Origin of the sequence: Microcoleus sp. LAD1_D5 (assembly GCF_036702115.1) — a bacterium.
Classification (GTDB): Bacteria; Cyanobacteriota; Cyanobacteriia; order Cyanobacteriales; family Microcoleaceae; genus Microcoleus.
This window is the reverse complement of record NZ_JAUBSA010000057.1, coordinates 1-43,653: the sequence shown is the minus strand read 5'-3', so window position 1 is coordinate 43,653 and position 43,653 is coordinate 1. Positions and strand designations below refer to the sequence as shown.

The 43,653-nt window shown below is 44.7% G+C and carries 39 protein-coding genes and 1 pseudogene; 16 read left to right on the top strand and 24 right to left on the bottom strand.

From position 1 onward, the window contains the following. The 5 genes and pseudogenes from QUA70_RS20975 to vapB form a co-directional block, all read right to left on the bottom strand. On the bottom strand, positions 1 to 228 hold a 228-nt coding region (locus QUA70_RS20975; protein WP_333410662.1), incomplete at its 3' end, for a hypothetical protein. A 30-nt stretch (positions 229 to 258) separates the two neighbouring features. Beyond that, positions 259 to 1,628, bottom strand: a pseudogene (locus QUA70_RS28650) (IS4 family transposase). A gap of 129 nt (positions 1,629 to 1,757) precedes the next feature. Beyond that, on the bottom strand, positions 1,758 to 1,937 hold the full coding sequence (locus QUA70_RS20955) for a hypothetical protein (RefSeq protein ID WP_333349566.1): 180 nt from the start codon (positions 1,935 to 1,937) through the stop codon (positions 1,758 to 1,760). A 148-nt stretch (positions 1,938 to 2,085) separates the two neighbouring features. Continuing rightward, positions 2,086 to 3,714, bottom strand: a complete 1,629-nt coding sequence (locus QUA70_RS20950; protein WP_333349568.1) for an AAA family ATPase — start codon at positions 3,712 to 3,714, stop codon at positions 2,086 to 2,088. 70 nt (positions 3,715 to 3,784) lie between these two features. Then, positions 3,785 to 3,994 carry a type II toxin-antitoxin system VapB family antitoxin gene (vapB, locus tag QUA70_RS20945; protein WP_333349570.1) on the bottom strand — a complete coding sequence of 70 codons (210 nt, stop codon included), beginning with the start codon at positions 3,992 to 3,994 and terminating at the stop codon, positions 3,785 to 3,787. A 484-nt stretch (positions 3,995 to 4,478) separates the two neighbouring features. Between vapB and nadC the strand changes: the two genes are divergently transcribed. Beyond that, positions 4,479 to 5,357, top strand: coding sequence for a carboxylating nicotinate-nucleotide diphosphorylase (gene nadC / locus QUA70_RS20940; protein ID WP_333349572.1), 879 nt, complete (start codon positions 4,479 to 4,481; stop codon positions 5,355 to 5,357). Positions 5,358 to 5,575: 218 nt separating this feature from the next. Here the strand turns inward: nadC and QUA70_RS20935 are convergent, their stop codons facing one another. After that, a complete protein-coding gene (locus tag QUA70_RS20935) occupies positions 5,576 to 6,604 on the bottom strand; it encodes a C39 family peptidase (RefSeq protein ID WP_333349574.1) in 1,029 nt (342 codons plus the stop codon). 486 nt (positions 6,605 to 7,090) lie between these two features. Then, positions 7,091 to 8,419 (bottom strand): pitrilysin family protein, encoded by a 1,329-nt coding sequence (locus QUA70_RS20930; RefSeq protein WP_333326938.1) that lies wholly within the window; start codon positions 8,417 to 8,419, stop codon positions 7,091 to 7,093. A 238-nt stretch (positions 8,420 to 8,657) separates the two neighbouring features. Between QUA70_RS20930 and QUA70_RS20925 the strand changes: the two genes are divergently transcribed. The 4 genes from QUA70_RS20925 to QUA70_RS20910 all read left to right on the top strand — a co-directional run bounded on the left by QUA70_RS20925 (position 8,658) and on the right by QUA70_RS20910 (position 11,075). Continuing rightward, positions 8,658 to 9,515, top strand: a complete 858-nt coding sequence (locus QUA70_RS20925) for an ABC transporter permease (protein ID WP_333349576.1) — start codon at positions 8,658 to 8,660, stop codon at positions 9,513 to 9,515. Between the two features lie 375 nt (positions 9,516 to 9,890). Continuing rightward, positions 9,891 to 10,100 carry a DUF2997 domain-containing protein gene (locus tag QUA70_RS20920; RefSeq protein ID WP_333326942.1) on the top strand — a complete coding sequence of 70 codons (210 nt, stop codon included), beginning with the start codon at positions 9,891 to 9,893 and terminating at the stop codon, positions 10,098 to 10,100. A 40-nt stretch (positions 10,101 to 10,140) separates the two neighbouring features. Continuing rightward, positions 10,141 to 10,527 (top strand): DUF1257 domain-containing protein, encoded by a 387-nt coding sequence (locus QUA70_RS20915; RefSeq protein ID WP_193974477.1) that lies wholly within the window; start codon positions 10,141 to 10,143, stop codon positions 10,525 to 10,527. 77 nt (positions 10,528 to 10,604) lie between these two features. Next, positions 10,605 to 11,075 (top strand): ferredoxin, encoded by a 471-nt coding sequence (locus tag QUA70_RS20910; protein ID WP_333326944.1) that lies wholly within the window; start codon positions 10,605 to 10,607, stop codon positions 11,073 to 11,075. Positions 11,076 to 11,169: 94 nt separating this feature from the next. On the opposite strand, the gene QUA70_RS20905 is transcribed toward QUA70_RS20910, so the two are convergent. From QUA70_RS20905 to QUA70_RS20880, 6 genes are all read right to left on the bottom strand, one after another. After that, on the bottom strand, positions 11,170 to 11,451 hold the full coding sequence (locus QUA70_RS20905; RefSeq protein WP_333036187.1) for a YiaA/YiaB family inner membrane protein: 282 nt from the start codon (positions 11,449 to 11,451) through the stop codon (positions 11,170 to 11,172). A gap of 365 nt (positions 11,452 to 11,816) precedes the next feature. Then, on the bottom strand, positions 11,817 to 12,896 hold the full coding sequence (locus tag QUA70_RS20900) for a hypothetical protein (protein WP_333349578.1): 1,080 nt from the start codon (positions 12,894 to 12,896) through the stop codon (positions 11,817 to 11,819). 76 nt (positions 12,897 to 12,972) lie between these two features. After that, positions 12,973 to 13,950 carry a hypothetical protein gene (locus QUA70_RS20895; protein WP_333349580.1) on the bottom strand — a complete coding sequence of 326 codons (978 nt, stop codon included), beginning with the start codon at positions 13,948 to 13,950 and terminating at the stop codon, positions 12,973 to 12,975. Between the two features lie 56 nt (positions 13,951 to 14,006). After that, on the bottom strand, positions 14,007 to 14,375 hold the full coding sequence (locus QUA70_RS20890) for a hypothetical protein (protein ID WP_333349582.1): 369 nt from the start codon (positions 14,373 to 14,375) through the stop codon (positions 14,007 to 14,009). A 59-nt stretch (positions 14,376 to 14,434) separates the two neighbouring features. Next, positions 14,435 to 15,139, bottom strand: a complete 705-nt coding sequence (locus QUA70_RS20885; RefSeq protein WP_333326952.1) for a hypothetical protein — start codon at positions 15,137 to 15,139, stop codon at positions 14,435 to 14,437. A gap of 109 nt (positions 15,140 to 15,248) precedes the next feature. Next, positions 15,249 to 15,515, bottom strand: coding sequence for a hypothetical protein (locus tag QUA70_RS20880; protein ID WP_006634886.1), 267 nt, complete (start codon positions 15,513 to 15,515; stop codon positions 15,249 to 15,251). Between the two features lie 254 nt (positions 15,516 to 15,769). Between QUA70_RS20880 and QUA70_RS20875 the strand changes: the two genes are divergently transcribed. From QUA70_RS20875 to QUA70_RS20865, 3 genes are all read left to right on the top strand, one after another. Continuing rightward, positions 15,770 to 16,093 carry a helix-turn-helix domain-containing protein gene (locus QUA70_RS20875; RefSeq protein ID WP_265234660.1) on the top strand — a complete coding sequence of 108 codons (324 nt, stop codon included), beginning with the start codon at positions 15,770 to 15,772 and terminating at the stop codon, positions 16,091 to 16,093. A gap of 15 nt (positions 16,094 to 16,108) precedes the next feature. Further along, positions 16,109 to 16,798: an ImmA/IrrE family metallo-endopeptidase gene (locus QUA70_RS20870; RefSeq protein ID WP_333139673.1), complete on the top strand. Its 690-nt coding sequence runs from the start codon at positions 16,109 to 16,111 to the stop codon at positions 16,796 to 16,798. 108 nt (positions 16,799 to 16,906) lie between these two features. Next, complete coding sequence (locus tag QUA70_RS20865; protein ID WP_333349584.1) at positions 16,907 to 17,758, top strand: YheC/YheD family protein; 852 nt, start codon at positions 16,907 to 16,909, stop codon at positions 17,756 to 17,758. A 46-nt stretch (positions 17,759 to 17,804) separates the two neighbouring features. Here QUA70_RS20865 and QUA70_RS20860 read toward each other — a convergent pair whose 3' ends face one another. Further along, positions 17,805 to 19,172 (bottom strand): hypothetical protein, encoded by a 1,368-nt coding sequence (locus QUA70_RS20860; protein WP_333349585.1) that lies wholly within the window; start codon positions 19,170 to 19,172, stop codon positions 17,805 to 17,807. Between the two features lie 100 nt (positions 19,173 to 19,272). Between QUA70_RS20860 and QUA70_RS20855 the strand changes: the two genes are divergently transcribed. The 3 genes from QUA70_RS20855 to QUA70_RS28645 all read left to right on the top strand — a co-directional run bounded on the left by QUA70_RS20855 (position 19,273) and on the right by QUA70_RS28645 (position 21,041). Beyond that, positions 19,273 to 20,295, top strand: a complete 1,023-nt coding sequence (locus tag QUA70_RS20855) for a hypothetical protein (protein ID WP_333349586.1) — start codon at positions 19,273 to 19,275, stop codon at positions 20,293 to 20,295. 79 nt (positions 20,296 to 20,374) lie between these two features. Next, positions 20,375 to 20,788: a hypothetical protein gene (locus QUA70_RS20850; protein WP_333349588.1), complete on the top strand. Its 414-nt coding sequence runs from the start codon at positions 20,375 to 20,377 to the stop codon at positions 20,786 to 20,788. Next, positions 20,778 to 21,041, top strand: coding sequence for a ParE family toxin-like protein (locus QUA70_RS28645; protein ID WP_445301497.1), 264 nt, complete (start codon positions 20,778 to 20,780; stop codon positions 21,039 to 21,041). The genes QUA70_RS20850 and QUA70_RS28645 overlap by 11 nt, the downstream gene beginning before the upstream one ends. A 109-nt stretch (positions 21,042 to 21,150) precedes the next feature. On the opposite strand, the gene argS is transcribed toward QUA70_RS28645, so the two are convergent. Then, the gene (gene argS, locus QUA70_RS20845; protein WP_333349590.1) at positions 21,151 to 22,908 is read right to left on the bottom strand and encodes an arginine--tRNA ligase; all 1,758 of its coding nucleotides are present in this window, start codon (positions 22,906 to 22,908) and stop codon (positions 21,151 to 21,153) included. A 349-nt stretch (positions 22,909 to 23,257) separates the two neighbouring features. Here argS and QUA70_RS20840 point away from each other — a divergent pair, with 349 nt between their 5' ends. The 3 genes from QUA70_RS20840 (at position 23,258) to QUA70_RS20830 (ending at position 29,795) form a co-directional block, all read left to right on the top strand. Next, positions 23,258 to 23,653 (top strand): hypothetical protein, encoded by a 396-nt coding sequence (locus tag QUA70_RS20840; RefSeq protein WP_333326966.1) that lies wholly within the window; start codon positions 23,258 to 23,260, stop codon positions 23,651 to 23,653. 714 nt (positions 23,654 to 24,367) lie between these two features. Continuing rightward, positions 24,368 to 25,759 carry a malic enzyme-like NAD(P)-binding protein gene (locus QUA70_RS20835; RefSeq protein WP_333349592.1) on the top strand — a complete coding sequence of 464 codons (1,392 nt, stop codon included), beginning with the start codon at positions 24,368 to 24,370 and terminating at the stop codon, positions 25,757 to 25,759. A gap of 193 nt (positions 25,760 to 25,952) precedes the next feature. Beyond that, entirely contained in the window at positions 25,953 to 29,795 is a 3,843-nt protein-coding gene (locus QUA70_RS20830; protein ID WP_333349594.1) for a PAS domain S-box protein, read from the top strand. A gap of 56 nt (positions 29,796 to 29,851) precedes the next feature. Here QUA70_RS20830 and QUA70_RS20825 read toward each other — a convergent pair whose 3' ends face one another. The 5 genes from QUA70_RS20825 to QUA70_RS20805 all read right to left on the bottom strand — a co-directional run bounded on the left by QUA70_RS20825 (position 29,852) and on the right by QUA70_RS20805 (position 35,271). Continuing rightward, positions 29,852 to 31,240: a cytochrome P450 gene (locus QUA70_RS20825; RefSeq protein WP_333349596.1), complete on the bottom strand. Its 1,389-nt coding sequence runs from the start codon at positions 31,238 to 31,240 to the stop codon at positions 29,852 to 29,854. Between the two features lie 76 nt (positions 31,241 to 31,316). After that, positions 31,317 to 31,859 (bottom strand): MAPEG family protein, encoded by a 543-nt coding sequence (locus tag QUA70_RS20820; RefSeq protein WP_333349598.1) that lies wholly within the window; start codon positions 31,857 to 31,859, stop codon positions 31,317 to 31,319. Positions 31,860 to 31,878: 19 nt separating this feature from the next. Beyond that, positions 31,879 to 32,370 carry a GNAT family N-acetyltransferase gene (locus QUA70_RS20815; RefSeq protein ID WP_333349600.1) on the bottom strand — a complete coding sequence of 164 codons (492 nt, stop codon included), beginning with the start codon at positions 32,368 to 32,370 and terminating at the stop codon, positions 31,879 to 31,881. Positions 32,371 to 32,462: 92 nt separating this feature from the next. Next, complete coding sequence (locus tag QUA70_RS20810; protein ID WP_333326979.1) at positions 32,463 to 33,059, bottom strand: tRNA isopentenyl-2-thiomethyl-A-37 hydroxylase MiaE; 597 nt, start codon at positions 33,057 to 33,059, stop codon at positions 32,463 to 32,465. Between the two features lie 31 nt (positions 33,060 to 33,090). Further along, positions 33,091 to 35,271 carry a tetratricopeptide repeat protein gene (locus tag QUA70_RS20805; protein WP_333410659.1) on the bottom strand — a complete coding sequence of 727 codons (2,181 nt, stop codon included), beginning with the start codon at positions 35,269 to 35,271 and terminating at the stop codon, positions 33,091 to 33,093. Between the two features lie 99 nt (positions 35,272 to 35,370). On the opposite strand from QUA70_RS20805, the gene QUA70_RS20800 reads away from it, so the two are divergent. Continuing rightward, complete coding sequence (locus tag QUA70_RS20800; RefSeq protein WP_333349603.1) at positions 35,371 to 36,036, top strand: glycosyl hydrolase 108 family protein; 666 nt, start codon at positions 35,371 to 35,373, stop codon at positions 36,034 to 36,036. A 120-nt stretch (positions 36,037 to 36,156) separates the two neighbouring features. Here QUA70_RS20800 and QUA70_RS20795 read toward each other — a convergent pair whose 3' ends face one another. From QUA70_RS20795 to QUA70_RS20780, 4 genes are all read right to left on the bottom strand, one after another. Next, the gene (locus QUA70_RS20795) at positions 36,157 to 36,519 is read right to left on the bottom strand and encodes a retropepsin-like aspartic protease (protein WP_333326983.1); all 363 of its coding nucleotides are present in this window, start codon (positions 36,517 to 36,519) and stop codon (positions 36,157 to 36,159) included. Positions 36,520 to 36,547: 28 nt separating this feature from the next. Next, positions 36,548 to 36,781, bottom strand: a complete 234-nt coding sequence (locus QUA70_RS20790; protein ID WP_333326985.1) for a hypothetical protein — start codon at positions 36,779 to 36,781, stop codon at positions 36,548 to 36,550. A gap of 347 nt (positions 36,782 to 37,128) precedes the next feature. Continuing rightward, complete coding sequence (locus QUA70_RS20785) at positions 37,129 to 37,671, bottom strand: GUN4 domain-containing protein (RefSeq protein ID WP_333326987.1); 543 nt, start codon at positions 37,669 to 37,671, stop codon at positions 37,129 to 37,131. 101 nt (positions 37,672 to 37,772) lie between these two features. Next, on the bottom strand, positions 37,773 to 41,720 hold the full coding sequence (locus QUA70_RS20780; protein ID WP_333326989.1) for a DUF4347 domain-containing protein: 3,948 nt from the start codon (positions 41,718 to 41,720) through the stop codon (positions 37,773 to 37,775). A gap of 372 nt (positions 41,721 to 42,092) precedes the next feature. Here QUA70_RS20780 and QUA70_RS20775 point away from each other — a divergent pair, with 372 nt between their 5' ends. Beyond that, entirely contained in the window at positions 42,093 to 43,223 is a 1,131-nt protein-coding gene (locus tag QUA70_RS20775) for a serine/threonine-protein kinase (RefSeq protein ID WP_333349609.1), read from the top strand. Positions 43,224 to 43,653: the final 430 nt, after the last annotated feature.

Sequence of the window (43,653 nt, the reverse complement as noted above, 5' to 3'; positions counted from 1 at the left end):
ACGAAACTCTATTGAATAAGCTTTCATTTTTTCTGGTGAGGCTACTGAATCTAGTGTACCACATATACATGGAATCTGCTGTAAGACATCTACAACATCTTTCAACTTAGACAAGTTCTGACTGTACTTCTCGTCTGATAAAATAGCTACTGCATATTTTAATTGTGGCAACTTGTTTTTATACTTCTCATTAGAAACCCGACCCGATAAGTTTTTGTCACTCCCCACTATAGTTCAATGGCACTGAAAAAGTCTCAATCACCTAGCCTGTTTACTTTTTAAGATAGAGCGAGGTTCCTGCATTCGAGGATACGGCTTCGGTCTGTGTTTCAACACCCTTGGTTCGGAACTATCGGGTCGCATCATGAGTAAATTAGTTGCGACCTGCTCCAACAGAAATTGATGCCATTGTCGCTGTTGGTGTTTTCCTGTAGCTGCCAACAGCGTCAATAACTGATTAAACTGCTGCCGAGTTGATTGGAAGGAGAGTTGAAAAGCTGTATGTTCTGACGAAGATACGGCCTGCCACATAATGGTACGTAATAAAGTGTAAGCCAATAAGTGTGTCCAGATATCCTTTCTGACCATTGCCGGAGTTTTAGCTGTTAACATCTCCATTTTCTTTCGTTGTTTTAAGATGCCGGAGACTAACTTCAGCAGCAGACCAGCGCCGTCCATATAACTGAGTTAATTTTTGAACAGTGTAGCGCTGGGCATCCAGTAACGTTGTGACTACAATAATACGCTCTTGTCGAAAGCCACGGCGTTGAATTCGCAAGCAGACTTCCCGAACAATGAAATTAGATGGTAATTCCTCAAATTCCTCATTACTCATGTGTTTGGGACACTGTTGGGGCTTATTCCCGACTACTTGATGGTCGCCAATTCCCAACTTCTTACCCCGCCCTTAAGTCCGTTTTACGGAGATGATTTTTCCTAAAAACAGCGTCTGCTCCCTGCTGTTTTACCAAAACTAAATCGACATAATTGCCGTAAGCTCGATCGGCTAATATCACATCGGAGGGAACTAAATTTGCAGACAGCAGGCGGCTCATCACAATCTCGCTCGTCGCCAATGAAGCAATACCAGCCGATACCACTGCACCTGTGAGCAATGAAAAGACTACTACCATTTTTGCAATCGGAAATCCACACCCAGTTTTTTGATTGCTGTGTTGCGGATACTCGGCTTGATTGGCCTGGGTATCACTCATCAACACGGTTGTGCCGTCTAGTACCCGCACCTGTCGTCCACACCATTGCTGTTGTGGAGGAACTTGCTTTTCTAGTGCCTCTGCCACTACGGGTACTAACTGTTGGACAAATCTTTCAGGTAGTCGTTGACGAGCTTTACTGTATGCCCCCGTGTCTGAAGAAGGAGGCTTGACTCCAGCTACACTCAGCCAGGTACTCATCCGCTTCACCGCTTGACTCAAACTTTTGTCTGGATCTAGTATTTGAGATACCATCGCCCATAAGGTCACTATCGGTGTATAGACGCTGTTGTAGTACCTGAGATCCTCCAAGGCCAGAAGCTCTTTGACTTTAGACTCTGGTAGCAATTCTTTCCAGGGTAAGGCGACGCTCTGTAAAAATTGTTGCTTGAGAATAGACGCACGATTGGGCATACTAGAGAGAGATATTTTGGTTTGTAAGGCAATTATCTACGCAGATATTGCCTTACAGATTTTTTTTTGCTCACTTTTTCAGTGCCATTGAGCTTTGGATGAGATTGAAGTAGATACAGCATATTCCATTTATAGGCGGTATACACAATTTTGTTGTAAGTAGCGATCGGCCTCCTCGAACCCTTTTGCCCAAGCTTTAGCAATATCGTCTGGGAGTTTGGGTTCAGCTATTCTATTTTGGTGCTTGTGCATCACAAAGTCGAGGAAGTCGTTGACTTCTGGCAAAAATGATTCGGGAAGTTGCTGCAATAAGGGCGATCACGATATCACGAATCGTCATAATAATTGTTTCTTTCAGTCGTCTTTATTTTAACACAATCATAACCATAAAGGATGTGTGATAGAAGTTAGGATTAGGGTAAGACCCTAGAATTTTTACATCAATGACTGTACGCAATCATACTGCCTCAATGTCTGAAGCTAGGGTACCAAAGAGAGATTTAACAAAATTTAAAGCCTCTGTGTTATCCATTAATAGTTTTCGTACAGCCCCCTCATAATCTTCACGTTTTTGGAATTTAAGCTCCTTTGCAATGTTAGTTAATGCCCCTGTTTCACGAACTGGGTATTGTGAAATTAGTTCGGTAAAATTACCACTATTAAGTGCATTCTCTAGCCGTTCCAACTCTGGTCTTACAAACTCATTCACATCGATATAAACATTTACGGGTCTACGATTATTAATGTCTTCTTTCTTAGGCGTGTTGCGAAAATACTCCTCACGAATTGCTTTTTCAGCAGTTTTAATACTTAGAGATTGAATACCTTCATTAATTTTTCTCATGGCAGCAGCTTTAGCATTATCAAGGTATGTGGAAGCATCGCCTCCAATAAGATTTGCTTGGCGTTGTGCAATAAGGCATTGAATATGTGGATGGTAATATATCGACTCAACTGAAAAGACCGGAAGCGCATATATGCCCTTATCCTTAAGCCGATTAATGTCAGTTTCTGGTCGCCGATCATTATCAACAATGCCCAAAGCATGAACCCAGTGAAGGTTGGCAGAGTCCCGGATGCTAGAAACGGTATGTTCGACATCTCGACAGCTTGACTTGGCAATAATGGAGACATTTGGAAACACTAGACTGTAAAGTGGCTTATCAAGGCTGTTCTCAGTGCCTTCGATAAATAGAATCTTTCTACGCGCACCAAGGATATCCTTCTTGATGTCATCATCAATCTCTGTTTCGGGGGGAACAATATCTGCATCCCAACCACTTACAGAAGATCCCGCGTAGGTGCAGTCCCGAATGAGCAATGTACGCGCACTCGGATTGTCGAGGGGCAGCATCACATCATGTGTAGATACGATGAATGCACAATCATCTCGCTTAGAGAACAAATGTGTTAGGAGTGGTGAAATGATGGAGCGATGAAGGTGGCGCTCCGGCTCATCAATTAGCACTAAAGTACCACTCTTAACGGTTAACACGTTCGCTGCGATTAGCAAGGCATTACGTTCGCCGTCTGAAAGCTCCGCAACGCTGTAAGGAGTACCTCCACATTTGCTTGCAACTACCTGATCGTTTTCACCGACAGATATCTCAATAGGAATATTTGAAAGACGTAGAAGCTCGTTGATAATCTTTATAGGAGCATCTTCTTTGGAAAGAGTTTTTGCATACTCCATATTCTGGCTATCGACTGCACCAGCAATTGAGCGAGCACGTACGTTCTCAGCGTCAATGAGGTCATAAATCGAAATACTTGCACGTTGGCTAGCATAATCGTCTTTCCAGCGTGAATCTAGATTAGTATCCCCACTTCGCATATTGTTTTCAAAATTTCGCTTTTGCTGAGACGATAAATCCATTGTGGTGGAAGAAAACCAAGTTTGGCGATGCGCCGATATCCGTCGCACATTATTAGTCTGACCATAATAATGAAGGCTCATATATAAATGTTGCATCAGACTGGACTTTCCGGTGCCGTTAGCACCCATAATAAAAACTTTGTCTCCCACGTTGATAGTGAGATTGAGTGGTTCACCTGTAGTTCGAGGGATATTAAAATTGAAGGACATGATTGCGTTACCATTTAGACTGTTGTCATTTTAGACAATACTTCTACTATAACAAGCTCGTCAAGCAGAGTTAATCCTTTAAATCTTCGAGAGGTTCATCAAAATCATCTGACATCCTGATTTTATCTTTCCAAATTCCAAGTCCGCCTCGCTTTGTGGGCTTTTCTTGGGTTGAGTTTTTAGCTTGCTTTTCAATCAAAAAGTCAATGTAATGAAGCACTTCTGTCTGAAGTGACTCAGGGAGTTCTGCTAATTTTTCTAAAATGACTGGCTGTATCATTGTTTTTTCCCGCGATCGCAACCCATCCACTCCATTAAAGCACCCACACCCAAAGTCAGCAACAGAATACCCCATTATTTAGATTCCTAGACGCACTCCGACCAAAGAAACCGGGTTTTTTTACGAAAAGACGTGTTCAAGCCCACAGATTCGGTAAAAAACCCGGTTTCTGGACCCCCATGCGTAAGTCCTAATGTAGTAGAATCGCCCCCGCCTCCCAAATCCCGTGAAGCGAAGCTATCCCGAAGGGAAGCGCCCCCGATCGCACTCACACCCTCATTATTTTGCAACTTGCCTAAAATTACCCGATCGACTATCGTTCCTAATAGATATCATCCCAAATCTGGCTTATGATTTACGCATAAATACCAAAGAAACCGGGTTTTTTACCAGCGTTAAAGGCTCAAATCCAGTGTTTTCGTAAAAAACCCGGTTTCTCCGTCCCACCGATCGCCCTAAACTTGATATAACAACCGACAAAAACATGACAGCAATATTACCGCCTTGGATAGTTTTAGACTCCCTATTGCACAACTGGCTACTAGAAGATATCGGTAGGGGCGATCGCACAACATCCGCCTTATTTCCCGCAAACAGCATCCAGGGTACGGCTAAATGGATTGTCAAAGAAGCTGGAGTCATTGCAGGATTGCCAATTGCCGATCGCACATTTAAAATTTTAGACAGCGGCCTCAGTTTCATCCCCCAAGTACCAGAAGGGAAACTGTGCGAAAAAGGAGAAGTAATCGCCGAGATTTCCGGCAATTTCGATGCGCTGCTAACCGGAGAAAGAGTAGCCTTAAACTTGGCAATGCGTTTGAGCGGCATCGCTACTTTAACTCAGAAATATGTTGACAAAATTGCCGATTTACCCGTGCAATTAGTGGATACGCGCAAGACAACGCCGGGATTGAGATTGTTGGAAAAATACGCAACTCAAGTCGGCGGTGCTTGCAATCACCGGATGGGCTTAGATGACGCGGTGATGATTAAAGACAATCACATTGCGGCGGCTGGGGGAATTGCAGAGGCGATCGCCCTAATTCGCAATTCTATCCCCTATCCGCTGACAATCGAAGTCGAAACCGAAACTATTGCTGAAGTAGAGACAGCTTTGCAGCACAAAGCGGATATTATCATGTTAGATAATATGTCCTTTGATTTGATGCGGCAGGCTGTGGCAATAATTCGCGAAAAGAGCGATCGGATGAAAATTGAAGCTTCCGGCAATGTTACTTTAGAAACAATTAGAAGTGTAGCGGAAACCGGAGTTGACTATATTTCTACCAGTGCTCCGATTACGCGATCGACTTGGCTGGATTTGAGCATGAAAATTAATAGTTATTTGACTGTTGACTGTTGACTGTTGTTATATCAAATCCGGGTTAAATACTCGCTTTATCTCTTAGTCTCTTAGAGAGGGACTTCGTTTGTGCGATCGCGTTGGTAGCGGTTTCAACCGCTTAGTGATAAAGAAGTTAATGAACCCGGATTTAGTATCATTAGTCAGTAGTAACAAGGTTACTTTCCAATTCCCAATTCCCAATTCCCAATTCCCAATTCCCAATTCCCAATTCCCAATTACTTCGAGATAAAATGAACCCAAAAATTCCCGTCAGGCATACATAGGCTGCGGATTAAGCGGTAAGTATAATGCAAGTAAGCACCGCTGACACTTGTATCGTAGCCACTTCGGAACCACTCACCATAGGGATCGTGAACGAAGAATCCCTCGCTGTCGTAGCCAGAGGCAACTATAATGTGACCGAAAGACGTGAAGTATCCGTGGATGACAGCGGGATTTCCGCTGGCTAGCCAATCTTGAACGTCATCAATAGTTGCATTCTCGGTAAAGAAATCTTGAGCGCCGTAATCTCTAACAATCTTTGCTAAATCGTAGGGGTCCCAGCGACTGTAACCTTTGGCCATCGCATATTCGTAAAGTTCGTCTTCATATTGCCCGGTTTGTTTGCGCCGTGGCACTCTCAAAAAGTCCAGACACATCGCTAATGAAGTTACATTGCAAGAACCTGTAGGATTGTTCAAGTTATCCAGTTGCGATAGATAAGGAATGCCAAGCCTGACAGTTGGGGGATTCGGTTTCGGAAAAAGTAGAATGCTGTCTTGAGTAATTTGAGCGTGCCCTCCGAAAACATACCAAACCCCTGAACCTTTGAAAGACTCGTTGCGGAGAGCAAATCTGATGTGACCACGAGCCGGAGCAAAAGCTAGGATCTCAAACTCTTTTCCTGCTGGTATTACTTGTTTTTCCGAGTCCTGAAGTTGAGAAGACGCCAGCGGTTTTGATTTAAAAATTGTGTCTCTGAGCGTTTTCAGGATCAGGGGCTGTGTGGGAATGTCCTCTGGTTTGGTTTCGATCAGCTTTTTGGCTGTGACTGCTCCCAAAAAACCCGGTTCGCCGCACTTCATCAGAGTTTGAAATCGGTGGAGGGTGGCGGTAGAGAGAGGGCCAAAAATTCCGTCTACGGGAGGCTTCAGTAAACCTAGGTCAATGAGGCGGCTTTGAATTTGGCCACTGAGTTCGTCGTCTGCAGCAATTGCTTTGGCATCGTACCTAATGTTTGAGTTGAGAAAGTTTTGTAATTTCATGCTTGCGTCCGTGCCCCTGTCAATCGATTTTAGATTTTAGATTTTAGATTTTAGAATTACGATGCCGATCAATCCGGTTTCCCTAGACTAAATTGCTTGCTAGTCAATAATTCCCAGTTTATCGTCTCATAAAATTACGGTAATTTTGCCGATCAATCGATTTTAAATTTTAGATTTTAGATTTTAGATTTTAGAATTACGATCGCCAATAAACCCGGTTTCCCTAGACTAAATTGCTTGCTCCTTAATAATTCCCAGTTTATCGTCTCATAAAATTACGGTAATTTTGCAGATCGTCCCTACCTTAAAGGCTTCATATTAATTATTTGATACAAAACCTTCAAGGCGCGGGCCGATCGAATTTCACGCACTATTGACTAAAAATCCCTCGTGCGCGTTGACATTGTTTCTGCCGAATGCCGAATGCCGTTGGATGCCTCAAAACCAGAGGGATGGCAGAATTCCCCTGTTGAGGCGAAGTCAGATTTATGCTTCGTCGGGGCGAATTACCACAACACCCATTGCGTCGGGAGACAGATATTTGACGGCGGCTTCTCGGAGATCCTCGGCAGTCTGAGCTTGGATGCAGGCTGCATAGTTGAGGGCGGGAGCGATATCTCCTACCATCGACTGATAGTAACCGTACAAACTTGCCCGATCGCTCGGAGTTTCGTTACCAAAGACAAACCGATTTGCTACTTGAGTGCGGATGCGGGAAATTTCGGCATCTGTCACCAGTTCGGTTTGGAGAGTGCGGATGTGTTGGACGATCGCAGCTTCCACTGCTGCCAAGTTTTCTGTTGCTAGTTGAGCGGAAATCGAGAATACACCGCCGAGTCGCTGAGTCATGTTGCTCACCGAAATTGAGGACACTAGCCCTTTTTCTTCGCGCAAATCCTGAACCAAGCGAGTTGTGCGGCCGTGACCCAATATTGTCGCCAAAACGTCTAGGGCATACGTTTCGGACATTTCCATGAAACCTGGCACTCGCCACATCACGATCAGTCGGGCTTGCTGAAGGGCAGAGTCTACAAATTCGCGGCGGACTGTTTCTGTAAACGGCGATTCTTGGCCGTAGTTCAGGATTTGGGCTTCGGGGTGAAAGTTGCCCACAGCAGGCACATTTATTTTGTTGTTGTGTGCTGTACTTTTTGCGGCAAAACTGTCTGCCACAATTTCAATTAGTTGATCTACCGGCAAATTGCCTACAGCTACGGCTGTCATGGCCCCTGGCTGATATCTGCTGCTGTGGAAATCCCGCATTTGTTGGGCTGTCAACTGTTCGATGACGGCAGTCGGGCCGAGTACGGGTCGCTTGTAGGGCAGGACTTCAAACGCTAATTCCATCGATCGCTGATAGGTGCGGCGGCGGGGATTGTCTTCTGATCGTCTAATTTCTTCTAAGACTACCAGCCGTTCTCGATCGAAGGCGTCGTCGGGAATGCTGGCGTTGAGCAACACATCGACTTGCAGGGGAGCTAATTCGGCAAAATCTTTAGGGGCTGTGGTGATGTAATAGTTAGTGTAATCTTGGCTGGTGGCAGCATTGGTGACAGCGCCACGCTGCTCGATCGCGCGCTCAAATTCGCCACTGGGAATGCTGGGAGTTCCCTTAAAAATCATGTGTTCTAAAAAGTGAGCCATGCCGTTAATGTCGTCGGGTTCGACGGCTGAGCCTAAATTGAGCCACACGCTGAGGTTAACAGCATCGACCGGCAAGTGTTCGGCTATGACTGTCAGGCCGTTGGGGAAATGGCGGATTGTTGGGGCGTTGAGGGGCGATCGGGAGGAGGATTTGATTAGGGTTGATGTCATTGCGCTTTTAAATTGATCTTGTTCTCTATATCTTAAAGCGTCTTTAACGAAGGGCTCGGGCATTCGGCATTAGGCGCGAAAAATGCAATTGGATATGGACGGTAATGCACGCACCGAGTTTTTTGTCTCCCGGAAGAAGTCTTGTTAACGTATTTCTGCGATCGCGATCGTTAATTTATCCTAATAGTTGCCCAAGTCCTCTGTTTTGTGGTGACAGCAAAAGATGGAAAATCGAAGATTGAATAAAAACTTAGTATTTCCACAAGCAGCTTTTCAACGATTTTGGCGATCGACTTCGGGGAAAATCGGCTTAATTTTGACTGTAGCGCTGATGATCTCGGCACTGTTGGCCCCCCTACTTTCTCCTTACGATTCGGCGGTCGATCGAGATTATTTGTCGCGCTTGGTGGCTCCTAGCGCTAAACATTGGTTTGGCACCGACGGTTTGGGGCGAGATTTGTTGGTGCGGGTGTGGCACGGATTGGGAATATCTTTACTTGTCAGCCTGGTTTCTGTGGGTGCGGGTTTAATTGTGGGAGCGCTTTTGGGGCTGGTGGCCGGGTATTTTCGGGGGTTGCTGGAAATTGCGATCGGCACTTTGGCGGATATTTTGTTAGCTTTTCCTTCGATTTTACTGGCGATCGGCGTTGTTACCGTCACCGGGCCGAGCCTGCAAAGCGTAATTATCGCCGTCAGCCTCGTGCAAATTCCGATTTACATCCGCTTAACTCGCAGTATGGTGCTGTCTCTGCGGGAACAAGAATTTGTTTTGGCTGTCAAGGCCTTGGGCGCCAGCGACTTGCGGATTATTTTTCGCCACATTTTGCCGGGAAGTCTCGCGCCGCTAGTTGTACAAGCAACTCTTTCGACTGGTACGGCGACACTAGAAGCTGCTGGTTTGGGTTTTTTGGGTTTGGGCGCACAGCCGCCGGTTCCTGAGTTGGGGACGATGCTTTCTGATGCTTTTAAGGGCGGATATGCTCTTTCGTCTCCTTGGACGATCGTGTTTCCAGGTTTGCTGATTACCTTAACTGTTCTTGGTTTCAACCTTTTGGGGGATGGCCTGCGAGACGTTTTAGACCCCAGAGGGAATTAGAGGGGGAGTGGGGGAATTTATACTTTTGCCTTTTGTCTTCTTTCTGGCTTTTACCTTCTGCCCTCTTCCCTCTGCGCCCTCTGCGGTTCATCCCCTCTTCCTTCTTCCTCACTCTAAAATCTCAAATCTCAAATCTACATATATAGTGACTTGACTGCTGTCACAATCTACGCGAAACTTTACATACAACTGATGTATTGCTTCTACCTATTAATAAGTTCTGTTAAGTTGTGACTCAAAACCTATCAATTAGTCAAAATTGATATAGCGCTTTGTCAGTCCGCCAACTCTCAAGAAGCTACTTCAGGAGGCATCGTCCCTGGCTTGCTGGTGTCGGTGTCTGTTCTCAATATTCCTATTCAGTCAGCCCGCATTATGGAAACACTAGAGTTTGTGATTTATCCAGATGGCCGCGTACAGGAAACAGTCACCGGCATTTTCGGTGCTTCCTGCGCTGAGGTAACGGCTGCAATTGAAGCTCAGCTCGGCGTGGTGCTTCACCAAGAGTCAACATCTGAATATTTCACGCAAGCGCTGCATCAGTCAGCCGAAGCGACGGCCCAAGTGGCTTTTAGCGATTGGTAATTTTTTTTGTTGAGTTCACTTAATTTTTTTGGGAATCACCATGTCACACTTTAGCCAAATTAAGACCCAGATCCGCAATTTGAATTCTTTGGAAGCTGCTTTAACTGACTTGGGTATCGACTGGAAGTCTGGCCCGACTGAGGTGCGCGGCTATCGCGGCCTAACCAGCACCGCTGAGGTGGTGATTGAGCAAGAAAACGGCTACGACCTAGGTTTTAGCTGGAACGGGACTGAGTATGAATTGGTGGCTGACTTGCAATTTTGGCAGCAAGCTTGGTCTGTAGACCGTTTTCTGAATAAGGTGACTCAGCGCTACGCTTACCATACTGTGGTGAATGAAAGCGCCAAGCAGGGTTTCCAAGTTTCTGAGCAAAAGCAAAATCAAGACGGTTCTATCCGTTTGGTGGTGCAGCGTTGGTGCGCTTAATAATTTTTCGAGATTTTTGCAATCTTGTTTCATCAAAGTCCGCCCAGGCGGACTTATTTACTATTGTGGGGGTCTAAATGTCTGAGCTTTCTGGACTCGGAATAGATACAGCAAGCGATCGCTCTGGTTTAGAGCCGGAGTTGGGGGGATTTTTGCGGGATGCGCCCGATCGCTCTGGTTTGGAACCGGAATTGGGCGGCGTGTTGCGCCAAAAAGGTGTCTATGTTGATGAGATTACCTGCATTGGCTGCAAGCACTGCGCTCACGTTGCTCGCAATACTTTTTATATTGAACCGGATTACGGTCGATCGCGCGTAGTTCGACAAGACGGGGATTCTGAAGAGTTGATTGCTGAGGCGATGGACACTTGTCCGGTGAATTGCATTCACTGGGTTGATTACACCGAACTCAAGAATCTGGAAGAAGAACGCAAGGATCAGGTGATTCCTGTCGTTGGCTTTCCCCTGGAGTATGCGACGATTCGGGCCCGTGGTCGCCAGCGACAAAAGAATAAGTTGCGCGATCATAAGTTCAAAGGTAGCCATTGAAATCCCCAATTCCCATCCACAGCTTGAACCCTGTGGCTCAACAAACAAAAACAGCCCGCGCGGGCTGTTTTTTGTATATATTGTATAGTTCAATTTATTTGAGAGGATGGTGTTCAGCGAGAATTTTCTCAACTCTAGCTTCATCGATTCTGGCAGTTAATGTTGTTGCCTCGTTGTTATCGCGAATGGTTTTTGCTAAAGTAAAAGACGAGCCGACTGAAAAAGTTAAACCCATACCCATAAAAGCTTTTTGCCAGGGGTCTACCTGTAAATAAATGATACCTACAGTAGTTGCGGAAAGGGCAAGAATAAAAGAAACCCAGCACTGAAGAATCCAAGCATTAGTATCTTTTTGGCGTATGATTTGTTTCTGCATAGTGCCTCTAAGTCAAATATATCTTTTGGTTGATTAACTTAAAGAATAGATAGCGTGAGTGAAGCGGTCAGGAGAGGAAGGGACAGTTTCGATAAGTGAACAGTGCGATCGGGCTTTTTACTAAAAACTAGAACGCTGTAGATAGGGTTTGAGCCTCAAGGAAGACTGGGTGGGAGTAGACAGTTGGAAAACTCCACTAAGGAAAGCTAGTTTTTTCTCAAAATAGCGTAAGGTGCGCGGCCCGGCGCACCCTACTTCTCCCACTCCGCCTCCGCTGACGAGAGTTTGACTCTATGCAGCGGTTTCAAGCGCCGACTCTTATCTACTTCGTTTCTGTAGCCCAGGTTTCAACCGCCGAGTTTGATCTACTTATTTTTCTGCTGAGTCTTCGCTTGTTCGATCGCAATTTCCCTCACTGCTTGGAAAGAGTTCAAATTCGATGAGCCCTCAATCGCCTTCACCGCCAAATCTTGAACCTGTTTCAAAGCAGAATCCAGTTGTTTCGACAAGCTAGCAAGTCGCGCATCTTGATTTTGAATTGTCTGCAACATCCCTTGAATTTGCAGTTCATAATTTTGCTTTTGCCCTTCAACATCTTTAGCAGACAAATCCGCCTTAACTTTAGCTTGATAATTGCCAATATTGCGACCATTATCTTTCCCGTTCTTGATATTAGCTTCCAGTTCTTTCGGGAAAGCTTCTACCTTTGCTTTCACCTCAGCATAAAGTTTTTCTCGTTCCGAAATAGATTTTTCGCGTTCCGCCCACTGTTTCTCCTGTTCTTGCTGAAACTCTTCGATTTCTTGATACAGCCTTTTCTGGCGCTGTTGGTATTCTTCGATGTCCAGATTTCGCTGAAGATTCAAATCATAATCATACAACTCTTCATCCCGCTCACGAGCTTTTTGGTGATTCTCATTGCGTTCTTTAACGGCCAACTGTTGCAGTTCCTGCTCTTTTTCCCAAGCTTGTCGGCGTTCCAACAATTCCTGTTCAACAGTTTCGCGCTGTTCGCTGAGTTCGCCAGCAAAAGTTTTCGCGCTTTCTTCGTACTGTTGAATTAAATTGTCCAGCGTATCTTCTGTAACATCTTCTAAGCTGTGCAACTCTTGCAGTTGTTGAATTTCCTCGCCCACAGTGCGCCGCAATTCTTCGACTTTAGCAGCTTCCGAGGTTAATTTTTCAGACAACTCGCTGACAGCGCCACCAAAGCTAAATTGCAGCAAAATCAAATTGTCGATTGTGGACTGCATTTTTTGTGGATTTTGATTTAAAGCCATTGGTTTTTGTGCCTCCACAATAGGTTTTTCTGGGACTGCTTTTTGCTTTTGGGAAGCGTTTAGCTGTTGGATTTGCGATTCTAGCTGCGCTTTTTCTTGCGCTGCTTCCTTGTACGCTTCTAAAATTTCAGCCTGGGTGCTTTTGTCGCTAACTCTTTTGTTCATGACTTTTCATTCCTTAATAGTTGGGAAAATTTCTGTCATTTTTTCGTAAGGTGGGCATTGCACACCCTACTAGGTTTTAAGCTTTGCTGGCAAAAGCTTTCATTGCCAAATCTTGCGCTTGCTTCATCGTGGCTTGCAGTTGCGCGGAAATTTCGGCGATTTGTTCGGTTTGTCGCCCAATTGTCTGCTGTAAAGATTGGACTTTCAATTCATATCCTTGCTTGCTTCCTTCCCACTCTTTCTCCACTAAATCTGCCTTGACTTTAGCTTCGCGGGAAACTTCTTGAATTGCTTCTTCTTTGGCTTTGACATAAGCCTGTTTGAGTTCTTCTTCAAATCCGGCGGCTTTTCTTTGATTCTCTTCAAAGTCCGCTTGATTGTCGCTGAGGACTTTTTCCCGTTCCACCCAATTTTTTTCTTTTTCGCGGTTTGATTCTTGCAAATCCCGTTCTAGTTTACGCTTCGTTTCTTCGTATTCGTCGGTTTCGATTTTCCGAGTCCGCTGTAAGTCGTATTGATAATCGGCTGTTTCTTCCTGGCGCTTTTTAGTTATGAGGGCAGCCTCTTCTTGAACTGCTGCCTCAAATTCTTGCTGTTCTTTTTCCCAAACCTTGCGTTTTTGGGTCGTATCTTCTTCGATAATTTCGCGTTGGTTAGCAGCGTTTTGTTCCAGCAGGGTCAATTTTTCTCGGTGCTCTTGAGTTAAAATGTGGAGGGCGTCTGCTACTACTCTGATTTGCTGCAACTCTTGCAATTGTTGGGCTTCTATTTCGATCGCACGTTTTAATTCGTCTAATTTGGAAGATTCCGCCTTCAGTTTTTCGGAAAGTCCGCTGGTGATGCTGCCGAAATCTAATTGCAAGTCAGCCAAGCCTTTGACGATGCTGTCAATTGTGTAGGTGGAAGCGACTTCGAGGAGTTGTTTGTTTTTGGCTTTTTCGGCTGACTCTTCTTTGGTTTCTACTTTGGATTCGATCTTTTTTTTGTCTGCTAAAATCTGCTGAAAGTTTTGCAAAATTTTGGCTTTGCTATCCTTGGCAGTTGCTATTGTCATAATGTTTGCTTCTCCTGATTATAACTTTTCGACACTTGTGAATGAAAGGTTTTCTGTTATTCTAAGTTGCGGAGTTGGCTGAGAATGGCTCGGTATTTTTTGGCTGCGTCGGGTTTTTCTTCGGGATTATCGCTGGCTAGAGTTTTGAGAAGTTTCGAGCAGCGATCGCACCGATTTCCTTCCCAGCAGCCGCACTCATCAATTATACTCAAAAGTGCGCCTTTTAGCAATTGATTTTCGGCTAACAAAGCTCGGTAATTCCGCTGAACCGATTCGGCAACTAAAGTCATGTGCTGGAAGTCTTCGGTGAGACTTTCGATGTCATTTACTGCATCTGTCCGAATTTGGTCTAGCAGCTCAAGATTCTCTTTCAAACGACTTTCTTGCAGGTTTGGTTTGGTTTTCAGCTTGGTTAATTTCTTCATTTCACTCTGTTGTAACACTTATGGTAAAGGCGCGATTTAATCGCGCCTTTACAACAAAATTAGAACAAGTCAGCAGTTAATGGGTCTTCGGCTGGCGGTAGCGACATACTGCCGTTGGAATTCAAAGCCATAGCATCGCTTTCACCCCCAGCGTGAGCAGCCATCAAGCAGGCAACTTGCTGCGCCGGCAGGTTATCTAAACACACCATAGCTTTTGTTCCTTCTAAGTCAATCATCCGCGATTGATTGCTAGAATCTGACAAAACTGCTGCGGCTTGGTCGATAACCGCCCAATCTTTCCGCTCGTTCCAAGACCATTTCAAGCTGTAGTAGTTGATCGGTTTTACTACTCCGCTGTCGTCTGGTTTCTGACCGGAATGTTTGACAAATTCGGGAATAAAAATCCCGGTTGCAGGCTCTACGCCGCGAGATTGAACTGATGCTACCAAGCGGTTAAAATCGTTCAAGCTGCGGTTTTTGATGTAGGTCACCATGACAACTCCTTGCGGCAATTCGCCACTTTCTGCGACAAACCACAGTTGACCCCACAATGTGTGCGAAGTTTGACCGAGGGAACCGAAGAATTTGGAGAATTTGAGGATTGTCATGGAACACTTGGAACCGTAGTCTGTATCGCCGATCGCCCACTGGCCACTTTGGCAATTGTTACGTACTGCGATCGGGATTTCCGGTACTAGCAAAGCATTGCTCGGTTTGGCACCAAATACTGAAAATGTAGGTCTTTCTTGTGTTTTAGTAGTCATTGTTCGTTTTTCCTTAGTTATTTATTGCTGCTTGACCGGGAATTGGTAATTGAGAATTGGTAATTGGTAATCCGTTAAATCTCGTACATTGCTCGTGGCCGAACTTCGATTACCTAATGAGATGTGTTGTCGCTTTTGGTTCTGGATAGGTATACTCAAGCATCGCCTCTTGTTGAGCTTTGATAATCCGCAGCGCGGCGAGCAAATGCTCTAATGTTTCTAGGTGCGCTGGGGTGAAGTGGATGCTGAAGCCTTCGCCATCCCGCGCGTAGCCGGGACAAACCAGGGAGGCTGAGCTTTGTTCTTCGTGGGTGGCGATGTATAGCCAGTCATCGTCTTCGAGCTTGTAATGCGTGTCTGTCCAGGTTCTCAGCATTTGCGATCTGCTCCTCCTTATTTGCTGCGTACAAGCGTTTTGACGCCCAGCGCTTCTCACTCCTCTGAAGTTGACGACGCTATATGTAGCGTGTGAGCTAGGCTAATTTGCACCGTTAACTCTACCAGTCCGGGCTTGTTGGTTGATTAAACCGTCAACTAATCTCATGGTAGCGCGGGTTGATTTTCCCGTCAAGTATTTTGTTGAACTTTTCATCAAAACAGGCTAGAATGCTTGTCAGGAGGCGAAAAACCGTGGAACAAACATTTGGAAGACTGATCCGTCAAGCTCGCAAGGACAAAGCTTACTCACAACGTGAGCTAGCAGCTATGCTAAGTGTGGACTTTACTTATTTGTCGAAGTTGGAGAACGATCGAGCGGATTATGCGCCCAAAGAGGACGTAATCCGATCGCTAGCGCGGAATCTCGACATAAACGAAGAGGAATTGATTTTCCTGGCGGGGAGGCTGCCGCAGCAGTACGAAGCGCTGCTGAAGCAGAATCCGAAGGAAATGCAGGCTCTTTTCCGCCGGATGCAAGAAAATCCAGATTGGCTCAAACAATCTTTTGAAGCGTAAGAGAGGCCCCTCATAGTGAGTATTTTTAAACCGTATTGCTTCTATCCCAAAGAAACGATCGAGCGTTTGGCAAATGACATCTTGATGCAGATGCAGAAAACGCAAAATTTTGCTCCGAGATGGCCTTTTGATGCGACAACGGTTGCTGATTTTCTCGATTTGGGGGTAGTTTGGGAGTGCATTGAGCCGGATGAAGAAGGTGCGATCGCGGCGAGGATTTTGCCGCAGCAGCGGTTAATCGAAATCAACGAACAGATTCTCGAAAAACCGCCGGGTTTCATCGAATCGACGATCGCCCACGAAATCGGCCACTGGGTGCTACACGTCAATCAAGACGAAGCAGACGGCACTGTGGAACAGTTAGAATTAAACTTAGGCAATGAAGGAAAAACGGCGTCTGATGTCGAGGAACCGTTTGTTTGTCGGGGTGCGAGTGCTGATAATAAGGTTTTGTCGATCGAATGGCAAGCGCAATATTTTGCAAGCTGTTTGTTGATGCCTCGGTGTATTTTGGAGGAAAAAAGACAGGGACGCGATTTAACTAAGTGGTCGCATTTATACAAAATGAGAGATGAATTGGGAGTGAGCATTTCCAATTTGACAAACCGCTTGCAAGAATTCGATTGGATTTATATTCCCAAAGGAACTCGCGAGATTTATGCCGGGAAAGATGCGGCAAACGGACAGCAGCGGTTGTTTGGATAAACGTGCGATCCTCTTCGAGGGCTGCGCTAACGAATTTGAGGTTTGAGATTTGGAAGCGATTCTCTAATCTCAAATCTTTAAAATTATTTTCTAATTAAGTTACATTTTATGCTAACCAATATTGAAATTCTGCTGGCAGCTTGTGAGGAATTAAATATCCCTTATGAAATCCTGCATCCTTCCCAAAACTTGATTAGACTCAAACAGGGCGGCGAAGAATATTATTTTGTCAATTACATGACGCCATTTAACAGCGCGTCAGTAGCAGAGATTTTTAAAGACAAAGAATATACCTATCAACTATTAAACGGCAAAATAAATACTCCCCGAACTCTCGGTTTTGTCTCGCCTCACTGCGAGGAGAAGTATAAAAAGTATTTGAGTTTCCCAGATATTGAATCAATAGTTTTAGAAGTAAACAGAAAAATCGCTTTCCCGGTGATTCTTAAAAGAAATCGCGGTGCTGGTGGCAACAATGTTTTTTTGTGTGAAACTAGAGAGCAAATTAAAGCAGCCCTAGAAATTATATTTAACGTCAACAGCAAAGATTATGACTATGTGGCGCTAGCTCAAGAATACATCGAAATTGCCCACGAATATCGGGCTGTATTCTGCAAAGAAAAGCTAGTTTTGCTGTACGAGAAAGACAAATCTCAGGCTAAATTTGCGGGGAATTTAAGCCCGCTGCACTGGGAAGGTGCAAAAGCCAAACATATAATTAATCCCAATCTCATGTCTGAGATTGAAAATTTTGTTAAACCTGTTTTTGCTGAAATTTCGATTAATTATGCGGGGCTTGACATAGCACTAGATAAAAAGGGAGCATATTGGTTGATTGAAATTAACTCAAGTCCCAATTACGATATTTTTGTCAGAGATAACGATCGCCAAATTGTCGTAACAATGTTTAAAGGCATTGTGGATAGCTTGGTTGTTAACAAAACGCCTTATTTGAAATGAAGAGTTGAGTAACGAGAACCTTAACCCAACCTACATATTTTGAACTTCACTCCATTCCTTGAAAATACCAGTAGAGGTTAGCAACAGTTAAATCATTGACTTCTTGCCAATTTGAGGGAGCTAAAGCTTTATAGCCAGAGGTATTGGCTTTTTGACTGATATAAGATTCGTGTTGTTGACGCAAGCTAGGTTTGATTAAAAATCGTAATTGATCCAGTAGCGATTTGAAGTGGGATTTTTGTTGCAAGTTTTGGTAGAGCACAATTTCTTGTGGTTCTGCTACTATACCAACTTCTTCATGAGTCTTTGAAATTGGTGTATTTTCCATATTTAAACTAGCCAATTGTTGACGCTCATCCGCCGATAAACTTAGCATCCAATCTACCTGATTTTGCCAAGAGTTCAAAACTGCTAAATCCTGATTGTAAATCCGTGTGATTTCTGGAAATATAAAATCCATTTCATCTTTTGTGCAGCGCTCAATCACGGTGAGAATGTCTTGGCGTATTCTTTCTTGGAGGTGGGAAAGGGAATTACTTAGAGACGCAGGCTCGTTCAGCAATTGATAAGTTAATGAAATTGTCTGCTCAATTGCCCAAGCACATTCAACTCTACGAAGATGTCCAACTGCACAAGTGGCTTTGAATAACTCAGGATTATTATAGTCAGCTAAAGCATTAGCTAAAATGTGTTGTGCACTTGTTAAGGTAGAATTTCTGGTATGTTTATCTTTCATTAATAAAGCACTTTGAATTAGTCTCTGTGCTTGATCAAATTTCTGATAAGCTCGACTTAATATTAAACGATGTTGCTCAAAATTAATGCTTTCAGCTAACAGTTTAATTTCAGCAATAACGTCTGCTTTTTGGTCTTTCAGCAATGCCTCTATACTAATAAATCCGTGTGTAACTGTTAGCTTCAATTCCTTAATCTCTTCCCTCATTTTCAAGGTCTGATGAAGGTTAACGGCTGACATTGCAGCTATGACCACCACGCCGACACCAATGACGGCAGTAGATGCTGATATAATACCCGTATTAGCCACGAGAGATTTTAAACCATACTCAATCACATCTAGTCTTTTATCAGTTTTTTTAGAAATCATATCTGCTTGAACCATTTGCGCTACACCTAATACAAAATCTGGAATAGCGAACAACGGCTCGGCAGCCATACCAATTGCCGAACCTACAAAGCGATCTGTTGCCAGGTCTCTAGCTATTCCCAATAATACTCCTGCACTATCTGGAAGAGCGAACAACGGCTCGGCAGCCATACCAATTGCCGAACCTACAAAGCGACCTGTTTCCGTATCTCTAGCTATTCCCAATAATACTCCTGCACTATTCTTCACGACTTCATAAGTGCCGGAGATGATGCCAGCCTGTATGTGAGGAGGAAAAACAAAAATCATATTTTTTACCTGAATAGCTATTGATGTTACATATTATAGTATATTATAGTATATTATATGATTATGGTTAACTGTGTTAGTCTACAGTGGAATTACTTAAATGAACGAATTCATGCAAGCATTTCAGAACATCGCCCAATATGCGGCTGTCGTCGCGGCGGATGATTATAAATCCTTAGAGATTAAGGAATCTGCTACAACCGTGATTAAGTCAGTCCAGCCTGGGTTCGATGAATTGGTGGGATCAGCTACCAGACTTGAGAAAGTTGTGCAAAAATGCCGGAACGATATCGATCATGCTGAAGACGTTTGGAGTTGCAAACTTGGGATTGTCCAAGCTTCAAAACAGGAAATATGGCAACAGCTTGGGGAACTGAGCGGCTGTCATGTCAGAATTAATGAACTAGGCGAGCAATGTCAAAATTCGGCGATCGATAAATCTCAAGATTATTGGGATAAAATATTTGATGTTCGCGTTAAACAGAAGTGGTTTATTGATGCAGCAAAGAAACAAAAAAAAGGAATTGGCTGGGGGGAAAAGGATGATTTTATTAAAGACATTCCCATCGTTATGAATCTTGTTTATATGGAAATTGATAAAAATATTAAGTCCAGCCTGGTTCAGATTTATCAAGACCTTAACACGATTAACTTAAAAGTGATTACCCAGTATTTGGGAATTTTAGATAGGCAGACACAAGATGTGTTGAATCATCAGATGAATGTAACTTTTAGCGAGATAGCAAATAAATTTGAGCAGCCGACAGTTTACTTGCCTGAGAACACCAAATCACTGAGGTCTGAACTTATTTCGGCTCTGGATAATTTATCCAAATACCGTTTAGGTGATATTTCCTGGGAAGAGGTTGTAAATTTAAAAAAGCAGGTTTCAACCGCGATCGATAATTTCATCAATTCAATCTTTGATGACAGATTAAAAGTAGGAAGTCAAGCTTTGGTTCAAGCCATGATATTTTACAATGAATTTTTGGAAAAGCAAGATAGATATCAGAAAGAAACACCTGCACAACGTCAGGCTGAAAGAGCTTGGATTGATTCGCAATGGACAGAAATTCAGAGAGTGGAAAAAGGTATTAAAGTGATTCTAAATTCTTCTCCATAATTCCTTAAGCTACTGTCATTGTACTAGAGCGCACTTCTTCACACGCTAAAATAAACTTAGTCACAATTCCATGAAAAAAATGACAACACAACTACTAGAACTAGAGGGAACGTGGGAAGAAATTCTCGCGCAATCAGCCAAATTTGCCGATCGCCGAGTTCGCGTTATTGTTCTTGCGGATGAGGAACCGCTGAAGTCAACCGAAGACTGTTTTCGTCAAGGATGGCACGAAGCAATGACAGGAGAGACTGTACCGCTTTCTGAACTGTGGGAAGGTATTGATGCAGTGATCGAGATGATGCAGTCTCTGCCAGAAACTTTACAGCAACAAGTAGCAGAATACTTGAAAGAGTATATCGCCGAATTAAAAGATGAGCTTCAATGGGAAGAATCTTTCGAGAAAACGCAACCGCAACTTGTGGCTGCTGCCCAACGCGCCAAACAAGAAATTGCTGAAGGAAAGGCACAGGAAATGAAACTTAATAAGTTATGAAATCTGCCACCCTTCCTTTTGGGAAAAATACAATTCTCTTGACAGTACAGTAAAAGAGCAAGCTAGAAAAGCTTATCGTTTCTGGCTGGAAAATCCCTTTCATCGATCTTTGCACTTCAAGTGCATCAACCAGGAAGAAAATATCTGGTCTGCGAGAATCACGCGGGGCTATCGAGCAGTAGGGATTTTACAAGGAGATACAGTGACATGGTTTTGGATTGGAAACCACGATGATTATGAACGTTTTTTCTAGTAATCAGGCCGGGGCGGGTTTTCGAGATGGTTGGTTTCAGGCAATTATTGTTAGCGAACCCCCCCCCTACATCGCCTGGAATCTTGCCTGTTTCACAAGAGTTAAAAACTTACATTCTTTCCAATACCTTAATCCCCAACAACTCCAAACCCAATTTCAAAGTCCTCGCCGTCAAATCGCACAAAATCAACCGCGAAGTCCGCAACGGTTCCTCAGCATCCAATACTGGACACTGTTCGTAAAATTGATTGTATTTTTGACTCAATTCAAACAAATACTGACAAATCCGATTCGGCAACAAATCGCCGCCAACAGCATTTATCACTTCACTAAATTGCAATAAATGCTTGGCTAAAACTAACTCCACATCAGACTGCAATATTACTTTCGCACTAGCATCTAAATTCTCGAAATCAATCTCACCTTTGCGGCGAATTCCCTGCACGCGCGCGCAAACATAGAGCATATAAGGTGCTGTATTGCCTTGCAATGCGAGCATTTTGTCGTAACTAAAAGTGTAATTGCTCGCCCGGTTTTGACTCAAATCGGCATACTTAACCGCACTCAAACCAACTGTTCGAGATACGTTAGCTATAAACTCTTCAGTTTCGTGTCTTTCCTCTTTTTCCAATCTCCCTTCTAAATCTTGGCGCGTGCGGACGATCGCCTCATCTAACAAATCTTGCAACCGCACTGTATCGCCAGAACGAGTTTTTAACCTTTTGCCGTCTTCTCCCAATACCAAACCGAAGGGAACGTGGACAATCTCGACATCTTCCGGAATCCAAGCTGCTTTTCGGGCTACTGCAAATACTTGGGCAAAATGGTTGGCTTGTCCTGAATCTGTGACATAAATTATGCGCTTTGCATTGTCTTTTTGGATGCGGTAGCGCACTGCTGCTAAATCTGTTGTGGCGTAATTGTAGCCGCCGTCGGTTTTTTGGACAATTAGCGGCAGTGGTTCGCCTTCTTTGTTGGTGAAACCGTCTACAAAAACGCATTTCGCGCCGTCACTTTCTACTAGCAAACCTAGATTGGTTAAATCTTCGACTACTGCGGGCAATAGAGGATTGTAAAACGATTCGCCGCGTTCGGTTAATTGGATATCCAACAAGTCGTAGATTACTTGGAATTCGCGGCGCGATTGATCGCACAGCAATTTCCAAGCGCGGCGGGTGTCTTCGGCGCCTGTTTGCAGTTTTACTACTTCTTGGCGGGCGGTTTCTTTGAAGGTTTCGTCTGCGTCGAAGCGCTGTTTTGCTTGGCGGTAAAATGCGACTAAATCGCCTAAGTCTAGGGCGTCAGCGGTTGTGAGGGCTTCGGGGTGAACTTCGCGCAAGTATGCGATCAGCATTCCGAATTGGGTGCCCCAGTCGCCGATGTGGTTGATTCTGAGTACGTCGTGGCCTTGAAATTCGAGGATGCGGGCGATCGCATCTCCGATGATTGTCGATCGCAAATGTCCGACGTGCATTTCTTTGGCTATATTCGGACTCGAAAAGTCGATCGCGATTGTCTGAGGCGTTTTCGCCGGTTCAATCCCCAAACGCGAGTCGCCGGCGATCGCACTAATTTGCGCTTCCAAATAAGCCGGTTTCAGCTTCAAATTGATAAAACCTGGCCCGGCGATTTCTGGGGTTTCGCAGATGTCAGTAATATCTAGGTTTTCGATGATTGTCGAGGCGATCGCCCGTGGGGGCTTTCCTAACTTTTTCCCCAAACTCATCGCCGCGTTGCACTGAAAGTCGCCAAAGTTGGGATTGCTGGCGGCGGCTAGCATCGGATCTGCACCTGCATAACTTTCGCCGAATGCAGCGGTGAATGCTTTTTCAAATTTTGCTTTTAACTGTTGGGCGATCGAGTTCATCTTGAATATTTTGATTGGATGTTTATTTTAAACTCTAGATTAAGCACTTTTTGCCAATAATACTCTTACTACTTACGTAATTTCCCTCTGGTTCTCTCCCTCTGCCCCTCTTCTCCTCTCCTCACCTACTAGGAAATTTTGTACTTAGCTTTGAGCTGGTGATGCGATCAAAATCGCTCACCGTAATAGCACAGAGTACATTTTATCACAGTTGCGATCGCTACACAAATTAAAAAATGTCACATCAAGTCCATGATCTCGATCGCTAGATCATTTTGTTAAATCCCTTACATTAAGGTATGTTAAAATTTTTTCAATGCACCCAAAAATCCTACGAAAGGAAGTAGTTATGTTATCTCAACCTATTTTTGGCGATCGCTCTCTGACCCAAGTCTTTTATCAAGCAGTAATCGCTCGCTTCTACGACGGTTTCAGTCTCTCCACCCAAGCACTATTACGAGAGTGTACCCTTGGCTTCGCTCCTTGTCCCGATGGAGTCAAAACCTTTTTCATCATCGCGCCGAGTCTCGATGCAGCAGAGCAACTAATGGAAAAAATGGACAGTATTTTGGAGCGAGTTGCCGAACTCATGGCTGGAGTCGGACAAGTTGCCCTGTGCATAGTTCCCCCCGGCAACGAAGCAGAGCAACCGGTCGATCTGCAAGACTTAGAAAAAGTTCCCCCAGATTGTCTGGCTTGCAAATTCTTTACAATTATATGGGCCGATGCTGCGGCCGATCGATAAAATTGACAGTTAGCAACCAGCAACTAAACACGGTTCGGCCCAAGCTGTGCCAGTGGTGGCGCGGGGTAGATTGTCTGTTAGTTACAGTCCCTGGAATTATCGGGCAAAGCGTGTAGGTAATTCGATCGTTGGCAAGGTTGCACTCGCAATCCTTGGCAAGTGTCAAACAAGCAGACAAAATATATATCAAAAGCCCGCTTGTCAGTCGCTCAAATTTTTACCTGCCGGCTCCAACAGCCGTGCATCTACTTTTTACATTCCCAATAAAGGCCACCAAAAAGCCGCATCAACTCTCCTGGGTGTCTCGCTTCAAAAGACAGCAGCCGGAATTAGGCGGAATCGCTGGAACATAAAGTTTTGCGAAATATCCGCTCATGTTCAGAATAAGCAGAAATATTCTCAAAAATAGATAAGAGTTCCGCAGGTTTACCTCAGAAACCCGGTTTCTAGCCCCGCGCTTCCTATTCGCGGTTCGCTGGGAAATTGACAAAAAATAAGCTGTTTGTGGAAGAGTCACTAGCTAGAAACAGAGCAAAGCTTTACTCAAAAAAAGAGCAGTTTTCCAGCGACACCCCTGGCAGTGCAGAGCGATCGTACCACAGGCTCATAGAATTTGTTAAAAATTTTAGTTGAAAATTTGAATTATTAAATTTTATGCCTAACATTGGGGATAAAATCTAAGATTGAAATTCTCAAATCTGAAATCAAGGCATTATGGTAAAACTGACACCAAACCCCAGCTTTAGTTTAACAATTCGGGTTGCTCTGCCGAATCGGCCGGGAATGCTGGCAAGCGTCACCAGTGCGATCGCATCTGTCGGCGGCAACTTCGGTCAAATCGACTTGATCGAGCAAACCCGCGCCACGACCGTTCGCGATATCACCGTCGATGCTTACAGCCTCGAACACAACGAAGAAATATTGCAAGTAGTGAAAGCGCTGCCGGATATCAAAGTGATCGATGTGTACGATCGCACTTTCAACTTGCACCGCGGCGGAAAAATCAGCGTAGTTAGCAAAATTTCCCTCAAACGCCAGTCAGATTTGGCAATGGCATACACCCCTGGAGTCGGCCGCATCTGCACTGCGATCGCCAATGACCCCCAACAAGTTTACAACCTCACAATCAAACAAAATACTGTTGCCATTGTTACCGATGGTAGCGCAGTTTTGGGACTAGGAAACCTCGGCCCTGCTGCCGCACTGCCAGTCATGGAAGGCAAAGCCATGCTATTTAAAGAATTTGCAGGTATTGACGCCTTTCCTATCTGTTTGAACACCCAAGATACCGAGGAAATTATTCGCACAGTGCAGAATATCGCCCCGGTTTTTGGCGGCGTTAACCTCGAAGATATTTCTTCTCCCCGCTGCTTTGAAATCGAAGCAAGATTGCGGGAAACCTTAGATATTCCGATTTTTCACGACGACCAGCACGGCACGGCGATTGTTAGTTTGGCAGCATTAATTAATGCCTTGAAAATCGTCAAAAAAACAATAGAAGAAGTGTGTATCGTGATTAACGGAGCCGGTGCGGCCGGAGTCGCGATCGCCCGGTTGCTGCGTAAAGCAGGTGCCCAAAACATCATCATGTGCGACTCCAAAGGCGTCCTTTCCCAAGACCGCACGGATATGAACCCAGAAAAACTAGAATTTGCCGTGCCTTCGAGCGGTACTTTGGAAGATGCGATCGCCGGTGCCGATGTATTTTTAGGCGTCAGCGCCCCCGGGGTAGTCACCCGATCGATGGTGCGTTCGATGGCTGAGAATCCAATTGTTTTTGCAATGGCAAATCCCATTCCCGAAATTCAGCCCGAATTAATTATGGAAGATGCGGCGATCATTGCCACCGGACGTAGCGACTACCCGAATCAAATTAACAATGTTTTGGCATTTCCGGGGATATTTCGAGGTGCTTTGGACTGCAAAGCTGCCACGATTACGACCAGTATGTATTTGGAAGCAGCTTATGCGATCGCCTCTTTAGTCAGTCCATCCCAGCTTGACAAAGAGCACATTATACCGTCTGTTTTTGACGAAAGAGTTGCCATTGCTGTCGCCGGTGCAGTGCAGTTGGCCGCCCGCTCCGAAGGTATTGCCCGCGATTAATTGAAGAAAGAAGGAAGAAGGAAGAGGGCCTTCTTCCCTCAACCCTCAGCATCCATCCGTTAAATCCGTTAAATCTCTTATACAATCTGTTGCTGAACTTCCTTCTTCCCTCTTCCTTAATGAAGGATAAAAGTTACACTAATAAACAAGATAAAAAGATATAATTAAATAACTTAAGCCCAGCTATGTTCAGATGCAAAGCCAGTTAGGAAAAGCCAAGCGCGATCGCTCCCGCCGCCAATTGTTAGAACTAAGCCCGCTCGGGCTGGCATTGTGCCGGACAGACGGGACTTTTATCGACGTAAATCTAGCTTTTGCAAGTATTATCGGCCGCACAGTTGCAGAAACTCTTCACATCAACTACTGGGAAATTCAGCAAACGCAGTGCGCGGGCCGAGAAAAATATCTACCAAGTCAAGCAAAAAATAGCTGCACGGGCCTGTGCGAAGCAGCATACAAACATAAAAACAACCATCTCGTACCCGTGCGAGTTTCTGAGCGGACAATTGAAACAGGGGGAGAGTGCGCGATTTGGCTGAGCGCTGAAGAAATCTTTAATTCTGAGCCTGAAAATAGCGATCCGCTGGAATCAGCGCCGCCGCAGTGCAGTTCACATCTGGAAAAATTGCTGACAAAGCAGACTGCCGAACTCGAAAAAACTCAGAAACTACTCGAAGAAAAAATCGCCGAACTGGAACAGGCTCAAGAAAGATTGCGTCTCCAAAGTCAAATTATCGACCAACTTCACGAGTCGGTGATTTCAACAGATATGGACGGCTTGATCGGTATGTGGAATCAAGCCTCCCAAAAGTTATACGGCTATCAAAAAACTGAGGCTATCGGACAGCATATTTCTCTAATTTACTCCCCTGAACAGCACGAATTTTTGTTAGATCAAGTCATCAAACCGCTACCAAAAGAAGGCGATCCTGAAATAGAAGTTATCACACGCCGTAAATCTGGAGAAAATTTTTACTCGCACCTAATGCTTTCGCTATTGAAAGACAACACGGGAGAAGTTGTCGGGATGATTTGCTGTTTAACAGATCTCAGCGATCGCAAAGCTTTAGAACAAGAATTAGCACAGAGACAAGCACTATTTGATGCCTTTTTTCAAGAGGCGCCTGCGGGACTTTGCATTTTGGACTCCCAACTGCGCTACGTGCAAATTAATCAATTTTTAGCAGAAATAAATTGCCTGAGTCCAGCAGAGCACATCGGCAAGACTGTACGCGAAATATTGCCAAATATCGCTCCAATAATAGAGCCTTTGTACGAAGAAATTTTGAGGACGAAACAACCCTTAATTAACATCGAGATGAGTGGTGACAATCCAAGAAAGCCGGGGTTTGTGCGACACCTGACAGGCTCTTATTTTCCCCTGCTCGACCAAGATGGCGAGGCGTTCGGCATCGGTGCAGTCATAATTGACATTACCGATCGCAAACTTGCAGAAGCAGCACTGCAAAAAAGCGAACAGCTTTACCGCACTATGGCAAGCAACTTTCCTAACGGCGCGGTGATGTTGTTCGATCGAGAAATGCGCTTCACCCTGGTAGAAGGTAGAGAACTAGCAGCAGTCGGGCTTTCCAAAGAATTGATGGAAGGCAAGACAATCTGGGAAGTATTCGAGCCAGATTTTTGCGGTGCCCTCGAGCCAAATTATCGGGCGGCACTGGCAGGAGAAACAGTTGTTACAGAATTTACTTATCGCGATCGCATCTACCTCGGTTATACTTTGCCCGTCAGAAACGAACGGCAAGAAATCATCGGCGGATTGCTAATGACTCAAAACATTACCGCTCGTCAATTAGCAGAAGAAGCGCTCAGGGAAAGCGAGGAAAAATACAGGTGCATTGTCGAGACAGCAGACGAAGGAATTTGGATGATAGATACGGAGGGTAAAACTTCTTTTGTCAACAACAAAATGGCTGATATGCTCGGCTGCACTCCAGAAGAAATGATCGGGCAGTCGCTATTTGCTTTCATGGATGCAGAAGGCATCGCACTCGCACAAGCCAATCTCAACCGCCGCCGTGAAGGAATTCGCGAACAGCTCGATTTTAAGTTCCGTCGCCGAGACGGCAGCGACTTGTGGGCGATAGTTTCTACTAATTCCTTGGCAGATAAACAGGGACGTTATGTGGGCGCTTTGGCAATGGTTGCCGACATTACCGATCGCAAGCAAACAGAAGCCGCCTTGCAGCAGTCGGAATCCAAATTTCGATCGCTCTACGAATTAACCAGTTTGCCCGTTTTGATGTTATATGAAAAGGCGATCGCAGATGCCAACACAGCCACCCTCAAACTATTTGGCTGCACCGCCCCGCAACAGTTGTACGGCAAAAACCCCGCCCAATTGTCGCCTCCTTTCCAACCCAACGGCAGAGATTCTTTGAGTTTGGTCGGCGAAATGATGGATCTCGCTTTTGAGCGGGGAAAGCACCGTTTTGATTGGGTTCATCGGCGCTTAGACGGTACTGATTTTCCCGCCGAAGTGGTGCTGACAGTCATCGAGGTAGGAAATGAAAAAATTATCCAAGCAGTGATCCAAGATTTAACCGATCGCAAACTTGCAGAAGAAATTTTAGTGCGATCGGAACAAGCGCTCAGGCAGCAAGCTCAGCGAGAACAACTGCTAAATCAAATTGCCAATCAAATCCGCACTTCTTTAGATTTAGACACAATTTTAGAAACCGCCGTTCAAGAAATTCGCAATCTGATGCACCTAGATTGGTGCATCTTCACTTGGTATCGCCCCAACAGCAATCCTCCCGTTTGGGACGTAACTTACGAAGCCAAGAATGCAGATTTGCCGAGTATACTCGGCACTTATCCTGTAGACGACAAATCTAGTCTCGCAGTGGGACACATTTTGCGGCGAGAAATTCTGCGAATTGATGATGTCAGCACTTTTGAAGATGTAGAATTGCGCGAAGTTTTGCAGGGTTCAAATTTTAATTCAGTCCTGTCGCTGCCAATTTATACTGCTTCCGGGGATATTGGGGCGATTACGTGCTATCAAACCCTGTCCATGCGAAATTGGAGCGCATCGGAAGTCGAACTGATGCAAGCAGTGGTCGCTCAAATTGCGATCGCGATCGACCACGCCGAACTCTACACCCAAACCCGCACAGCGGCCCGATTAGCTCAAGCTCAAACTCAACAACTAGAACAAACTTTGCAGGATCTCCAACGCACCCAAACTCAATTAATTCAAAGTGAAAAAATGTCGAGTTTGGGACAGTTAGTAGCAGGTGTCGCCCACGAAATTAACAACCCGGTTAATTTTATCTACGGAAATCTCAGCTACACTAGCGAATACACTCAAAACCTGCTCAAAATGTTGCAACTTTACCAGAAAGAATACCCGCAGCCTAGCGCAAGAATTGTAAAGGCAAGGGAAGACTTTGAAATTGATTATCTTATTGAAGATTTACCGAAAATTTTAGCATCTATGAAAGTCGGAGCAGATCGCATCCGCGATATAGTTTTGAGCCTGCGGACTTTCTCAAGACTCGATGAAGCCGAAATGAAACAAGTTGACATTCACGAGGGCCTTGAAAGCACGGTGCTGATTTTGCAAAACCGCCTGAAACATAAACCAGAGCACCCGACAATTAATCTGATTAAAGAATACGGTAATTTGCCTTTAGTTGAATGTTATCCCGGTCAGTTAAATCAAGTATTTATGAATTTGTTGAGCAATGCGCTCGACGCCGTGGAAATGGAGAGGAATAAATCCGATCGCACGGCTAAAAATCTCGCAATTACGATTCGCACCGAAGTAAGTGACAATAACTGCGTTCTAATACGGATAGCTGACAGCGGCCCCGGGATGAGCGAAGATGTGAAAAAGCGCTTGTTTGACCCGTTTTTCACTACTAAACCAATTGGCAAAGGAACTGGCTTAGGATTGGCGATTTCGCACTCTATTATAGTAGAAAAACACGGCGGCAAGCTTTCTTGCAATTCTGTATTGGGAGAAGGTTCCGAATTTGCGATCGAGATTCCTCTGCGGCAAAAAAGGAATTAAAACCCGTTACATCGGTATCAGATCATCTCCCGTCAATCGACCAGATTTGATAGGATTCAAATCTTACCCTTTACCAACAGACGCACACCACCAGCGGGTGCCATTGTCAAACCGCGGCGTACCGGCAAAACCGGACGATTTTCTGCAAGTTCTAAAGAGTATCGTGACAGCACTTTCGCCAATACTAACTTCATTTCAAACATGGCAAATGCCGTGCCAATACAGCGGCGGTTCCCTCCCCCAAACGGTAAATATTCGTAAGCCGAAAATTGCCTTTCTAGAAAACGTTCTGGTTTAAAACGCTTTGGTTCCGGGTAAATATCCGGTCGCTGGTGAACCAAATAAATACAGAGAGAAAGTATCATTCCTTTGGGAATATTAAAACCCATTAACTGCATGGGAGCTTGCAGAAGGCGCGGAAATGTAAAAAATAGGATCGGATAAATCCGCAGCGTTTCGCAACAGACAGCATTCAAATACGGGAGTTTAGTTATTTCCGCCGGGTCGCAATTTTCGACATCCATAGAATTGAGTTCTTGCAGCAGTTTTTCACGGACTTCTGGGATGTAGTGAATCCAATACAAAGCCCAGGCTAAAGCTGTGGCTGTAGTTTCGTGTCCTGCGAATAACATTGTCATTAATTCATCCCGCAATTCAACGTCGCTCATCGGCTGTCCTGCTTCGTCACGAGCTGAAATTAACAAGCTCAGGATGTCTTCGCCCAATGGTTTAGACTGAGTTTTGCGTTCGCGAATTTCTTGATAAAGCAGTTCATCTAAACGCTGTCTTTGTCGAATAAATCCTCCCCAAGGACTCCAAGCACCTAAATCTTTTTGCAACGACTTGATAAACAAAAAGGTAGCGCTTAATGGATTGCTAAACAGGCTGAACATATTAGTAATTAGTTGCTGAATTTGCTGGTAGCGTTCTCCTTCGCTCAACCCAAAAACCGCGTGCAAAATTACTTCCAAGGAAATTTCCTGCATAGTTGATTGCGCGATAACCGAGTTACCAGGAGTCCAATTATTAATTACTTTTTCGGTGGTATTGCAGATGATTTGTCCGTAAGCTTTCATGCGTTCACCGTGAAAAGGTGGCATTAAAAGTTTGCGCTGCTGCAAATGTCGATCGCCATCTAACAACAATAAAGAATTCGGGCCTACTAAAGGTAGCGCTATCTGGTTTCCCGTACCGGATTCAAAGAGTTTAGAATCGGCTGTAAAAATTTCTTGAATAGCTTGAGGATTGCTAATAATTACTTGCGGCGGAAAGTTGCTGAATTTGCTGGTAAAAAGGTCGCCGTAGCGTTTATAATTACTATCTAAATAATACAGAGGATTTAAAATTCCCCCCACTGTCTGAACAAATCGATTGTCTTTAGGGCCGTCTAGCAATTTGTTGATATCCTGATTTTGAGAGTGAGAGTTTTTGGTGGGGATAGTCATTTGTTTTCCTCCTAGTTTTAGGGTTTCACAGGACTAATCAAAGCATAAGTCTTATTCCAAAAAACTCTCAAATCCCTCAGCTATTGAAAAATAGTACGCGGTAGGCATCATAAATTAGTACGGCAATAGTAGGATACAGAGTAACTCCCAGGCCAAAAGCTCGTTCGATCGGCTCTTTGAGATAGCCTATCCAAAACGCTATTCTTCCGAAAACAAACAAAGTTGCCAAAATTGGAATCAGCTTGATGCTGTAAGTATCTAAAAAGGTAGAAAGAATTAAACTCCCTACAAAAAACAGCACAAATTGCTCTAGAGTGTTGCTTAGATAACGCACATTAATCCGCATTGCTTCTGATTCGGCATTTGCTAAAGGGTTGATGGCTGGGCTGCTAAATCTACCATTACCAACTGCAACGATGCCTGCAAATAACATCAGTACCGGAAAAATTTGGCAGCGAAGGCTGAAAATTAGGCGCGACTCTGGGGTATTTAATAGGGGTAGGGGCAGCGCTATCAAAAAATAACCAATTAGTACAAAAGTAAGGCAGAAGATTAAGGCAGAAATGCCTCGCCAAACAACTATTTGCTGTTGTGGATTGAAGCTGAGTAAATTAATCATTGTTTACAGAAACCTTATTCTAACTTTTTTTATCTAGAGATTTTAAGTAAACCCGATCGCACCTTGGCGTCTCCACACCCGTTGTCGGTAGATATCCGCTATTTTCGTACATTTTCACAGCTTCCTTGAGAATGCTCGCAGTTTCTATCCAGATTTCCTCAAAGCCACGAGCGATAATTTTACTTTCCAATTCTTGCAGTAAAAATTTCCCCAAACCCTGTCCTCTTGCTGCGGGCAAAATATACATTTTGCGAATTTCCACAGCATTCTTACCGCGCTCAATCGGATAATAAGCGGCTGTACCCACTATTTTATCCTGCCGTTCAACTACCCAAAATTCACCGCCTTGATTATGATAATGTAGTTCTACATCATAGACATCTCGATCTGCCCCGTGAGGTTCGCATTTTAAACCGTACTCTGCTAAAACATCCCTAATTAAATAGAACGCCTCAGCGCGATCGCGCGTTTCCCAGGAACGAATTAAAAAATCCAGATGTTGGGTTTTCATTGGTGGTTGCAACTTAATATTTATTTTTTGACTTTAGCAACTGTAAACTTACTAATTCTTTGTGTTTTACAGTTTTTAAATGCAGCTAACTTTTAACTGTGAATTCTCGGTTCAGGATGAAGAATGGCCAGTAACTCGCTCTCTACTAATGATAATTCCTCCAGTCTGTCAATCACAAGAGCGCGATCGAAATAAGTTGTTGCCAAAATCCAATATACACCGTAATGACGCGCCTCCGAAGCCATCAAACTGCGGTAAAACTTAGCTAATTCCGCGTCGGGACAGCGATCGCCCAGCAACCCCAACCGTTCGTGACTGCGCGCTTCTATCAAACCAGAAACCAACAAAGAATCTAAAAGTCTATCGGGTTCCTGCTTGCGAATTTGGGCGGACAAACCAGCACCGTAGGGAGGTGCAGCCAAAGGGCCTAAAGCAATGCTGCGCTGTTCTAAACGCTGGTTGACTTGCTCGAAATGCTCTAATTCTTCGCGGGCGATCGCCGTTAGCATCCTCACCAATTTTTCCCGGGCTGGGTAGCGAAACATCAAATTTAACGCTACTCCCGCCGCTTTCCGCTCGCAGTGAGAATGGTCTAATAAGATTGTATCCAAATGGGCGATCGCCTGTTCTATCCAAGCTTCCGAAGTCGGCTGTTTTAAAAACTTAATAGTTGATAGTGTTGAAGTCATTAGTCATCAGTCATTAGTCATTAGTCAGCATTTATCCTATTTTACACAATTTTTCAAACACCCCATACATATCACCAGCAAACTTTTTCGGATTCCACACCGGCGACAAATTGGCTGGAGCTTTAGATTTCATCAGCTGTGCTTTAATTGCCTTTCTCAATTCAGGTTCTTTACCCAATTTTATACCAACTTCCACATATTCCGACCAAGACAAAGCCACACCAGTTTCAATTCCCAAAGTCTGCAAAAACGAATAACCCATTCTCGACAAAAATTGCTCTCCTGTGCGAGTCACCACTGGCAAATTAAACCACAAAGCCTCTAAAGTGTGAGTTCCTCCGTTGTAAGGATAAGAATCTAACAAAACATCGGCCAGCAAATAGATAATTCTGTGTTCTTCCTCAGTAGCAAACCTCGGCAAAAACTTAATTCGGTGCTTGCTCACTTTCTCCGCTTCGCAAGCTTGGTGATATGCAGCCTCAAACACGGCAGCATCGCCTAAAGCTTTGTGAATTAAAATACTGTTCGGCACTTCTTTGAGAATCGCAATTTGTGCTTTTACCAACTCGCGATTAAATTTTCTGCCGGGTGCGACGCACAGGTAAACTATCTGATCCAAGCCGATCCGATGCGACCTTCTCAATGCAACGGGATCGACTGCATATCTCTGAAAACCGGACACCGCTACAAAGGAATCAGGCATCCTAATTAGCTGCTCGTCATAATATTTTTCCCGGTCTGCTGGGTGCGAGTGCCAGTCTGTAAGAAAGTAATTTGTCGGCGATATGTAAGGGGCGTCAAATCCCAGCCAAGAAACACAAACTGGTGCGGGTTTTTGGTAGAGAATGTCAGCGTGAACTGGTACGCTGAGAGAATCTAAATCAACTAAAACGTCCAATTCATCTTGCTGAATTTGGTCGATAATTTCGGCGGAATTGGCAAGTCCGTTCGGGTAGGTTTTCGGAAAAGTCATTTTGCCAAAACTTTCAAATTGCTGAGTGCGATCGTCAGGCACAATTCTTTCGGAAGCGTACAAATACAAATTGGGTGTGATGTCTGACAATTCGCGAATGATGTCAGCGCTGCACCAACCTACAGAATGGCGGCTAAAGTGATTGGACAAAAAGCCGATTTTTAACTTGCTGGATGGGGCACTTGGCTTGAAACTGTAATTTGCGGGTTGAGAAAAATTAGGTTTAATACATTGGTCGATATACTTGTGGGCAATTAATCTGTAAAGTTTTGAGTTAGCCGCCAAGTCATCTCGCAAATAGGGCGTGCTGAATAACAAGTTTGCATAAAGCGATTTAATTTCCACCGGGCTAGCGGTTGCTAAGTTGTGCTGCAAGTATGACTCTAGCTCTAAAAATCGATCGCCCGCAATTTGATTTAATCCCGACACTTGATAGGTGCTGATGAAGTAAATCGCGGTCATAATTGAATCGGTTTCGGCACACATTTGGCTGTATTGGTGCACGGCTTGCCGCGCGGCAGCTAAATTGCTAGTATCTCTGAGGATGCCGCACAAATGTTGGTGGGCAGAAATAAAATCAGGTTTAATTTCTAGGGCTTTTTGAAGGTTGGGTATTGCGTCTTTAAATTGACCCTGGTGGCGCAAAACTCGGCCAATTTGACAGTATGCTTCGGCTAAATCGGGTTTGAATGCGATCGCCTGCTGCCATGCAGCCACCGCCTCATCTAACTTGCCTTGCCGCGCTAATTTATCTCCTAAATTTAAGTGAAAATCTACTTGAGCAAGGTGGGGATTGAGTTCGAGAGCTTTTTGCTCGTATGCTACCGCTGCATCCGGCTGTCCCTGCTGTTTCAGTGCCCCTGCCAAATTCCAGTAAGCAGCAGCCAAATTCGGTTTAAGTTCGATCGCCTTTTCGTAATTGACAATAGCCTCCACCAAATGCCCTTGTTTGTAGAGCATACTGCCCAAATTAGCATAAGCCTCAGCAAAATCGGGATTCAGGGCGATCGCCTCGGAATAAAACCGCATCGCTTCCTCAATTTGGCCGCTTGCTTGCTGCACATTGCCCATTGTCACGTAAGCCGCCGCCCAATCCGGTTGCAATTCCAGAGCTCGGCGACAAGCAGCGACGGCTGCTGCTAAATTGCCTTGAGAGTAATAGGTTTCTGCAACGACTGTCAGCGATGCAGCATCTTCAAATTGGGGTGTTTCGGATTGGTTGGGAAAATCGGACTTCATTTGGCGGCCTATCTGTGCTATCAAGTTAAAGGTTGAATCTATATTATTTTGCAGAGTAGCAGTTTTAGCGGAATTACGGGCGATCGTCACACAGAATTTATGAGCGACAAGCAAGCGACACAGCGCCAACATAACATTAAGTGGAAACCAAACCTCCTGCTGGGGATACTCTTGTTAACCTTAGCAATCCCCTTGCCATTTGCCCAAAAGACTTTCGCACAGCAGCAGCAGACAGCCAGCTTTCGGCAGAAATTATTTCAAACTGCTCTTTATTTCACCCTCTATTTTGAGGGCGGATTCAGCAATCACCCAGCCGATAAGGGCGGCAGAACTTATCGGGGCGTCTTGCAAACGGAATACAACGCCTACCGCTACAGTCGTGGGCTTCCGCCCCTCGACGTGACGCAGATGTCGGAAGCAGAGCTCCTAGAAATTTATAAACATTACTGGGATTCGAGCCTATCGGGCACGATGCAGCCGGCTTTGGCGATCGTCATGTTTGACACCGCCGTTAATTTCGGTATTAATAACTCAATTACCTTTCTTCAGCAAGCCTTAGGATTGCCACAAACGGGAGTTTTTGATGCCCGCACCAAGGAAGCGCTGAAAGGGGCAAATAATAGAAATACCGCGCTGCAAATGATTAATGAACGAATTATTTACCGCTACAAACGGGTGCAAGAAGATCCGAGTCAGATGGCATTTTTCCGGGGTTGGCTGAGTCGAGATTATAGTTTGTGGGGCTATGTTAATAAGATTAAGTAGTTGACAGTTGATTGTTGACAGTTGACAGTTGATTGTTATTTCTTATTCTATATTTGTGGAACAGGCATCTTGCCTGTTGCTGATATTTGTGTAACAGGCATCTTGCCTGTTTTCTATAAATTATCGGCTATGAAATTCTACTTGGTTTTCGAGAATTCGCACATTATAACGAGCTAGAAAATCTTGTCCTAAAAGCCCATAGGTTATCCGATTATCACCGATCGCAATTTGAATGTTGCATACAACGGCAGTTTGCACTGCTAAAGATTGCACCCAACCTAAGTCAAACGTTACAACGCTACCATCAGCAATCATCGACTGACAGGTTCCAGACGGCACAATTTTTAGGAGCTCGGCCATTTGTTTCGTAATTAGTGTCCTGCTTGCTCCTGTATCCAAAAGCAGATCGAATGTAAAAGCACAACCATTATTTAAGACAACTTCAACTATTGGAACTCGTCCCCAACGATATTTAATCGGCACTCGAATGATGCTTGCTTCCGCCGCTTTTTTAGCTTGCGCGATCGCCTGTTGGTGAGCTTGCCAATTGCCTTGATTGAGCCTTCATCGCGGCCGCTTGCTGGAAATCTGCGATCGCCCCTTCTATATCCCCCGATGCTTCGGCTACGCCCGCGCGACTGGCAAAAGCTTCTGCATCGCGATCGCACATGGCGATCGCATTCGAGTAATCTTTGAAAGCTTTTTCCAAGTCTCCCAGCAAGCGATACCCGTGTCCCCTGTGCAAAAACAGGCGAGTGCGATCGCACCTTTCAAATCCTGGAGTTTTGCGCGCACTTGTGCTCTGGGCCGATAAGCTTGTGCGAACTTAGGATTTTTTTTGATAATGCGATCGAGGCTTTGCAGAGATCCTGCTAAATCTCCAGTTTCTATCTGTTTTAATGCCTTTTGATAATCTGCTTGGCTCATATATTTCTCAGCACATATAAATTGCCGGCCCCTTGAACAATAATAGCTTTTTAAAGGAAGCAGAAGTATGAAAGCAAAAGAACGTAAAACGCTCTCGCGCTTTAGATACCCGACTTCTTAAAGAAGTCGGGTATCTGGGTGTTCTGTTTTTTTAGGTTGGTCTACTTACTTGCCGCAATTAGCAAAAGTAGAGAACAAGTTATAACCTTGAACTTTCCACGCTTGCCATGTATTCCGGGTGCCAAAAAGAATCTGCATAGTTGCATCTCCATCCACGTAGCCTTGCCAACCTAATGCAGCAACTGTTGGGTACTGAGCTGGAAAATCCCCTAACATAGGAGTTGCTTGCGGGCCTAGTTTCCATCCTACCTTTTCGCTAAATTCTTTAATTTCACCTTCGCAACTTTGACAATTTAAACCCTTGCCCGCCTTCTGCCAAATCTCTAACTGCGGGGTCAAACCGTATTTGTTACTGCTGTGTTGCATCCACAATTGGTCGATCGCGCGGAGGTTCGGACAAGACGTGGGGTTGTTGCGGAGTAGAGAGACGGTTTCGCGATCGGCGTCGTCCCATTTCTTAGCTTCTAATAAGGTTTGCAGTTGCCTGAATTCGCTGCTGGTTTCTTGGGCGCTAGCTGAAAAAGCTGGCTGCAAAACAGCAACAGATGCGGTGATGAATACTAGGGTCATTTTTCCCAATTTAAACATGATGCTCCTCCCGGTAAAAGTGATTTAACAAATGATTCGTTTTTAGTGCCTACCTCATTTAGAAGGGCAACCACAGGATTGCCCCTCCGCTGGAGTTAAATCTAAAGCAACACAAAATCCGATGCAGTAATCGAACTATTCAACCCAGTCACAGTTGCCAAAACTTGATCGGTGGATATAACTTTCAGCACTGTTCCTCCCGCAGTTTGACTAATTTCTAACTGCTGGAAAGTCAAACCGTTATCGATCGCAAATTTATCGATACCCACCTCAAAATCAATCACCGTATCCGAGCCGGTACTTGGAGTTAACAAAAAGCGATCGCTCCCAGCACCTCCAATCAGAAAATCGTTGCCATTTTCGCCGCTGAGAAAATCATCTCCTAAACCGCCAAGCAAAGTATCATCTCCCTTGCCACCGTACAAACTGTCATTGCCGATACCGCCGTCCAAACTGTCAGCACCGCGGCCTCCAAATAGGATATCATCGCCACTGCCACCTGTCAGCGTATCGAGTCCCCGCCCACCGTAAATCGTGTCATTGCCGCCGCCACCATCGAGGGAATCACTAGCTTTTCTGGCACTGATAAAATCGTTACCGCTGCCGCCGATTAAAGTATCGCTATCATCAGTACCGACAAGATTTTTGCCCTCAGCGCCGAGAATTTCAGGAGAAGTATTGACAAGTTCCACATCACCTTCCACAACTGGAACAGCGGGTTGAGAAGGTGCTGGATTTCCTTGAATTTTGGCAGTTAAAAATTCGCCAGTATTTTCGGAAACTACCTGTGCAATTGGTTTTGTGCCAGCGGCAGCTTCTTCGAGGGCGATCGAACTTTCACCTAATGTCACCTTTTGGACTTTGGCAATTTCCGAGGGAATAAACTCAGGCAAAAATTTAGATTTAACTTTATCCGTGCTTTGATTTGCCTCAGCCATTACTTTCGCCGCTTCCGGGGCAATTTGGGAAAGTTTTTCAGTGTTGAGATTGGTGTCAATTTCTTTGACCTTGGCAACAGATTGCTGGATAATGCTTTCTACCTGTGCCGCATCGCTCAAATCCAGGGAACCACCGGATTGAATTTTACTGTTAATTGCCCCGACAACAGCTTTGACGATCGCAGCATTGTCCGCCGTAGATGCACCGTCTATGAGGCTGCTGGTTTGGGTGATGACGTTTTGGACTTTTGTCATGGCGACTAGAGTTTCAACGCCGCCCGGTTCATTTTTGGCTGTAGAGGCGATCGGATCTAAGTCTAATAAGTCAACTCCTGCAGGAATAGACAGAGTAGATTTAACTTTTGACTCCGCTTCACTCTGCGTCATTCCCCCAGCCATCAAATCAGTTACCAAACTGGTTAATAGAGTAACCACAGCGGCATCCGCAGGTGCAGAAACAGGAGTTTCCAGCGGCAAACCAGTGGCAGTATCCGTCCCGCCAAAAGCCACTAAATTTCCTTCTTCTGCGTCAAAAATTCCATTTTTATTCGTATCAAAACTGTCCGGGATATCGAGTTCGTATTCGCCATTAGCATCAGTCGTTGCAGACGGTTCGCTAGCATCCTTTACCCCGTTTTTGTTAGCATCAAAAAAGATAGTCGCACCCTCAATATAACCATCAATTACCACACCCGTTTGACGAGATCTTAACAGGATGACATCGCTAGCAGTTGCACCAGCTTTGTCGGTGACAGTTAACTTAATCGCCAGAGACTGCCTTTGAGTATTGTCGCCGCTGAAAGTACGGGTATTGGGATCGAAAGTCAGCCAAGTTGGTAAAGGTTGACCATCCTCCAGAGTTGCTGAATAAGTCAGTTTGTCGCCCGGATCTGGATCGGTAAATGCCTTTTCTGGAACCGTATACTCAAATTTCGACGACTTGCTGACACTCACATTGCTGAAGCGCCAGGGAGTTGTTTCTGGGCCTTCGTTTAGCTGCGGCGGGCGGTTAATTGTAGTTGGAGTTGGTGGAGTTGGTGGAGTTGGTGGAGTTGGTGGAGTTGGTGGAGTTGGTGGAGTTGGTGGAGTTGGTGGAATTGGTGGAATTGGTGAAGTTGGTGTTGGAGTAGCGGACGTGTTGCCAGGAGTGTCATCGTCTATAATCGTACCCTTAGCGGTAGCAGTAGTAATGGTAGGTTTGGGGCCTGGTGCGATCGGATTTGACAAAGTAACGATAATGTCTTCATTGCTTTCTGGTAATGTATCGCCCAAGACATCCATAATTAGGGTTTTGGATGTTTCACCCGGAGCAAAATCGATCGTGCCTTTAATACCAGTTGCCTCAGAAGTCCCACCAATATTGTTGTAATCGCTGCCGTTAGTAGCATTGCCAGTAATGTCATAACTAACACTGCTGCTAAATTCAAGATTGCCACTGCGAGTCACCGTGAAAATGGGATTTTTTACACCGGTGTTGCCTTCAGTATCGCTAGCAGCATTGATAGTAATAGCGTAAGAAACGGCCTGATTAGCGTCTAAATCGTTGAGCAAAACCCTGATATCTCCAAGGGTGTTGCCAACTATATCGTCCTGTTTATCTGCGTTAAGGTCTACTATGACAGGGTTGAGACCAGTGTAGGGAACCTCGTCGTAAGTGTTGAAGCCGCCCGTACCGTCTCCCCACAAAATGAAGGTCGAAATGACATCAGAAACTGCTAAATCAAGTTTGGCATCAGCATTAAAGTCTGCCAGGGTAAGTGAAGAGGGGTTCACTCCTCCATAAGCACTGGTGGTAGAACCAAAGCTACCCTTGCCATCTCCAAATAAAATAGAAACGCTGTTTGAGGCGCTATTTGGAGTTACTAAGTCAAGGTTGCCGTCGTTGTTCACGTCTCCCACATCTATAGAAGTGGGGGATTTTCCTACATCAAAGTTCGTGGCTTTGCCGAAACTACCTTTGCCATCTCCCAACAGTACGGAAATATTATTAGAGTTCTGGTTTGCAGTTGCTAAATCGAGCTTGCCATCGCGGTTAAAGTCTGCCACAACGATGCCGCTGGGAAATGTTCCCACACTAAAGTTAGTGGGTTTGCCATAGCCGCCCTTGCCATCTGCCAACAGTACGGAAATGTTGTTAGAGTCGGAGTTAATAGTAACTAGGTCAAGCTTGTCATCACCGTTAAAGTCTCCCCAATAGACGAAGGTGGAGGACGAACCCAAATCAAAGTTGGTGGCCGGACTAAAGCTGCCTTTGCCGTCTCCTAATAAGACAGAAAAGCCTTTAGAACTCAAGTTAGTAATGCCTAAATCAAGCTTGCTGTCACCATTAAAGTCTCCGGCAGCAAAGTCGTAAGGATCTACTCCTAAATTAATTTTGGGGCCAAAGTTAAATGTGCCATTGCCATTTCCAAAGAGAATGCCAATGTTGTTTGAGGAAAGATCCATAGTGGCTACGTCAGGCTTACCGTCACCGTTAAAGTCTCCGGCGGTGATATTGGTGACGTAGATTTCTGGATCGTAGTCATTAATTTTAAAGAGTGAGAGAACGTGGCTGTAAGCAGCCAATACCTCTGGTTTCAAGGCTAAAGGTGTTTTGATTTTTCCTGTTTTTATTTCGAGTTCCCAATCGCCGCCGAGGGTCGCACTTCCTGTTAAATTCTGGGAGGCGGCAACGCTGGCTCCGGTTAGTTCGCTCAGCCTTTTGACAAAGGCAATACCTGTATCGCCTGCTGCTACTTGGCATCCATAAAGCAGAATTTCTGGTTGAATCTGTTCTTCCCCAGAGTTTGTGGGCTGCGAATTTTTGATCGCGCCCATTGATGTCGAAAACCACTGCTGTAAAGAAGTTCGATCGCACTCGATGCTGTCTGCATTCAAGTTGCTGCTGCCCAATTGCAAGCAGCCCGGCGATCCGTGGGAAATTATGTGAATTGCGGAGACACTGCGATTTTGCAAGGCTTCTGCTATTTGTTCGACGCCGCTGCGACTTGCATCTAATTGAATGACTTTGATTTCTGGGTTAATGCCGTTGGTTAAGGTTTGGGATTCGGGTACGGCACTGTCGATAAATGCGATCGACTTGGTAATTGTTTGAATCATTGAGTTTGGCATGATACACCTCTAAATAGTTTGCTTAAATTGGGTACAGTCAAATCAGCGATGTGCTAATTTGGCAATGTATTCCTAGTTAAAACTTGTAATTGAGATAATAGCCAAAACTACTTATAACGTCAATTCATAAAAGTCATAACTTAAAGTCATAAAAGTCATATTTGTAAAAATATATTTCAATAAGTAGACAAGCTCTCAAAGTAAAGTTAAATCATGTATAAGCTAAATGCAGCAGTTTTCGGTTGCCCCATCGCAACGCAATCAATACTTGGTAATTGGGAAGTGGAAAGCTGTACATCATCCCTTGAAACTTGCTATTTTAGGACAAAAAAAATGTGCAGAGCCTGTACAAGTAACTTAAGCCATGAAACTATGACGGTAGAAGAAGCCATAATTTTTTTGGACAATCTGGTATACGAACAAACGGAAAAACACCTGAGTCGGCTGCAACAGTCGATAATTCGAGGCGTTGTAGGGGGTTTGACGTACAAAGAAATTCAGCAAAACGATCCGATCGCCCGCGGGTACACAGTGGGCTACCTGGGGCGGTATGTCGGCTACAACTTGTGGAAAGACCTCACCAAGGTACTCAAGCAAGCAGAAATTCTCGGTCAAGAAGAAAGAGTAGTCGGAGCAAATCTTTGGGACTGTATCATGAGAGCTGTAGAACAAGGCACACAACCCGCTAAATCTGTCGATCCGATCTTGCAAAAGCTGCTGCGGATGCGTTACCGAATCAGAGAACATTTGGTCAGCACGGAGTACAGCGATACCTATCTGGCTGAAGATGAAAATTTGCCCGATCGACCTTTGTGCCTCGTCAAGCGCCTGAAAAGCCAGTGTGAGAGAACCAGGCATTTATTCGATCGAGAAACGCGGGTTTTATATCGATTGGGTCAACACGATCGCATCCCGGAATTGTTAGCTCGCTTTGAAGAAGATGGATATTTTTATTTAGTCTATCAATTCATCGAAGGGCAACCGCTGTATCAAGAACTAATCGAAGGTCAACCTTGGGAAGAACATCAGGTTATCGCTTTGTTGAAAGATATCTTGGAAGTGCTTGTTTTTGTTCACAAACAAGATGTAATTCACCGCGACGTTCACCCTCAAAACTTAATCAGGCGGACATATGATGGCAAGATTGTATTAATTGACTTTGGGGCCGTTAAAGAAATCAACACTTCACTTCACAGCATCGGTCAAACGAAATCGCGCGGCGGTACTCAGCAAGATTATATTCCCCCCGAACAAGCCATCGGTTCCCCGAAATTGTGCAGCGACATCTATGCTGTCGGGCTCATCGGGATTCAAGCATTGACAGGAATGCGCCCGAAACAACTCCGAGTTGATAATTTAGGCAATCTCATCTGGCAGAAAAATGCAAGTGTCACCCCGGAGTTGGCTCGCGTTTTAGACCAGATGGTGCTGTACGCTTTCCCCCAGCGTTACCCGTCAGCAACCGAAGCTTTGGAAGCACTTCAAAACTTGGGAGTTAGTTGACTGTTGTCAGTTTACTGTTGACCGTTACCAAATCCGACTTTAATATCCCCTCTTTAGTCCCCCTCTGCGGGGACTTTGTTTGTGTAGTAGCGGTTTTCAACCGCCGAGTCTTATCTGTTGTGCCGATCGCATTTCCCACAGCCACAGCAGCCGGTTTACAATGCGAGTGATCTTGTTGCAGAGTGATTCATCCGCTACCATTATCCCTCGATGTACTGAGTAAAAACACTCGGTCTTGCCGATGAATCGGGCGCCAATTTCCGAAATCGAAGGGACAACGAACAAGGAACAAGGAATTTTTTATTAAAATTTATACATAAAAAATTAGTCAATTCTGCCGAATGCCTTCTACATAGGGCTTGCTGAAAAAGTGAGAAAACAGCATTTAGAAAGATGAGTGAATTCGAGTTCTCCTCGGCAATATAAGTTT

Bases quoted from the DNA above. Each gene is read 5' to 3' on its own strand.
- QUA70_RS20825 (WP_333349596.1), bottom strand. From the start codon at position 31,240: ATGACTATCCCCACCAAAAACTCTCACTCTCAAAATCAGGATATCAAC.
- vapB (WP_333349570.1), bottom strand. From the start codon at position 3,994: ATGATACAGCCAGTCATTTTAGAAAAATTAGCAGAACTCCCTGAGTCA.
- QUA70_RS20895 (WP_333349580.1), bottom strand. From the start codon at position 13,950: ATGACAATAGCAACTGCCAAGGATAGCAAAGCCAAAATTTTGCAAAAC.
- nadC (WP_333349572.1), top strand. From the start codon at position 4,479: ATGACAGCAATATTACCGCCTTGGATAGTTTTAGACTCCCTATTGCAC.
- QUA70_RS20815 (WP_333349600.1), bottom strand. From the start codon at position 32,370: ATGAAAACCCAACATCTGGATTTTTTAATTCGTTCCTGGGAAACGCGC.
- QUA70_RS20950 (WP_333349568.1), bottom strand. From the start codon at position 3,714: ATGTCCTTCAATTTTAATATCCCTCGAACTACAGGTGAACCACTCAAT.
- QUA70_RS20885 (WP_333326952.1), bottom strand. From the start codon at position 15,139: ATGACTACTAAAACACAAGAAAGACCTACATTTTCAGTATTTGGTGCC.
- QUA70_RS20775 (WP_333349609.1), top strand. From the start codon at position 42,093: ATGACGGTAGAAGAAGCCATAATTTTTTTGGACAATCTGGTATACGAA.
- QUA70_RS20865 (WP_333349584.1), top strand. From the start codon at position 16,907: ATGCTAACCAATATTGAAATTCTGCTGGCAGCTTGTGAGGAATTAAAT.
- QUA70_RS20830 (WP_333349594.1), top strand. From the start codon at position 25,953: ATGCAAAGCCAGTTAGGAAAAGCCAAGCGCGATCGCTCCCGCCGCCAA.
- QUA70_RS20785 (WP_333326987.1), bottom strand. From the start codon at position 37,671: ATGTTTAAATTGGGAAAAATGACCCTAGTATTCATCACCGCATCTGTT.
- QUA70_RS20805 (WP_333410659.1), bottom strand. From the start codon at position 35,271: ATGAAGTCCGATTTTCCCAACCAATCCGAAACACCCCAATTTGAAGAT.
- QUA70_RS20920 (WP_333326942.1), top strand. From the start codon at position 9,891: ATGGAAACACTAGAGTTTGTGATTTATCCAGATGGCCGCGTACAGGAA.
- QUA70_RS20935 (WP_333349574.1), bottom strand. From the start codon at position 6,604: ATGAAATTACAAAACTTTCTCAACTCAAACATTAGGTACGATGCCAAA.
- QUA70_RS20800 (WP_333349603.1), top strand. From the start codon at position 35,371: ATGAGCGACAAGCAAGCGACACAGCGCCAACATAACATTAAGTGGAAA.
- QUA70_RS20930 (WP_333326938.1), bottom strand. From the start codon at position 8,419: ATGACATCAACCCTAATCAAATCCTCCTCCCGATCGCCCCTCAACGCC.
- QUA70_RS20860 (WP_333349585.1), bottom strand. From the start codon at position 19,172: ATGATTTTTGTTTTTCCTCCTCACATACAGGCTGGCATCATCTCCGGC.
- argS (WP_333349590.1), bottom strand. From the start codon at position 22,908: ATGAACTCGATCGCCCAACAGTTAAAAGCAAAATTTGAAAAAGCATTC.
- QUA70_RS20890 (WP_333349582.1), bottom strand. From the start codon at position 14,375: ATGAAGAAATTAACCAAGCTGAAAACCAAACCAAACCTGCAAGAAAGT.
- QUA70_RS20880 (WP_006634886.1), bottom strand. From the start codon at position 15,515: ATGCTGAGAACCTGGACAGACACGCATTACAAGCTCGAAGACGATGAC.
- QUA70_RS20915 (WP_193974477.1), top strand. From the start codon at position 10,141: ATGTCACACTTTAGCCAAATTAAGACCCAGATCCGCAATTTGAATTCT.
- QUA70_RS20910 (WP_333326944.1), top strand. From the start codon at position 10,605: ATGTCTGAGCTTTCTGGACTCGGAATAGATACAGCAAGCGATCGCTCT.
- QUA70_RS20905 (WP_333036187.1), bottom strand. From the start codon at position 11,451: ATGCAGAAACAAATCATACGCCAAAAAGATACTAATGCTTGGATTCTT.
- QUA70_RS20780 (WP_333326989.1), bottom strand. From the start codon at position 41,720: ATGCCAAACTCAATGATTCAAACAATTACCAAGTCGATCGCATTTATC.
- QUA70_RS20855 (WP_333349586.1), top strand. From the start codon at position 19,273: ATGAACGAATTCATGCAAGCATTTCAGAACATCGCCCAATATGCGGCT.
- QUA70_RS20810 (WP_333326979.1), bottom strand. From the start codon at position 33,059: ATGACTTCAACACTATCAACTATTAAGTTTTTAAAACAGCCGACTTCG.
- QUA70_RS20835 (WP_333349592.1), top strand. From the start codon at position 24,368: ATGGTAAAACTGACACCAAACCCCAGCTTTAGTTTAACAATTCGGGTT.
- QUA70_RS20850 (WP_333349588.1), top strand. From the start codon at position 20,375: ATGACAACACAACTACTAGAACTAGAGGGAACGTGGGAAGAAATTCTC.
- QUA70_RS20900 (WP_333349578.1), bottom strand. From the start codon at position 12,896: ATGAACAAAAGAGTTAGCGACAAAAGCACCCAGGCTGAAATTTTAGAA.
- QUA70_RS20820 (WP_333349598.1), bottom strand. From the start codon at position 31,859: ATGATTAATTTACTCAGCTTCAATCCACAACAGCAAATAGTTGTTTGG.
- QUA70_RS20840 (WP_333326966.1), top strand. From the start codon at position 23,258: ATGTTATCTCAACCTATTTTTGGCGATCGCTCTCTGACCCAAGTCTTT.